Here is a 57,671-nt window from a genome sequence, read left to right as displayed (position 1 = left end):
CAGGAAGGGCCACGCGTCAAATCCCTGCCGGTGATGGAGGCGCGCGAGGGGGCGGGCCTGCCCTCTGTCTATGGCCGGATGCGGGTTGGCGGTCAGGTGATCTGGGCGGCCCGCTTCAAGGAGACGAAGACGACGCGGCGGGCGAGCAGCAAGGGTGGACCGAAGGTCACCGAGTATGATTATTCGGTCAGCTTTGCCGTGGCGCTAGGCGAGGGGCCGATCCTCGGCGTGCGGCGGGCCTGGGCGAATGGCGAGGCGTTCGACCTTTCCGGCGTGGTGCACCGGGTCTATCCCGGCGATGAGACGCAAGAGCCAGACCCACTGATCGAGATGATCGAGGGCGAGGCACCGGCCTATCGCGGGACGGCCTATATCGTGTTTGAGGATCTGCCGTTGGAGGCGTTTGGCAACCGGCTGCCGCAGCTCTCCGTCGAGGTCGAGCGCGTGCCGCCGGGCGGGTCTGAGCCGGGATTAGGCGATGTGGTGACGGGCGTGAACATCATCCCGGCCTCGGGCGAATTCGTCTATGCGACCGAGAATGTGCGGGAACAGAGGTTTCCGGGACATGAGCGCGCGTTGAATGCGTGGTCCGGCGAAGCGCGGGCAGATTTCCTTGTGTCGCTGGACCAGTTGGAAAGTGATCTGCCGAACGTGTCACGCGCGGCGCTGACGGTCGGTTGGTTCGGGACCAGTATCGAGGCGGGGGCGTGCGAAATCCATCCGGGCGTGGAAACGCGCGAGCGGGTAACGGTGCCCTATGCGTGGCAGGTGGCGGGTGTCGCGCGGGGCGATGCCTTTGTCATTTCCCGCGATGAGGACGGCCATCCGAATTATGGGGGCACGCCTGCGGATCGGTGCGTCATCGGCGCTATTCAGGAGATGAAAGCGCGGGGGCTGTCTGTCACGCTGTCACCCTTCCTGTTCATGGATAGCGAGGGCTTTCCCTGGCGCGGGCGGATCGGCGTGTCGACAGATGGCACCGCGGCGGCGCGCAGTGAGATTGATAGTTTCGTAAGTGGCGCGAACGGGTTCCGGCGCTTCATCCTGCATCATGCTGGGCTGGCCGCCGAGGCGGGCGGGGTCGAGGCGTTCCTGATCGGCAGCGAGATGGTGGGCCTCAGCCGCGTGCGGGATGCGACGGGCGCGTTTCCGTTCGTTGAGGCGCTGGTGGCGCTCGCGGCGGAGGTGAAGGCGATCCTTCCGGGGGCGGAGGTCTCTTACGGCGCGGACTGGACCGAGTATGGCGCCTATGTGCCGGGGGACGGATCGGGCGATGTCCTGTTTCCGATGGATGCGCTCTGGACGAGTGCGGATGTCGATTTCGTCGGCGTCGACTGGTATCCGCCGCTGGGGGATTGGCGTGATGGCGACGATCATCTCGATGCGCTGGCAGGATATGCCGCGGCGGATGATCCGGCCTATCTGACGTCCCAGATCGCGGGTGGGGAGGCGTATGACTGGTATTATGCGGATCAGGCTGCGCGCGATGCGCAAGTGCGTACACCGATCAATGATACAGCGCATGGCGAGCATTTCGTGTTCCGACAGAAGGATATCGCCGGCTGGGCGGGCGCGTATCATCACGAGCGTCCGGGCGGGGTGCGCGCGGCGACGCCGACCGGATGGGTGCCGGGGATGAAACCCGTTCGCCTGATGGAAATCGGTTTTGCGGCGGTCGACAAGGGCGGCAATGCGCCGAACCTGTTCTACGATCCCAAGAGCAGCGAGAGCGCGCTGCCACCCTATTCGAGCGGGGCGCGGGACGAAGTGTTCCAGCGGAGGGCATTGGCGGCGGTGTTGCCGCACTGGGAGACGAGCCCGCTGGTTGAAGCGGCTTATGTTTGGGCGTGGGACGGGCGACCTTTCCCGGCCTGGCCGCTGAAGGAAGAGGTCTGGAGCGATGGCGGCAATTGGGCGCGCGGGCACTGGCTGAATGGACGGTCAGGCCTTGCGCCGTTGGCCGATGTGGTGGCGGATATCTGCGCCCGGGGCGGCGTGGCGGCGGTCGATGTGTCCGGGCTCGATGGTATTGTCGAAGGCTATGGGCTGGACGGGGTGCATTCGGTGCGGGCGGCGCTGGAGCCGCTCAGGGCAGCGTATGGCTTCGAGTGCGTGGAGCGCGGCGGGGCGCTGGTGTTTCGCATGGCGGGCGAGGGCGGCGTGCTGGATGTGGCGTCCGGCGCGCTGGTCGAAGGCGGACTGAAGAAGACCCGCGCCCTGCTCGACAAGGCACCGGCGCGGCTCAGGTTGACCCATGTTGATCTTGAGGCGGACTATCAGCCGGGCATGGCGGAGGCGCGATTTGACGGCGGTGATGCAAGGCTGGTGCAGGATGTGGCCCTGCCGCTGGCGCTGGGAGCGAGCCGGGCGGAGGCGGTGGCCGGGGCGCTGCTGGCATCGGCGGCGAGTGGAGAGACGGCGATGTGCGCGTTTTCACTATCGGCGCTTGCATTGGAGCCGGGGGATGGGCTGCGCGTGGAGGACGGGCCGGTCTGGCGTGTCACGGATGTTGTCGACCGGGGCGGCGTACGGGCGCTGACCTGCCGGGAGGAGGTTGCCGCGATGCCGCGCGTGCGGGCGGGCGAGGCGGGCAGCGCGCCGCCGGCTGCGCCTGTATTCGGCGGGGTGGACCTTGTCGTCATGGATGCGCCGAGCCTGCCGGAGTTTGGCGAAGGCGTTGGGCCGCTGGTGGCGGCATGGGCGGATCCGTGGCCGGGAGAGGTGGTCGTGTCTGCCGGTCTGGCCGACGACGCGCTGAGCGAGGCGGTGCGACTGGACCGGCCGGCGGTAGTCGGGCGGCTGACGGAAGCGTGCGGCGCGGGGCCGGTGGGGCGGTGGGACCGCGCAAATGCGCTGGATGTGTATTGTCCGGGCGGAGAGTTTGCGAGCCTGCCGGAAGATCGTGTCCTGTCGGGCAGCAACGCCGCGCTGCTGGAGACGGCTGCCGGCTGGGAATGTGTGCAGTTTGAACAGGCGGACCTGATCGCGCCCGACACATGGCGTCTGACCGGGCTGTTGCGGGGGCAGCGAGGGAGTGTGCCCGGCGACGCAGCGATTGGCGCGCGGTTGGTGATGCTGGATGCGGCGGTGGGGCGGGCACGCCTTGGCGGGGAGGCCTATGGGGCGGAGCTGGTCTGGCAGGCCAGGGCGGATGATATCCCACAGACGGCCATGTTCGAGGACCGTGCGGGTCTGCCCTGGCCTGTGGCGCATCTGCGTGTGCGGGCGGACCAACTCAGCTGGACCAGGCGCGGATCGGATGTGCCAGAAAGCTGGGCCATGCCGGAGGCGGAGAATGCCGGACGGTTTGCCGTCGGGTTCGATATGGGGGCGGGATTTGGCGATCCAGTGGTGGTGAACGTACCGTTTGTGGAATGGCCTGTCGGCGCTGCCTCAGCGCGGGTGGCGGAGATTGGGGCGGACGGGCGAACTGGGTTGTGGGCGGTGATTTAAGAGCTGCAGCACGTATCGGGTGGCGGCGTTTGGCGCGCTTCGGCAGATTGGCCGGCATAAATTCAGGAGCCCACCATGACATTCCAGATTACCGGTCTCGCCGCCGAGACGTTTGCGCATTTGCCGAGCCTGACCGAGGCCGAACTTGCGGTGCATAACATTCAGAAAATCGTTGCGGATGTGAGTCCCGGCTTTCCCTGCCGGGTGAGTTTGCAGGACGCTGCGATTGGGGAGACGCTCTATCTCCTCAACCATACCTATCATGATGAGGCGACGCCCTACCGGGGCTCGCATGCCATCTTCGTGCGCGAAGGTGCGGCGGAATATGTGCCAGCCAAAGGCGAAGTGCCGGAGGTTCTGGCGCGGCGTCTGATTTCGATTCGAGGTTTCAATGCAGCGCATGACATGGTGGCGGCCGATGTGGTCAAGGGGTCTGAACTTGGCGTGGCAATCCCGTCCATGCTGGCGTCCGAGGGGGTTGCCTATCTGCATTTGCACAATGCCAAACCGGGATGCTTTGCGGCGCGGGTTGATCCGGTAAGGTAATATCCGGGTTTCATTACGGTTCCGGACATCCTAACTGTGATCGGATATCAGATTCGTGACTGGAAGGATTTCCCGCCCTTGGCCCTCGATCCCTATAAAGTGCTCGGCGTTGACCGCTCGGCCAGCGAGGCCGAAATCAAGAAGGCGCATCGCCAGAAAGCAAAGGATTTGCATCCGGACCAGAATCCGGACGATCCCAAAAAGCTGGAAGCTTTCAAGCAGGTCTCGCAGGCATGGGACATTCTTGGCGACAAGGAAAAGAGAGCCAAGTTCGACCGTGGCGAGATTGACGGCGACGGCAATCCGACCGGCTTTGGCGGCGGCTATCCGGGCGGCGGGCCCGGCGGCGGGGGACAGCGCTGGGAAACACGCGGCGGTGGCAACCCGTTTGGCGGCGCGCAGGGCGACCCATTCGAGGATATCCTGTCCGGCATGTTCGGGGGTGGCCGGTCGCGGCGCAGCGGGCCGGTCAAGGGCCGTGACGTACGCTATCGCGTGACGATCGACTTTGCGGATTCAGTCACGGGCGCGCGACGGCGCATGACCATGGCCGACAATACAGCGCTGGATGTGAATATTCCGGCAGGCATTGAATCTGGGCAGACGCTACGTCTGAAAAGTCAGGGGCAGGCATCGCCCAATGGCGGACCGCCCGGAGACGCCTTGCTGGAGGTTGAAGTGAAGCCCAGCAGCGTCTGGGAACGCGATGGCAAGGATCTGCGCATGTCAGTACCGATCGATCTCAAGATCGCGGTGCTCGGCGGCAGTGTCGAGGTGAAGACACCGTCCGGCCCGGTGACATTGAAAGTTCCTGCGGGCTCCAATACCGGCTCTCAATTGCGTTTGCGCGGCAAGGGTGTGCAGACATCCACGCCGGGCAATCTCTATGCCCGACTTGAAATCGTGCTGGATGATCCGAAAGATGACGGGCTGAAAGCCTGGGCTGAAGGGCGCTAGGCGACCTCGATCTCGAAAATAGGATTGTCGGCCAGCACGCGGGCAACCATGTCCTCGAACGGGGCGGGAGCGGCAATCAGGTAGCCCTGCAATTCCTCGCATGCCAGCTGGGCCAGCGCTTCGGCCTGGTCTTCGGTTTCAACACCTTCGGCCACGACCGGAATGTCCAGCGAATGGGCGAGGTGGATGATCGCCTCGACAATGGCGCGGGATTTTACATTGGCATTCATGGACGTCACGAAGGAGCGGTCGATCTTGATCCGGTCGAACGGGAAATCCTGAATATAGCTCATGGACGAATAGCCGGTCCCGAAATCATCCAGAGAAATCTTGATGCCGAGCGCTTTCAGATCAAGCAGGATGCTGGTGGCGAGCTGGGTGTTGTGGATGATTGCGGTTTCCGTGATCTCCAACTCAAAGCGCTCTGGATCAAGCCCGGTCTGATCGAGTGCGGTGCGAACATGGTCGACCAAGTCCGGATCGAGCAACTGGCGGGCAGACAGATTTACGGCCACCGTCTCCTTGCCCGACCATTGGCTGGCTGCAGAACATGCAGCGAAGATGGTCCAACGTCCGATATCATTGATCAGCATGCTCTGCTCTGCCAGGGGAATGAACTCATCCGGGCCGATTAGGCCGACATTTGGCCGATTCCAGCGGATCAGCGCTTCCCGGCCGACAATGGCACGCGAGGATGCGCTGACTTTCGGCTGGAAGTGCAGGACGAATTCGTCATTCTCTATCGCCTTGTGGAGCGCGCGTTCGAGATTGCGCTTTTCGATCTGGCGTTTGTGCAGAATGGCATCATAGAACCGTACACAACCGCGTCCGTCAGCCTTGGCGGAGTAAAGCGCGCGGTCTGCAAAGGTGAGGATGCGGGCAGGGCTGGTCGCGCGTTGTGGGACGATTGCGATGCCGATACTGCCGCCGCAGTTCAGCGTTCGCTTGCCCATGGCCAGTGGTTCGGAAATGGCGGCCAGTATGTTGTTCGCAACCCGGGTAACCTCTTCGGGAGTGGATCGGCCGCGCACCAGAACGGCAAATTCATCCCCCCCGAGACGGGCCACCATGTCCTTGTCAGACAGCTGGTTGGAAATACGGCGGCCCACCGCCTTGAGGAGCGTGTCTCCAGCGCCATGGCCGTACTGATCGTTGACTTCCTTGAACTCGTCCAGATCAATGATCATGACGGCCAGGTTCTTGCGATGCTCAGCGTCTTTGCTGACAGACGATTCAAGCGCCATATTGAAGGCAACCCGGTTGGCCAGGCCTGTCAGAGTGTCACGGTAAGCGAGTGCGCGCACACGGGCTTCGGCGCGGATGCGCTGGGTCATGTCATGAACCGCAAAGAAGACGAAATCTTCGTTTGTGTCCTCAGTGCGCCGACTGGAGATCGTGGCGATCATCTCACGGCCATCTGCGAACCGGATGCGGCGTTCGCCATAATCCCGGTTTTCCTTCAGGGAGAAGGTCTCGTCTTCAATCTGGAAAAGGTCCTGAACAGAGCGACCCGACAGTTTTGGCAATCGATCCACATCCGCCAGATGGCCCAGATCCTTCAGGTCTTTGAGGTCGCTCAAGCGGTCGCTGAACATGATCCGTGCGGCCATATTGGTCTGGAGGACGAGACCATCAGCTGACACCATGAAGAGACCTTCGCTGCTTGAATCAGCCAGCACGGACAATTTGCGTTGTTCCTTGTGGCGAAGTCGCTGGAAATTACTATCGAGGCCGGCCGCAAGGGCGGAGAGGACCACCACGACCAGCATGGCGACGGCGATGATTGCGCTGAGGCCGGTGGTGTGAAGGGCAACTATCGGCGTACTCAGGCCTCTGATCGGGATCAGGGTTGTGCCGGACGCGCTGACAAAGTGAATGGAGATGACCGCCAGTACGCTGGTGACTGTGGCGATCGCCGTGCTCCAGCGGACATTCGAGTTCGCGCCGAGCAAATAGGTGCCGACATAGCCCAGGAAGCCGAGCACCATTGCGGCTGTGATGATGATTGTATCGTACTCGATTACGGCAGAGGCGCTCAGCGCCGACATGCCATAGAAATGCATTCCGGCCACGGCAGCGGTCGCGATGCCTGCGCATGCCAGACGAAGCGTGCCATCCGCGTTCAGTCGCAGCAACAATGCTGTGGTGACGAAGCCAGCGACAGAGATAAGGGCGGACACGATTGTGCGACCCGCGTCGAAGACGATTTCGAATCCGGGTTTGTAACCGAGCAGCGCGATGAAGTGGGTGGCCCAGACCCCGAGGCCTACAACTGTGCCGGCGGCAATCGCCCACAGGATCTTGTTGCGGGTCACCAATGCAGCCTGGCTGCGATAGTAGATGATCAGGGAACAACAATTGCTGAATGCCAGGACGAACAAGGAGGCAAGCACGTGCTTCCAGTCATGCTCCGTCGTTATGCAGTTCAACACTTCGTACATCTGAAAGTAAAAATCCTTTTACGGGATTTTCATGCAGATGATTACGTTACCAAAAAACAAACCCTACTGTGTCAATCTGGGGCCACTCTGCCGGTTTTGGAAGGATGAGAAAAATTTTCGGTAACTTGTCGAAAACGTGCCTTCTGTATGTTTGATTACAGAATCAAGTGACGGGGTGTCGTTCTTGCGGTGGCCGGAAACGTGTAAGTAAACAAATCGGGGAGAAATATTAATGATCGACCGCCGGACAAATTCGAGGCGCCGTCAAAATGTGAAACTGGTGCTCGCCAGCCTGGCTGTTCTGTCTGCGTGCGCACATCCGAACCGGCCGGTTTCCCCCATTGAATCCGACACGCTTGCCTATTCTTCGGCCATTTCGGATGCCCGGCAGGAACAATTGCTGATGAATATTGTTCGCCTGCGATACAATGATCCTGTCACCTTTGTTGATGCTGAGCGGATTACCACAACCGAAAACACCCAGATCAACGGCATGCTGGCGTCAGCGCTGGCGCTGGGCGGGCAGAATCTGGATGAAGTCCTGAATGGAAATGTCGGCACCAATATGAGTAGTCAGCCCTCGATCGCCTATTCGGCGTTGAGGGGGTCGGACTATGCCCAACAGATCCTGCAGCCATTGCCGCCGGCGACCATCTTCCTGATGAGCCAGTCGGGCTGGAGCGTCGAACGGTTGATGTTGTGTTGCGTCTCCCGAATTGGTGATCTCGAGAATGCGCGGGCAGCCGCCGGGCCAACCCCGCCGGTCATGCCGGACAATACGCGCTTTCGCGAACTGGCCGCGCTGATGCGTTCGCTGCAGGAACGCGGACAATTGATGGTGCAGGTCGTCGATCCGGACACATCCGAGACCGATGGAGATGGCAAGCCGCGTGTGATCCTCAAATGGGATCGTACCTCGGAACTCGGCCAACAACTCGCCGACTTCTTTCGGCGCTATTGGGTGTCGGATGTCAGTGTGATTCCGGGTGACCGCTACATCACGGAGATATCAACGCGGGGCAATGCCCTCGGCGATTATGCGGCGCGCGGGCGATCTCTGCTCGGCGTGTTGTCGGCGTTGTCGCAATCGGTTCACGTGCCCGAGGCGCACCGCGACATTGCCCGTGCCTCGCAACCTGTCCTGGAATATTCGGACGACCCCTGTCGGGCACCGGGAGGCTGGCATGATGTGAATGGCGGCCTGTTTGCCGTGCAATCGGCGGCGGCGCGCCCGACCACTGCGACGATAGCGGTCGAGTATCGTGACTATTGGTTCTATGTCGATGACCGCTGCCATGATGCCAAGGAAACCCTGAACCTGCTGGATCACCTCTATGCCCTGCAGGCGGGTATCAGTTCCGATGCGACGACGTTGCTGCTGCTCGGCGGCTAGGTCTGTCGCAGCTGTTACAGAGCGGAGGCTCCCGTCTCGCGAGAGAGGCAGCGGGCCCATCAATATTCAACCCTAAAGCGGGCGAATATGATTGCCGCAGAGCGGGTTTGGTCTATCTTCCCATTCGAAAAATGGGATTGGACCAATGCTGGGCCATCTGCGCCATATAGTTCGATCACGTACGGTCGAAGATATATTTGACAGATCCGTTGCCGCTTTGCGCGAGATTGGACTGACCCGCGTCTATTTTCAGGGTCCCATCGGAAGTGACCGGTCGCTGACCCGAAACACGGCGAGCTTCGGCTTTCCTGAGACGTGGCAGAAATCATACGAACTGAACTGGCAGGTTCACGACCCGATCCCGGACGCCGCTTCCAGAATTGGCGGGCCGCTATACTGGCACCGCCTGCCATCATCGGTGTCGCTCTCAGAGAATGAACTCGCCTATATGGAGTTCCTCAGAGAGATGCAGATGGGTCAGGGAATCTGCATGCTCCAATATGGCAATGTGTCGAGAGTGGGTCTGATCGCGGCCAGCACGGATCCTGACGGACCGGAAGTCGAGAGCATTGACCGCGAGTTCTTTCAGTTTGTGGGCATGTCGTCCTTCATGCGATTTTGCCAGTTGGTAACCATGGACCCGGACATACCGGTCCAGCTGTCCGGTCGCGAACAGGACGTCCTCTACTGGATGGCGCAGGGCCGCAGCAATAGTGCCATCGCCGATGTGCTTGGCATCCGTCAGGACACGGTCAATACATATGTGAAGCGTATCTTCGCCAAGCTGGAAGTGTTCGACCGAACCTCGGCCGTGATGAAGGGGGTCCGTCAGGGAATGGTCATCGTGTCGGACCCGATTTCTGAGCTTGTCGCCGACCAGATGAGAGCGAAATATCGAAGAGATGGATAGTATTTCTACTATTCTGCTTGAAAATATTGCGCGAGCCCTCACAATCCTCCTCGAGTCCGGGGAGGCAGTGGCGTGCTCAACAAGTTGAAGGGCCTGATAGAGGCGCGATCGTTGCAGGACCTGCGCGAAGCGGCCGTCTCGGCCTTTGGCGAGATGGGTGTGCCGCGGCTTTTGTGTCTGTCCCCGGTTGGCCATGATCGCTCGGTAGGTCGCGGGCTGACCAATGCAGGCTTTCCGGAAGAGTGGGAAACCGCCTATCGCGATACCCGTCATATGGACGACCCGCTGCCAGACATTTCGGTGCGGATCGGAACGGCCTTTCGCTGGCATGACTTGCCAAACGATGTCGTGCTGAATGAGCGGGAAACCCGATACCTTTCAGACTTGTCCAAATGGGGCATGGCGAAGGGCATATGCGTCGCCACTTACGGGTCGGCGGCGCGGGTCGGCTTCATCGCCGCCAGTTCGGAATCCGGAGAAGATGATCTGGACGGAGTCGATTTGTCGCTTTTCCAGATTGGCGCCGAGACCGCCTATCTGCGTTATTGCCAGCTGATGTCGGCTGAGCTGCAATATGAGATGAACCTGTCCAGCCGCGAACTCGACGTGTTGCACTGGATGGCGCAAGGCCGCAGCAATGCGGGCATCGCGGACATGCTGGACCTCAGCCAGGAGACTGTTGGCACTTACGTGAAACGAATCTTTGCCAAGCTGGACGTGTTCGACCGAACCTCCGCCGTGATGAAGGGCGTAATGCGCGGGCTCGTGATCGCGTCAGACCCGAACGTCGAGGCAGCCGCGCAACAGCGTCGTGCGCGTCCGAAACGTGCTTGATTGCCCATCCTGTTGGCACCAATCGCAGCCTGAACGAATCCGACGGCATATGTTCACTTGGTATTCAGAGCCTGATGCCTATACAGCCATGGTATGAAACGGATTTCTGCCCTTCTTCTGGCCATGGGCCTTGTGGTGACGCCTCCGGCGATCGCTCAGGACTGGCGTAACCAATGGTCGCCCGGCCAGGCGCGCGATTCGGTGCGGCAGGGCAAAACCGTTCCCCTCAGCCAGATTTTCCAGAGCCTGAAGCGGCAATATGGCGGCTATCAACTCGGTGCAGACCTGTTCGATAATGGCGGCAAGCCGCAATACAAGATCGACTGGATGACGGGGGATGGCCGCAAGATGCGCTTTACGGTGGACGCCCGTACGGGTGCAGTCCTTGACCGGCAGGGTGCTTGACCCGACATTGCTTATTAGATCGGAGGGACGTGTAGATGCGTATCCTGGTAGTTGAAGATGATTCAGACTTGCGCCGCCAGCTGGCCGATGTGCTCTCACAGTCAGGCTATGCTGTGGACCTCGCCGCAGATGGCGAGGATGGCCATTTTCTGGGCGACACCGAACCCTATGATGCGGTGATCCTGGACCTCGGCCTGCCGAAGATGGACGGCGTCAGCGTCCTGAAGAAATGGCGTGCGGACGGAAAATCCTTCCCGGTCCTGATTCTGACCGCCCGCGATTCGTGGAGCGAGAAGGTGGCTGGCTTTGATGCCGGCGCTGACGATTACCTCACCAAGCCGTTCATTACCGAAGAGTTGCTGGCGCGCTTGCGCGCCCTGTTGCGCCGCGCCGCCGGTCACTCTGCCGCGACGCTGGAGGCTGGCAAGCTGGTGGTCGATACGCGCGCCGCCCGTGCCAGTGTGAATGGCGAACCTGTGAAACTGACCGCGCACGAATATCGCGTTCTGTCTTACCTGATGCATCATATGGGCCGCGTCGTGCCGCGCACGGAACTGGTCGAACACATCTACGATCAGGATTTTGATCGCGACTCGAACACGATCGAGGTCTTCATCGGTCGCCTGCGCCGCAAGATCGGGCAGGACCGTATCCAGACCGAGCGGGGCCTTGGCTACCGCCTTGTCGTGCCGGATGCCGAAACCCGCGTCGTCGGATAAGGCCCGCACCGCGCCGGAGCCCGGACCATGAGCGACAGCGCCCCTTCAAACCCGACCCTGCTGGACCGCTGGACGCGCCTGTCATTGGCGCGGCGGATCATGCTGGCAGCGGCGGTGTGGGGCTTGGTCGTGCTGGTCGGCGGCGCGCTCGCCTTGTCAGCGGTCTATCGCGCGCAGACGCTCAGCTTGCTGGAAGAGGATCTGGAACAGAATCTTGTTGGCCTGACCCGCGAGATGACTCGGGAAGGGGCGTTTCTCGAAGATGGCCAGGTCACGGATTCCCAGCGCGAATTCTTTCTCGGGGATGTGCGTTTTCGCACGCAATATTCCGGGCGCTACTGGGCCATTGTGGGGGTCAGCTCCGAAGGCGACATCGCGGGAGACATTCGCTCGCGCAGCCTCTGGGACGAGCCCGTTCCCCTCAGCGACGGTCAACTGGATCGGACGCTGGCCAATCCCGGCATGACGCAGTTCGGGGACTTTGACCTTGTTGGTCCGGCCGGACAGCATGTGCGCGTGGCGTCTCGCGCGATCCTGATCGCCAATCGTGACACGCCGCTTGTTCTGGTGGCGGCGGCTGACCGCGCGGCCAATGATGCGGCGGCGACGCGCTTCCGGAATTTGTTGCTGGGCACGATGATTGCCCTGTTCGGCGGTGTGTTCGCGGCGATGGTCGCGGGCATATCGTTCTCGCTGCGTCCGTTGCGGCGCATCGGGGATGACGTTGCCGAGGTGCGTGAAGGCACGCGGCAGAAACTGTCTGAGGATTATCCGGCCGAAGTGCGCCCGCTCGCCGATGAATTGAACAAGCTGCTTGAGCATAACCGGCAGGTGGTCGAGCGCGCGCGGACGCATGTCGGTAACCTTGCCCATGCCCTGAAGACGCCGCTGGCCGTGCTGCGCAACGAGGCGACCGGTGATACTTTGCTGGATGATGTGGTGCGTCGCCAGTCGGAAAACATGCAGACCAATGTCGAGCATTACCTGAAGCGCGCGCAAATGGTGGCGCGGGCGCAGACATTGGGCGCACGGACCGAGTTGCGCCCTGTGATCGATGGCATCGCACGCATGTTGAACCGGCTATATGATGCAAGGGGCGTCAACGTGTCCGTTGACGGCGGGGTCGGGGCCGTGTTCCGGGGAGAGAAACAGGATCTGGAAGAAATGGTCGGCAATCTGATGGAAAACGCCTGCAAATGGGCCCGGAGCGAAGTGATGGTGCGGGTTCGCGATGGGGCAGAGGCGCTGACCATAGAGGTAGAGGATGACGGCAAGGGGCTGACGCAAGAAGAACGGGCGGGCGCCCTGAAGCGCGGCGTGCGCCTCGATGAGACCACCCCCGGCACCGGACTGGGCCTGTCCATCGTCAAGGAACTGGCCGAACTGCATCGCGGCAGTCTCGATCTGGGGGATTCCGGCATGGGTGGCCTGAAGGCCGTGTTGAAGTTTCCAAAATCATGACACGTCGGAACGGTATCATCCTCGCACTTTGTCTGGCGGTGGCGATTGGTGGATATCTGCTGGTCGGCAAACCCGGAATGGGCGATTTGCCGATGAAAGACCGGCAGGCTGGCCTGATGGAGAAAATCCGTACCGATCCGGGCGCGCTGACCCAGGCTGAAACGCTGTCGCGTCTTGAGGCGACCGTGGTGGAACGCCCTGACGATCCCCAGCCACACTATTTCATTGGTGAGATCCTGCGCGCGCAGGGACGCACGTCGGATGCAGCAAGGGCCTACCAGTCTGCCTTGCGGCGGGACAATGAATTCATGCCGGCCTTGCTGGCGCTTGGCGATGCGCTGGTCGAGCTGAACAATGGCGCGGTCTCGCCAGAGGCCACGCGCCTGTTCGCCAAGGCCTATGAACTGGATGAAACCCAGGTGCGCGCGGGTATGTGGGCGGCCATGGGTGCGTCGCAGGCAGGCGATCAGGAAAAGGCCGAACAGGCCATGCGCTATATCTATTCGCGCCTGCCGGAAGATGATCCGCGCCGCGAACGGTTCGCCCCGATGATCGAAGCGCTCAGCCAGCCGGAAACCGCGGTTCCTGAAGCGGAATAGTCCGGCTGCATCTGCCGCACTCCCTTTTCGGTGCAAGTCCCCTTATAAGTCTCGCCATGCGCGCACGGACACGACGACTCTATACTTTTGGCATTGCGGCGCTGCTGCTCCTGGCGGCGGCGGTGCTGGCTTTCTTTGCGCTGCGCGAGAATGCCAACCTGTTTTACACGCCGGAAATCCTGGCCGAGCAAGGCCAGCCGGAAGACGGCAAGGTTGTGAAGGTCGGCGGCTGGGTCGAGCCGGGATCACTGGCCTATTCCGAAGATGGCGCGACCATGATTTTCACCGTCATCGACAACAGCCCCCATACGATCCGTGTCAGCTATACCGGCATCGCGCCAGACCTGTTCCGCGAAGGACAGGGTGTGGTGGCAACCGGCCAGTTCGGGCCGGAGGGCGCGTTCACGGCGCGACAGATCCTCGCCAAGCATGATGAAAACTACCAGCCGCGGGAACTGAAGCCGCTGGACGTGGCCGGATGATCGAACTCGGCCATTTTGCGGCCTTCCTGGCGCTGGCAGCGGCGCTGGCGCAGGGCATGTTCGGCCTGACGGGCCAAAGGCGGATGGCGGGGCTGGCCGCTTATGCCGGTTTCGCGGTGATGATCCTGTCTTTCGTGACGCTGATCGTGGCCTTTGCCCGGTCTGATTTCTCGGTCGCGCTGGTGGCGAACAATTCGCACACGCTGAAGCCGATGATCTACAAGATCGCAGGCGCCTGGGGGAACCATGAAGGCTCGATGGCGCTCTGGTGTCTTGTCACGCTTGGCTTTGGCGCAGCAGGTGCGCTGTGGATGCGCACCGGGCGCGACCTGTTCGAGGCGCGCGCGCTCGGCATTCAGGGCCTGCTGGCGGTCGGCGCGCTGGCCTATTTGTTGTTTGCATCGTCGCCCTTCCTGCGGCTGGATCCAGCGCCATTTCAGGGCGCAGGGCTGAACCCGCTCTTGCAGGATCCGGCGCTCAGCATTCATCCGCCCATGCTGTATCTTGGCTATGTCGGATATTCCTTTGTGTTTGCGCTGGCGGCGGCTGGCTTGATGGAAGCGCGGGTCGATTCGGTCTGGGCGAAGGAGGCACGGCGCTGGTCGCTGGCTGCTTTCATTCCGCTTACGCTCGGCATCGCGCTCGGCTCCTACTGGGCCTATTACGAGCTTGGTTGGGGCGGCTGGTGGTTCTGGGACCCGGTGGAAAATGCTTCGCTGATGCCGTGGCTGATCGGGGCTGCGCTGTTGCATTCGGTTGTCGTGACAGAGAAGCGCGAAGGCTTCGGGGCCTGGTCGGCGCTGCTGGCGGTGCTGGCCTTCCTGTTCTCGATCATGGGCGCATTCCTCGTGCGCTCGGGCATCCTCACGTCTGTGCACGCCTTTGCCGTGGACCCGGAGCGGGGCATGCTCTTGCTGTTCGGCCTGCTGACCTATGGCGGCTTTGCGCTGGTGCTGTTTGCCATGCGGGCACCGAAACTGCCGGGCGGGAAGCCGTGGATGTTGCTCAGCCGGGAAGGCGCGCTGATGGCGAACAATATCGTTCTGATCGTTGCGGCGCTGACCGTGTTGCTCGGAACGCTTTTTCCGCTGATGGCAGAGGCAGCCGGCCGGACGATTTCTGTTGGCGAGCCCTATTTCAATCTGACGTTCACGCCGATGCTGGCACTGTTGCTGCTCATATTGCCCGTGGTTCAGGCTTGGGCCTGGGGCAAGGCGGATTTGAAGAACTGGTCCAAATGGGCGATCGCTGGCGGCACGCTGGCGCTGGTCTTCCTCGCCTTGGGAGTTGGCCTTTGGGACATTTCCATCGGCGCAGCACTTGGCCTCGCGCTGGGTGCGTGGCTGGTGATTGGCGCACTGTGGGAATTGAAGCGCCGGGCGATCACGCCGGGGCGGATCTTCCGCCTGCCGCCGCGCGTCTGGGGCATGACGCTGGCCCATATGGGCCTCGGCCTGTTTGTGATCGGCGCGGTGGTCGAGACCACGGGACGGTATGAGACGACGGTGGCGCTCGCAGAAGGCGGATCTGACACAGTGGCCGGCTGGACGCTGACCCTTGATCAGGTGCGCGCAATCGAAGGCCCGAACTGGTATGCCGACCGGGCGCAACTGACCGCGACGCGCGGCAGCGCCAAGGCGATCATGACGCCCATGAAACGCTATTATCCGGCGGCACAAATGCCGACCACGGAAACTGCGATTCACAAGACGGGCACCGGCGATCTCTATGCAGCGCTGGGCGAGCAGCGCATGGTGGATGGCGCGCCGCGCTGGGTTTTCCGGGTCTACTATAATCCGATGATTGACCTGTTATATTTCGGCGTGATCCTGATGGCGCTGGGCGGCGCCTTCAGCCTGTGGCCAAGGCGCAAAGCATGAAACAGTTCGTTGTGATCCTGATCAGTCTGGTGCTTGCCGGGTTCGCTGTGGCCGAAGATGTTGCGCTGGATAACCCGCAACAGGAGGCCCGCGCGCAATCCCTGATGCGCGAGCTGCGCTGTGTCGCCTGCGAGAATGAACCGATTTCCCAGTCCGCCGCGCCAATTGCCGAAGACATGCGCGCGCGGGTACGCGTGATGATCGAGGATGGCGCGAGTGACGAAGAGGTACGCGGCTGGTTCGAGGACCGGTATGGCGAGTTTGTCTTGTTCCGTCCGAGGGCGGACGGTGTAGCGGGCTGGCTACTATGGGGCGGGCCATTCTTGCTATTGCTGTTTGGCGCGTTCATCGGCATCGCGATTGCGCGCTCGCGCAGGGCGCAGGTGGATTCCGTCGAGCCAGAAGACGCCTAGTAGAGTCCGGTTGGCAGGAAGAAACGTCCGCCAAGCCAGACAACCCATCCGCCCAGCGCGATGAACGGCCCGAATGGAATGGGCGTATCGGCATCGACCTTGCGGATTCCGAGCGCCGACAGTCCGATCACGCCCACCAGTGCGGAGGCCGACGCGACGAGCATAATGGGGGCAAGGCCCGCCCAACCAGTCCATACGCCAAGCGCGCCGAGCAGTTTGGCGTCGCCCCGTCCGAGTCCGTCTTTGCCACGCAAGTGGCGATAGCCGAGTTCCACCATCACCAGAATGCCATAGCCGACCAGTCCACCGATCAGGTGCGCCCGCCAGGCTTCAGGCCGGGTCAGCCAGACCATCAGGATGCCGAGCAGGACTGTTGAGGCCGTCAGGGCATCGGGAAGGGTCAATGTGCGAATATCAATGACACTGAGCCCAAGCAGGAGGGCGCCGAGGCAGAGGGTCAATGCCAAAGTGCCAGGCGGCGCGAGGGAAATGCCGCTGGCCAGTAGAGCGCACCCGGCCAATCCGGTCAGAATGATTGTCAGCTTATTATGCAACTGCTCGTCCTTTTGCCCCACCAGAGGGCATCTGGTTGAAGACCATTCGCTTGGCCAGAAATCAATGCTTGTCGAAGCCTGTCTGTGAGACTGTGGGAAAGGATGCCGACGCCGCTCCATAACATTCGTCAGCTGGGTGGGGACGCGCTTGACGATTGCAATGGCCCGGAGATGACGTCCTGGCAGGGACACATTGCCTCCGGAGGCGAATGCCGCAGAACCTTGAAAAGGGCCTGTGCGACGCCGGCAAGGGGTCGGGGCAGCTCGCGTGAAGAGTGACAGGCAACCCAACACTCAGCCTGGCACGATGTGCCGGTTGAGAGGATGTCCTGATCTTCGCTCGAAGCCCCATAGCCTTGTTCCGCAAATAGAATGAGCGCAAAATACTTGGCTTACAAGGGACTTTTGACCGGACTTGCGTAAACTTCATTAAAAAACAGCTTTCTGTAGAGTTACCTTCAGATTCACACTGTTGGGGCAAGTCGACCGGAGGTTGTCGCGTCAAGCCAGGAGAAATCAGGGGCAATTTTCTTACCGGCGCGTGAAAATCGCCTTACTGTCTTTTAATGACCACAATGCTTGTGGCAGGCTTATGCTGGCCCACATGCCCAATACAGGCAAATTTTTCAGTGACTTGGAGACAGGAATGAAGACAATCGGCATATCGAGACAGGCCATGGTAGCTGCGCTGGTGGGCGTGGCGATGGTAGGCTCTTTCTCCCTCGCCCCACAGATCTTCAGCCCGGAGGCGGGTGCCCAGCCGATCCAGATTGAAGCGCCACGGGGCGCGCCGCTCAGTTTTGCCGATTTGATCGAACAAGTTGAGCCTGCCGTGGTCAGCGTCAACGTCACCACCGAGCGCGAAGTCGGCCGTATGGCTGACATGCAGGAATTCTTCGAACAATTTCGCGGCATGCCTGGCCTGGATGAGTTCATGGAACAGCGCCGTCAGGAAGAGGAAGAAGAACCGGAAACGCGCGAGGGTCGCTCGCTTGGGTCGGGCTTCTTCATCTCCAAGGATGGCTACATCGTTACGAACAATCACGTGGTTGAAGGCGCTACGGCCATTCAAGTCGTTCTGAAGGACGGGACGGAGCTCGACGCCGAACTGGTCGGCACCGATGCGCAAACGGATCTGGCTGTGTTGCGTGTCACTGAGCCGGGCGAGTATCGCTTCGTCAGCTTTGGCGACTCCCACACTATGCGCAAGGGCGACTGGGTGGTCGCGCTTGGCAATCCGTTCGGACTTGGCGGCACTGCCACTGCGGGCATCTTGTCAGCCGATGGCCGCGAGATTGGCCCGGACAGCCCCTATACGGATTTCCTCCAGATCGATGCCTCCATCAACCGGGGCAATTCCGGTGGCCCCACCTTTGACCTCAATGGCAATGTGATTGGTGTGAACACGGCGATCTTTTCGCCGACGGGCGGTTCTGTCGGGATCGGCTTTGCGATTCCGGCAGAGCTCGCCAGTGAAGTGACCAAGTCCCTGATCAAGGACGGCAAGGTCTCACGCGGCTGGCTGGGTGTTGCCATCCAGGACCTGACAGATGATATGGCCGAGGCCCAAGGCATCAAGGATGCCAAAGGTGCAATCATTGCCGATGTCACCAATGGCAGCCCGGCAGAAAAAGGCGGCCTCGCACGTGGCGACATCATCCTGTCCGTAAATGGCGACAAGGTCACCGATGCCACATCGACGACGCGGCTGGTCGGCAAACTGATCGCCAATACGCAGAACAAGTTCGAGATTATTCGCGGCGGCAAGAAGCAGACCCTAAATGTCACCGTTGGCGAGCGTCCGAGCAATCCGAATGCGATCGTCGAACCGGCGCTTTCTTCGTCAGCCACGACGGCGCCGGATACCGGCAAGGAAGTGAAGGAAGTTGGCGCGACGTTCGAGAAGATGGACGACGAATTGCGCACCCGTCTTGGCTTGCGTGAAGGCGAAAATGGCCTGCTCGTGTCGGGCATCACCAAGGACGGCGTCATGGAAGAGGCCGGCATTCAGGAAGGCATGGTCATCCTGGAAGTGAACAACAAGCCGGCCACATCCGTCGAAGCCTTCCGCAAGGCAATTACCGACGCCAAGAACGCCAAGCGCACGAAAATTCTGATCGCAGTCCGTATTGGCCAGATCACGAATTATCGCACCATTGACCTGTCGGACGCCGAATAGGAGATTCCGATGCTTGATACGGTTCAGGAAGACACCATGCATGTTCTCGTAATTGAAGATGACATCGAAATGGCCAGCTTCATCGAGAAGGTTCTGGTCGAGGCGGGCCACCGCGTGGACATGGCAACCGATGGTGATAGCGGCCTGGCCATGGCGCGGGCGTCTGAATTCGACGCGCTTGTCGTAGACCGGATGCTGCCGGAAAAAGATGGCCTGACCTTGGTCAAGGAATACCGGGAAGCGGGCGGCAAGACGCCGACCCTCTTCCTGTCAGCTCTGGGCGATGTCCAGAATCGGGTGCAGGGGCTGAAGGTTGGCGCGGATGACTATCTCGCCAAGCCATTTGCTCCGGCCGAACTTGCTGCACGGGTCGAGGCACTCGGCCGTCGCCTGCCGGTGGAGCAACAGGTGACGGTCCTGAAAGCCGGTGATCTTGAAATGAATCTGCTGACCCGCAAAGTGACGCGGGCCGGGCAGAAGATTGACCTTCAGCCGCGCGAGTTCCGTCTGCTGGAATATCTTATGCGCCATGCCGGACAGGTCGTGACGCGTACCATGTTGCTGGAGAAGGTGTGGGATTATAATTTCGACCCCCAGACCAATGTGATCGACGTCCACATCTCGCGCCTGCGCGCGAAGATCGACAAGGAATTCGAAGAGCCACTTCTGCATACGGTGCGCGGGGCTGGCTATCGCCTGCAGGGCTAGACGCCCGGGCAGGCGACTGGCACCTAGCACCACATGAGACTCGCACTGCCGACCTTCCTGAAGACGACGACGTTCAAACTGGCGCTGATCTACAGCGCCATGTTTGCGGCGTTTTCGGCTGCGTTGCTGGTCTATCTCTATTATTCGACGGTCTATTATATCCGCACGGAGAGCGAGCGGCGGATGGATCTCGAATTCGAGCAGCTTGGAAACGCCTATTTCACAGGCGGAATGGAGCGTCTCAGCCAGTCCGTTCTGGAGCGGATGACGCGCACCGGCTCTACCTATTTCTACTATCTTGAAGACTCTTCGGGCCGAAAGATTGCGGGCCATTTCGGGCGGATGCCGACGGCGCCGCCAGCAGCAGACGTGCAGACCGTTTATTTCGAGTTCCGCCAGCAGGAGCCGGACGGAACCGAGATCCTGCGGCAGGCAGCAGGTCGTATCGTGCGCCTGCGTGACAATGGTGGTGCTTTGCTGGTGGCATTTGACACCGAACAGCAGACGGCGATTGTGGGGCGCATACAGCGCGCAATCTTCATTGCCGCTCCCATCGGGTTGGTCTTCTCATTGCTGGGGGGAATCCTGATTTCGCGCGGAGCCGCGCGACGGGCAGATGAACTCGCGCGGACGGCCGAGGCCGTGATGGGCGGGGAATTGGGCAGGCGCGCGCCCGTGCGCGGATCTGGCGACGAGTTCGACCGGCTGGCGTCCCGGCTGAATGCCATGCTCGACCAGATCGAGAAGCTGGTGGATTCAACGCGCCATACCGGGAACGCAATTGCGCATGACCTGCGCTCGCCGCTCTCGCGCCTTCGCAATCGACTGGAGATCGCCCTGTCCGAACCGATGTCACGCGAAAGCGCCGAGGCTACTCTGGAAGTGACGGTCGAGGAGGTGGACCGGGTGCTCGGCACGTTCAACGCAATCCTCCGCCTTGCGCGGTTGGAAGCGGGTGCGGAAGGCGAGCGTGTACGGATGGACGTGTCGGAACTCGGCGAAGAACTGGCCGAACTCTTCGACCCGGCCTGCGAGGAAGCGGGACTTTCCTTCAAGAGCCAGATTTCTCGCAACCTTACCATTCTTGCGGATCGTGACCTTGTGGGTCAGGCCTTGTCGAACTTGCTCGACAATGCCGTGAAGTACACGCCCGAAGGCGGTGCCATCACATTCTCCATTACGCGCGGCCCGAATGGCACCGTCGATATGACTGTTGTGGATTCCGGGCCCGGTGTCCCGGAGGGCTCGCGCGAACTCGTCGTACAGCGCTTCCAGCGTATGGATTCGGCGCGCACTCAGCCTGGATCCGGCCTTGGTCTCGCGCTCGTCGATTCCGTGGCAGACATGCATGGCGGCAGTTTGATCCTGAGTGATGCGGGCGGCGATCCGGACATGCCGGGTCTGAAGGCCACGCTGCGCCTGCCGAGAGTGTGATGCCCGTATGCTGACGATCCTGCCAATCGCAGATACCGCCGAAGCCGCGCTGGAGCGGGCTCTGCCAGCGGCGCCCTATTTGCGGCGCCTGCATGAGACGGGCGTGCGCGGGCATTGGCGCGATGCCTTGCAGGCCGTCAGGGATATTCCAGCCGATTTGCCCGAAGCCGATGTCATGGCAACCATGCGCAAGGCCAAGGCGCAACTGCATCTATCGCTCGCAGCAGAAGACCTGGCCGGCGTGTTGCCAGTAATGGGTGTGACGCGCGCGCTCAGCGAGTTTGCCGAAGAGTGCCTTGAAGCAGTATTGCGTGCGTCTCTCGCCAAACGGGAGCTTGGCGGCGCGGGCATCTTCGCGGTCGCCCTTGGCAAAATGGGCGCGTATGAGCTGAACTATTCCAGCGATATCGATATCTGCGTGTTCTATGAGCCGGGTGTGTTCATGGACGGTGACTTTTCCGCCGGGGAGACCGCACAGCGTATCGCACGGGACCTCGTCCGCATGATGCAGGAAGCGACGGGTGACGGTTATGTGTTCCGAACCGACCTTCGATTGCGGCCCGATCCGTCGTCGACGCCCCTGGCGGTCTCAACGAAGATGGCGGACCTTTACTATGAGAGTGTGGGTCAGAACTGGGAGCGGATGGTCTGGATCAAGGCGCGTCCGACCGCCGGAGACCATGCGAGTGCGGACCGTTTCCTGAAAATCCTGCAGCCTTTTGTCTGGCGCCGTAATCTCGACTATTGGGCGATTGGCGACATCCAGGCCATCAAGCGGATGATCAACAGCAAAGTAGGGCGCGCCGATTTCGAGACCGTCTCGCCGGATGTGAAGCTGGGGCCGGGCGGTATTCGCGAGATCGAATTCTTTGCCCAGACGCAACAATTGATCCTTGGTGGGCGACAGTCGGAACTGCGCGATAATTCCACGCTCGGCGCGCTCGCCGCGCTAACGGGTGCAGGTGTGGTCGAACGCAACACGGCCGAGGAATTGGAGACGGCCTATCTCGCCTTGCGCAATCTGGAGCACAGGGTCCAGATGCGCCGCGACGAGCAGACCCATACCGTCCCGGCGGGCGAAGATGACCGCAAGGACGTGGCCATGCTTTGTGGCTATGCCGATCTTGCCTCATTCGACCGGGACTTGCAGGCCACACGCCGCTGCGTTCAGGCGCACTATGACGGTTTGTTTGCTCATGAAGACCGGGCACTGGACGCCAGTCCGCTTGGCAATCTTGTCTTCACGGGTGTTGATGATGATCCGGGGACGATTGAAACGCTTGCTTCGCTGGGCTTCAGCAACCCAAGCGCGGCCATTGAGTCGATCCGGTCCTGGCATCGGGGGCGCGTGCCAGCAACGCGCACGGCCCGGGGCCGGGAACTGCTGACAGCCTTGCTGCCAAGCATGCTGGAAGCGATGGGCAAGACGGGTGAGCCTGATGAGGCGTTTCGCTGGTTCTCGCGTTTCTTCGAAGGGATGTCCTCTGGCGTGCAGACGCTGTCCATGCTGTTGGCGGAGCAGACCCTGCTGGATGATCTGGTATCCACACTCGCGCTCGCGCCGCGCCTTGCGCAGATTCTGTCACGCCGCCCCGACCTGTTGGAAGCCTTGGTCAGTCGTCAGGAACCGCCACGTCCGGTGATTGACGACACGGTCAGTTTCGATGGCGCGCTGGATGCGTGGCGACGCTACCACCGGGAACAGAATTTCCTGATCGGGCACCGCTTGTTGCATGGCCTGATCAATGCGCGCGATGCCGGGGCGCACTGGTCAGACCTTGCCGATGAGACCATTCAGGAAATGGCCAGCGCCGCTGAGTGTGAAACCGAGGACCGCTATGGTCCGCGGCCGGGCAGTTGGGCCATCTTTGCCATGGGTAAGCTGGGCGGGCGGGAACTGACGGCCGGGTCCGATCTCGACATTATCGTGATCTACGACGCAGACCCGATGGTGGCGCAGACCTGGTACACGCGATTCACGCAGCGCCTGATCACGGCCTTGACGGCTCCCACAGCTGAGGGGGATCTCTACGAAGTCGACATGCGATTGCGGCCTTCCGGCGGCGCCGGACCCGTTGCGGTCAGCGTGCCGGCTTTCGAGCGCTACCAAAATCATGATGCCTGGACCTGGGAGCATATGGCGCTTACGCGCCTGCGACCGGTCACGGGCGACGAGGCGCTCTGCTATCGCATCATGAAGATCGCCTGCGAAGCTATCGTCGCGCGCGCGGGCAAGACGGATGGTACGATCTCACAGGACGTGGCGGACATGCGCCAGAGGCTCTATCGCGAGAAGCCGGGGACAGGCCTTTGGGACCTGAAGACGGCCGAAGGCGGTCTGGTGGATGCCGAGTTTGTCGTTCAGCGCGACATGCTGTTGCGTGGCGAACCGGATGCGATCCGTTCCAATACGCGCGAGGCGATTTCCTGCTCGTCGCTTCCGGAGGCGGAAAGGACGTTACTTGAAGAGGGAGTCACCTTTCTTCAGTCGCTCCAGCAGGTTCACAGATTGGCGCTCGGCAGCGAAATGGCGGGCGGGCACATACCGGAAGGCTTGAAGGACAGGCTCTGTCGATCGGTGGATATGGAGACATTCGACGCGCTTGAGGCAGAAATTTCCTCAGTGAAATCAAAGATTCACATGCTGGCGGTGAAAAAACTTCAGCTTTGAGCGACGGAAACTCCGGGCCAACCCGTTCAATACGCGATGGGTGAGTAAAACAAACGGAGTTTTCTCAATGAAACGTACTACGATTGCAACCGCTTCGATCGCCGCCATTGCGGCCCTGGCCCTGCCAATGATCGCCATTGCCCAACCGGGCGACGGTCATCGCGGCAAGGGACATCACGGCCAACGCGGCAATATGGAAGCCATGATTGCTGAAATCGATACCAATGGCGATGGAGACCTCTCCAAGGCAGAAATCGATGCGCACCGCGCTGCGAGATTTGCAGAGGTTGACGCCAATGGCGATGGCGCCGTGACGCAAGCCGAACTGGATGCGCATCACGAAGCCAAGCGCGCTGAACGTATGGCGGAACGCAAGGCCAAGATGTTCGCGAAGCTGGACACTGACGGTAACGGCACGATCAGCGCCGAGGAGTTTGCCAGCAAGGAACGTCCCGGCTTTGACAAGGTCGATGCCGATGGCGATGGCATTGTGACGAAGGAAGAAATGGACGCCATGAAGTCGAAGATGAAAGATCGTCGCGGCGGTAAGCACAAGCGCGGCGACGGCCCGCAGCCTGAATAAGGACGACCTCCCGATGGGCCGGAAGCCAGAGATGTATCAACGTGATTTACCGCGATATGACGATGTTCTTCCGGCCCGTTTTCGGTTAAGTCCTCTGCCTTGGCTTTCAGTTCAGACCTCGACCGGATCACACGAGCAGCAGCGGGCGACCCCGCTGCTGTCTCCAGCCTTGTCGACCGCTACAGCAGCGGCGTCCTTGCCTTGGCAACGCGCATGCTCGGCGACCCTTCAGAGGCTGAAGACGTGACACAGGAAACCTTCCTCCGCGCCTGGAAGGCGCTGCCGGGATGGGAACCGCGTGCGAAATTCTCAACCTGGCTGCACCGGGTTGCCCTGAATCTCTGTTACGATCGGCTGCGCAAGCGCCGTGAAGTGACCATGGAACACCTGCCGGAGCGCACTGATCCGGCCATGACCCCGGCAGAATTGCTGGATCAGTCCCAGCGGGTCCGTGCGGTGGAAGATGCAATCTCCCACTTGCCGGAACGCCAGGCCGCAGCATTGACGCTATGCGCCCTGCAGGGACATTCTCAAGCCGAAGCCGCAGACATCATGGATGTCAGCGTGGAGGCACTGGAAAGTTTGCTGGCACGTGCACGACGCACGCTTCGCACCAGCCTGTTGGAGAGGGCCGCATCATGAGCGGACAATTGATTTCAGACGACCGGATCCTGGCCCTGATCGAGACCTATGGGGCCGATCCCCACATGTTTCCCGAGGAAGAGCGGGCGGCTGCCCGTGCGCGCATGAAGGCGCATCCAGAACATTTTTCTGGTGCAATTGCCGCTGCCCGCGAGATTGATGCCCTTTTGGGTGAGGTCCCGGATGTTGTGACCTCTGAGAGTTTGCGCGACGCCTTGATCGCGTCTGCGCCAAAGGCGGCCCCTGCACGCAAGTCCGGCTGGAAGTTGCCGGTCTGGGTTCCCGCAGGCGCGTTGGCATCGCTGACGGTCGGTGTGTTCGCCGGTATGAGCGTAGCCCAACCGATCACGACGCAGGACGAGCAGGCCGAAGCGGCAGTTTATGCTGCGCTTGGATTTGATACGTACACACTGGTACTGGAAGATGAGGCGACGCAATGAATGAGACCCCGGCCCGAGCGCCGCGCCGAATTTCTTTCTGGATGACGATTTCCCTGTTGTTCAACCTGCTCCTGTTGGGGCTGGTTGTTGGCATGCTGGTGCGCCAGATACCTGATCGTGGCCATCGTGAAGAGCGGCCCCGGTTGGCCCAAGACATAGATACTGAAACACGCCGGGCTATGTTTGGCCTGATGCGGGAATCCTATCGCGAATCCCGAACAGAACGCGATGCGCGCAATGCAGTGCGTGCGCAATTGGCAGACGCGCTGAAGGCGGATCCTTTCGATGCAGAGGCCGTCCGCGCGGCATTTGCCGATCTGCGCGCGGCGGAGGGGTCGGTTCATGCGGCCACGCATAAGGCGATGATTGCCCGGCTCGAAGCGCTTCCCCCAGAGCAGCGCCGTGCCATGGCCGACATGTTGGCCCGTGGGCCGGAACGGGACCGGCGCAATCGCCGGAATTCGCGCCCGCCCAAAGACTAGGGGTTTTCTTCTGACCGCGGGCGCTCCAGACTGCCTTGAAACAGGAGGGCAGGATGAAGGAATATGCGGCGTTTGATGCGATGGGGTTGGCCGAACTGGTCCGCGCCGGTGAAGTCTCTTCAAAAGAATTGCTGGACGAGGCAGTGTCGCGGGCCCATGCCGCGCAGTCTGAACTGAATTGTTTTTCCAGCCTTTATCCCGACCTTGCCGAAGCCCAGCTGGCAGACTTGCCCACTGACGGGCCGTTTGCCGGCGTGCCTTTCATCACCAAGGATCTCGCCGTGATGATCGATGGCGCGCCTCTGACCAATGGGTCAGTCAGCTGGAAGGGGCATGTCTCGTCGCAGGATTCGGTGCTGACAGAACGCTATCGCAAGGCGGGGCTCGTCATGTTCGGCCAGACGACCAGTCCCGAATTCGGCCTGACCACAACCACCGAGTCCACGCTCTATGGCCAGACGCGCAATCCGTGGGATGTGACGCGCACATCGGGTGGCTCGTCGGGCGGGGCATCGGCGGCTGTCGCGGCAGGCGTCGTGCCATTGGCGCAGGCGAGTGATGGTGGGGGCTCAATCCGCATTCCAGCCGCCTGCACCGGTCTGTTTGGCATGAAGCCGTCGCGCGGGCGCACGCCGATGGGCCCCCTTCAGACTGAAGGCTGGAACGGTATGTCTACGGTTCACGCCGTCAGCCGCACGGTGCGTGACAATGCGGCCTTGCTGGACGCCTCACATGGCCGCGAGACCGGCAGCCGCTATGTGGCACCAGCTCCGGAGGGCTCCTTCCTGGAGGCCGTGTCGCGAGACCCTGTGCCGCTGAAGATCGCACTTTGGCGTACCGCGCCGAATGGCACCGAATTGAGCCCCGAAGCAGCCGAGGGTCTGAAGGCCACGGGGCATCTGCTGGAAAGCCTCGGCCACACTGTGGTTGAAGCCGCGCCTGTACTGAACGGGGAGGAGTTGGGCAAGGCGGCGCTGTTCACCATCTCCGCCAATGTCGCCGCCGCGATTGATGCGCGCTCGGTGATGCTCGGCCGCGACGTGCGCGAGGACGAGCTGGAGCCGATTACGTTTGCGATGGCCAATCTGGGTCGGACCGTACCGATGATGGAGCTGGCGCGTGCGAACAATTTGTTCAATGCGGCGGCAATCACTTTTGAACGCTTCCTGGATGATCAGAAGCTCGACCTGATCCTGACGCCGACCCTGTTCCGCCCGCCAGAGAAATTGGGTGTGCTCGCACTGACGGCCTCCCCCGAGCAAATGAATGCAGCCGTGTCGACTTTTGCGCCGCTCTGTCCATTGTTCAACCAGATCGGCGCACCGGCCATGTCGGTGCCACTTCATTGGACCAATCCGACCGAGACCGCGCCACAGGGTCTGCCGCTTGGCATGATGTTTGGCGGACGCTGTGGCAGCGAAGAATTACTGTACTCCCTCGCCGGACAGTTGGAGCGCGCCGACCCTTGGGTCGACCGTTTCCCACCTGTATGGGTTGGGTAGAGCGGCCAGATGAGCGAGTTCACGACACATCAGGGCGGATGCCATTGCGGCGCAGTGCGGTTCGAGGTGGACCTGCCGGCGGCCTTCGAGGTTGAGGATTGCAATTGCTCCATCTGCGCGATGAGTGGCAATATTCACGTCATCGTCCCGGCCAGCCGGTTCCGTCTTCTTCAGGGGGCCGACGTCCTCACTGAATACACATTCAACACGGGCGGCGCCAAGCACCGCTTCTGCAGGACCTGCGGGATCAAGAGCTTCTATGTGCCCCGCTCAAATCAGGATGGATTTGCCGTGACATGGCGGTGTATCGATAACTGGCAGGCGCTGGACGTGACGGTGAATGCGTTCGATGGTCAGAATTGGGAGGCCAATGCCGCAGCATTGGCCCACAAGTCGAAGGACTAGCCAGCCGTAACGGCGGTGCCGGAGACGGCGACCATCATCATGGAGCCATTCTGGCCGATGACCGTGTAGTCAAATTTCGCGCCGACAATCGCATTCGCGCCGAGCTTGCGGGCTTCTTCGATCATCTCGTCCATGGCGCCATCGCGGGTTTCCCGCAGCGTACTCTCATAGGCATTGGACCGGCCGCCAACGAGATTGGTGAAGCTGGCAAGGATGTCCTTGCCAAGATGCGCGCCAATCACGACCTCGCCGCAGACAATGCCGCGATATTCTGTGATCTCATGGCCCTGCAGGGTCGGAGTGGTGGAAACGATCATGTCTTGCTCCATTATTATTGTTTATCAATAATAACTGGGGTGGGCCGAGTGGTTTTCAAGAGGTTTTTCCTTTCAGAAAAAGCGCCTTGATTGGTTTTGCGCACAATTCGATGACAGAGGGGCGGGGCGCAACTGCAAATTTGTGCGCAAAAAGGCCGCCCCAAAGAAGCACGATCGACAACCCTGCTAGGCGGCTGTCCAAAGGATGCAGAAATGCGTGCAGACCGGCACTCGCCGCAGCCACCAAGATCAGGACACAGCTAACGGAAGCGACATCCGCAAGGATTTCCTCCGCGGCTGTTGGCTTCCGGTCCAATTCCTATTCCGCCGCCGTCTTCGATCCATCGTCTCCGTCCAGCACTTCCAGCATCTTGATGGCGCTGTCGGCGATGACGGTGCCCGGTGGGAAGATGGCCGAAGCACCGGCGGCGTAGAGCGCATCGAAATCCTGTGGCGGAATCACGCCGCCGACAATGATCTGCGTGTGCGCCGCGCCTTCATTGCCCAGTGCGCGTTTCAGTTCCGGCACCAGCGTGAGGTGGCCCGCCGCGAGCGAGGAGGCGGCGACAATGTCGACCCCGGCCTTGCGCGCGTCGGCGGCGGCCTCTTCCGGTGTCTGGAACAGCGGGCCGATCTCGACATCCCAGCCGAGGTCCATCAGAGCGGAGGCGACAACCTTCTGTCCACGGTCATGCCCATCCTGGCCCATCTTGGCGATGTAGACTTTCGGCTTGCGGCCATGCTTCTTTTCGAACTCTGAGGCGAGGGTTGCGGCGGCCTCGGCCTTGTCGTCGCCCTTCACGCCGCCACCATAGACACCCTTGATGGAGCGGATGACGGCCTGATGGCGGCCCTGGCTGCGCTCAACGGCTTCGGAAATCTCGCCCACCGTGGCCTTCGCGCGGGCGGCATCCACGGCCAGCGCGAGCAAGTTGCCTTCGGCGCCAGCGGCGGCCGTGGCGATTGCGTCCAGCTTGGCAGTAACCTCGGCCTCGTCACGTTCGGATTTCAGGCGAGCCAGCTTGTCCAGCTGCATGCGGCGCACGGCGGCATTGTCTACCTTCAGCACAGGGACGTCTTCTTCCTCGTCCAGAAGGAATTTGTTCACCCCGACCACGGTCTGCGTGCCGCTGTCGATGCGCGCCTGCGTATTGGCCGCGGCTTCTTCAATGCGCAGCTTGGGCAGGCCCTCCTCGATGGCCTTGGCCATGCCGCCCATCTTTTCGACTTCGGCGATGTGGGCAAGGGCCTTTTCGGCAAGGTCGTGCGTCAGGCGTTCGACATAGTAGGAGCCGCCCCACATATCGATCGTCTGGCACGCGCCGCCTTCCTGTTGCAGGAAAAGCTGCGTGTTGCGGCTGATCCGGGCGGAGAAGTCGGTTGGCAGGGCGAGGGCCTCATCGAAGCTGTTCGTGTGCAGCGACTGGGTCTGGCCGCCTGTGGCTGCAATGGCCTCAAGGCAGGTGCGGATGACATTGTTGTAGACGTCCTGCGCGGTCAGGGACCAGCCAGAGGTTTGCGAATGCGTCCGCAAGCTGAGGGATTTCGGGTTCTTCGGGTTGAACTCTTCCTTGACGAGCTTCGCCCAGAGCAGTCGGGCGGCCCGCATCTTGGCGACTTCCATGAACGTGTTCATGCCGATGGCCCAGAAGAAGGACAGGCGCGGCGCAAACGCGTCGACGTCCAGCCCGGCGGCGACCCCGGCGCGGATATATTCAATACCGTCGGCGAGCGTGTAGGCCAGCTCGAGGTCTGCCGAGGCGCCCGCTTCCTGCATGTGATAGCCGGATATTGAGATCGAATTGAATTTCGGCATGTTCTGCGAGGTATAGGCGAAGATGTCCGAAATGATCCGCATCGACGGCTTGGGCGGATAGATGTAGGTGTTCCGTACCATGAACTCTTTCAGAATGTCATTCTGAATGGTTCCGGCGAGCTTTTCCGGGCCGACGCCCTGTTCCTCGGCGGCGACGATGTAGAGCGCGAGGATAGGCAGGACCGCGCCATTCATCGTCATGGAGACAGACATCTTGTCCAGCGGAATGCCGGAGAAGAGGGTGCGCATGTCATAGATTGAGTCGATGGCGACGCCCGCCATGCCGACATCCCCGGACACGCGGACATGATCAGAATCATAACCCCGGTGTGTGGCCAGGTCGAAGGCGACGGAGAGGCCTTTCTGACCGGCGGCGAGGTTGCGGCGATAGAAGGCGTTGGAGTCTTCTGCGGTCGAAAAGCCTGCATACTGACGAACCGTCCAGGGCTGGTTCGTGTACATGGTCGGGTAGGGGCCGCGTCCGAATGGGGCAAGGCCCGGATAATCATCCAGGAAGTCGAGCCCCTTGCGGTCGTCGGCGGTATAGGCGGTCTTTACTTCGACGCCTTCCGGGGTCTCCCAGGCTTCGCCAAGCTTTGGCGCAGCGGCTTTCGCATGAGGCGTGCCAAGGTCGAGTTTTGTGAAGTCAGGAAATTGGGTCATCTTTCGTGATCCCTTCTGTTCAAGATATTCTTGATAAGCTTGATTTCCAGTTCTGCATTTTTCGCCGAAACTGGCAGTTTTCTGAATTTGATTGTATGCCAGGCGGCCAGGACGAAGAGTGGTGCAAACACGGAACCCAGGATGATGTTTTCCGTGACAGGCGCCAGTTCGATGCCGAACGCGTCATAGTGTGTGATCACGACGGCGGGGGTAGCGAGCACGAGGAACGCAATTGCCCAACGCCGGTCTATCCGGTCGCGCGATTGTATTGCCACGCCGGATGTCTCCAAAAACTCGACGCGCCGACGGAGTTCCGAGTCCGACGGCAGCCGTCCTGATTCTCCCCGCAGACGGTCCTCAACCTCAGCCATCCGCTTTCGCTCGGATGCGCTGAGATCGGGAAAGTCCATGTACGTGAGTATGCTCACTACTAAAGCCCCAGTTCTGTGTGGGCAAGTTTCAGCGTGTGCAGCACATCGCAGCCCATGAAGATGTTGGAATCGATGCTGTCGCCGTCGAACTTGCCAGCCAGCCAGACATGTAGCGCGCCTGCGGCTTTCAGCGCCTTGGCGGTCTCGACGGCTTCGTCCTCATAGCGCGCATCGGCGCCGCAGATGCAGGCAATCTTGCTGCCGGAGGCCTTGAACGCGGCGGCCGCTTCAGACGGGGATTGCGGCGGCACAGGCGGCTGCGTCGCCTCAAGGCCACCAGCGGCGAAGAGGTTGCGCGCGAAATCCGCGCGCGCATTGTGCTCGGCAATCGGGCCGAGCGTGGCAAGGAAGATGGTCGGCCGCTTAGGCGCAGCGCTCGCTGCATCGCGCAGGGCTTCATACTCTTCGGCAAGACGGATGCGCGGCAGGGCGTCTGCGGTGGCGTCGGCCTCGTCGGCGGGCAGGTCCACTTTCACGAAATGGGCGAAGCCTTCAGCGGAAACGCCATCCTTCGGCGTGACCTTTGGCATGTCGGCTATGGGCGCGGTGATCTCGTCAAGCAGCGGGAACTCGCTGACGCCCGTGATCGGCACCTTGCGGTTCGCAATGTCCTTGGCGCGTGCCTCGCGCACATCTGCGATACGTTTCTGAAACGCGCCGGAAACCAGCGTCTCGGCATAGCCGCCTTCGGCTTCAATGGTCTGGAACTCTTTCCACGCCGCTTCGGCGAGGTCGTCTGCAAAGCTTTCTGTGAACCAGGCGCCGCCGGTCGGGTCGGCCACGCGGCCAAGCTGGCTTTCTTCCATGGCGATGATCTGGGTGTTGCGCGCGATGCGCCGGCCCAGCTCTTCCGGAATGCCGAGCGCCTCGTTGAACGGGCGGATGGTCAGGATATCTGCGCCGCCGACGGCTCCTGCAAAGGCTGCCGCCGTATTGCGCAGCATGTTGGTCCACGCATCATAGCGCGTCAGCATGCGACCCGATGAAACGGCCTGAAGACGCATCGGAACGGCTTGCTGATCCATCGCATCCAGAATGCGTGCCCAGAGACGCCTTGCCGCGCGCAGTTTTGCGACGCCGAGCCCGTAATTGCCATCAAGGGCCAGCGCGAAACTCATGCGCGGAATGAGCGCGGAAATGTCCGTGCGGTTGTCGAGCCGGCGCAGCGTGTCCACGGCGCTGGCGATCAGCGCGGCGAGTTCCTGTGCATCGGAACCGCCGGCCTCATGAACCATGCGCGCATCGATGCGGATCAGGCCCGCTTCGGGATAGGCCTCACCAAGAGCGGCGGCGGCCGCCGACAGGCGCGCAAAGGCCGGGTTGAGCCCGCCCTTGAGCACGCCGGTGCGCGCAAGGCAGCCGAGCGGATCCATGTTGAAATCGAATTTCAGGCTTGCAGGAGAGTCCTGCTCCTGTCCCCATAGGCCGAGTAGCGTTGCCGCCGTGACACCCGAGCCACCACCATGATCCAGCGCGATGGTGGCGATGTCGGCGCGCAGGCCTTTCAGTGCGGTGCGCAGATCGTCCAAGGTCGTGATCTGGATGCCGTGTGCGCCCGTGCAGTCGAGTTTGAGTTCGACGGACATGACGCCGCGCTCAAGATCGCGCAGCAGTTCTTCATGGGTTGCCGCGGGCGAGGGATGGGCAAAGCCTTGTCGGATATCCCAGGGCATGAACCGGTCCGGTGCGGCCGTAGCCCCGCGTAGATAGGGTGCCTTGCCCGGCGTGCCGCGCGGGTCGGTCGCGGAATCAAAGTCGCTTTCCCGGTAAAGCGGGTGAATTGCCAGGCCATCCACGGTCTTGCGTGTGATGGACTCAATACCGCGGCCCTTAAGGACCTTGTCGACACTTGCGAGCCATTCGGCTTCGGTTGCGTCGGGAAACCCGCTGCTCAGGGGAAGGAGATCGTCTGCCATGACGGGGATTTAGTCTGAACTGGGGGGGCTTGTGAACTGGTGACTGAAGGTCAGGGACGTTTGGTCGCTTGACTCGGATGACACAAAGCATGAGAATGAGAACAATTCGCAAATTAGGAGTGAGTCATGTCCGCCGAACTCTTGAGGTTTCCAGCCACTGCCCAGACAGAAATGCCTGAGGGGATGCGCCACGAAGCGTTGAGAGACTGGATGGAAACGCACACACGTATTCTCGGCTTCTGGATGGATCGTCTCATCGAGGACGGCGACTCAGAAGACATCGTATCCATGCATCATCGCCAGCAAAGTTGGCTGGCCATGATGCAGGGCCGGCTGGTCCGGGGTTGAGGGATCCCTGGCCAGCCGGAAATTCTTTCCGCGCCAACAAAAAGCCGGTGCAGGGCAATCCGCACCGGCTTTTCATTGAGGAGGTTGGACGCGGTTACTCGCCCGGCATTGGGTCGACAGGGTCAAACGTGCCGTCCTCATTCAGGGTCAGCTCTGCGATCTTCACATTGCGGAGATGGCTTTTCCCCGACAGTTGAACGTCATGATAGGCAAGATAGTATTTGCCATTGTGCTCGAAGATCGAGTGATGGTTGGTCCAGCCTTCCACGGGTTGGTTGATCACGCCCTGATAGGTGAACGGGCCGTACGGGTTGTCGCCCGTCGCGTATACGATCAGGTGAGTATCGCCCGTTGAATAGGACAAGTAGTAGGTGTCGCCGATCTTGTTCATCCAGGCGGCTTCGAAGAATCGGCGGTCATGATCCTTGGCTTTGATCGGATCGCCATGCTCGTCGAGGATCATCACGTCCTTCGGCGCTTCGGCGAAGGAAACCATGTCCTCGCCCATTTTGGCGATCTTCGGCATTAGCGCGACATCGTCAGGCTGGCCGGCTTCATCGTCACTGGTCAGAGGGTCATCATTGACGAGGTCCGTGTTGAGGTTCGGGTCGGCATTGTACTCGCCGGTCGCCCAGCGTTGCAGCTGCCCGCCCCAGATGCCGCCGAAATACATGTAGTATTCGCCGTCCGTGTCCTCATAGACGGTCGGATCCATGGAGTAGGAGCCTTCGATTGGCTCGGGCTCTGCGGTGAATGGCCCGGTAGGACTGTCGGAGACAGCTGCGCCAATATGGAAGACGCCATCGGCATCCTTGGCCGGGAAATAGAGATAGTATTTGCCATCCTTGTGGGCTGCGTCCGGGGCCCACATCTGCTGGGCGGCCCAGGCTACATCGTCGACATCCAGCGCGACGTCATGAATGGTCACCTCGCCGCCGACTTCGTCCATGGACAGGACGATATAGTCGCGCATGGCGTACTGACTGCCAAGATCGTCTTCGGGGATGCCCGCATCATAATCATGGCTCGGATACACATAGATGCGGCCATCATCCCAGACATGGACACTGGGGTCTGCGGTGAAGATCTCGCTGACCAGCGGCTCATTCAGATACTTTGACTCCGTTGGCTCGGCTTCAACGGTTTCGACCGGCGGCGCAGCGACTTCTGTCTCGGCGCTCGTCGTGGGCGCATCGCCAGAGCAGGCGGCCAGAGCCGCGGCAACCATGATAGCGCTACCATTCAAAAGGCTGTTTTTTCGCATTCCGTTTTCTCCCTCGGATGTTTTATTTTGAAACTGTCTTGGATGCTGGCCAGTCTGGCCCGAACCACAGTTTTGGGCAAGAGGTGTCCGCAACGTCACGCCTTGCCCAACATAGCTCAAACGCTAGTTTCCGTTTACGTAAACTGCGTCCCTTTTCGTTTGAGGTAATTTCTCATGGCACTACCCCCCATTCTCCAAAATTTGCGCATCCCGGTTATCGGATCGCCGCTTTTCATCATCTCCAATCCGGAACTTGTGATCGCCCAGTGCAAGGCCGGCGTCGTCGGCAGCTTCCCGGCGCTGAACGCGCGGCCCGGCCCGGTGCTGGACGAGTGGCTGGACCGGATCACCACGGAACTGGCTGAATGGGACGAGAAGAACCCGGACCGCAAGGCCGCGCCTTTTGCCGTCAACCAGATCGTCCACAAGACCAACAACCGTCTCGATCATGATGTGGAGATGTGCGTGAAGCACAAGGTGCCGATCGTGATCACCTCGCTTGGCGCGCGTCAGGAAGTGAATGACGCGATCCACTCTTATGGCGGCATTGTGCTGCACGACATCATCAATGTCGTCTTCGCGCACAAGGCGTTGGAAAAAGGCGCTGATGGCCTGATTGCGGTGTGCACCGGTGCGGGCGGCCATGCCGGCACGCTTTCGCCCTTCGCGCTGATTCAGGAAATCCGCCAGTTCTTTGATGGCCCGCTGGCCCTTTCCGGCTCCATCGCCAATGGCGGCGCGGTCGCGGCGGCACAGGCGCTGGGCGCAGACCTCGGCTATATCGGCTCGGCCTTCATCTCCTGTGACGAGGCCAATGCGGTCGACGGTTACAAGGACATGATTGTCGACTCCAAGGCAGGCGATATTGTCTATTCCAACCTGTTCACCGGCGTTCACGGAAATTATCTCGCGCCATCCATCGCCAAGGCCGGACTTGATCCGAATGATCTGCCGGAAAGCGACCCGAGCGCGATGAATTTCGGCTCCGGCGGCAATCAGGAAGCCAAGGCGTGGAAAGACATCTGGGGCTGTGGTCAGGGCATTGGCGCAATTGACAAGCGCATGTCCACTCAGGAGTTCGTGGACAAGCTGGTGCGGGAATATGACGAGGCCCGCGCGGCGCTCGCCAAGCGCCAGGCCTTTGGAGTAGCGCCTGTCGCGGCGGAGTAAGCTCGGCGTCTCCCCGACTGAAAAATTCAAAATGCCCCTGAAGTCCCAGTGATTTCAGGGGTATTTTCTCTTGCGCGGCGATCTGAATCCGGCAGGGCCGTGGGCATGTCAGCCTTGGGACATGTTGATACGCTCTGTCTCCCTGTTCGATACGACTGGCTGGCGCTGGCCGCATTTTTCGCCGCGAGAACTTGCCTGCAGATGCAGAGGCCAGTTCTGTGATGGTGCGTACTGGCACGATCCGGAATTCCTCGATGCGCTGGAAAAACTGCGGGGGGCGGTGGGCGGTCCGCTCGTCATAAATTCGGGCCACCGCTGTCGCGGTTGGAATGCCAAAATGGGTGGCGCTGAGCATTCCATGCACAAACAGATCGCGGTTGATATCGCGCTGGATGGCCATCACCGGTTTGCACTGCTGGCGGCAGCCGAATCGCTTGGGTTCACCGGAATCGGACTTGGCCGAAGCTTCCTGCATCTGGATCGGCGGGCCCGTCCGGCACGTTGGTACTACAAGGGGAGCCGTGCGCTATGGCAGACATAGTTGGACTGGCGGCGAGTGCGGCCAGGGGCGGCGTCTTCGGCCTGCTCGGCACGGTGATCGGTCGGGCGGCGGGCTATTTCGAGCAGCGCCAGTCACAAGCGCATGAGCGGGCGCGCTGGCAGCATGAGGCAGAGCTGATCAGGTTGCACAGGCAGGCCCGGCGCGAGGAGCACGCGGCGGCGGAGCAGCTGGCCGAGACCAGCGGCAGCTGGGCGGGGCTCGCCGCCTCCCTTCAGGCCGAGGCCGCGATTGGCGACAGCTATGCCTGGGTGAATGCGGTGCGCGCCCTGACCCGGCCCGTGCTGACCTTGTTGCTGTGGCTCATCACCTGGTTGGTCTTTGTGGCCTCGCCGGAGGCCGAACAGGTCAAGATTGTGGAAACTTCCACCTTTGCCGCAACGGCAGCCACCCTCTGGTGGTTCGGCGATCGCGGAGCGCAGCGCACGGCGCGTTGACGTTCCGCATCGCGCCGGTCCATCCTGCCGGAAACACTGAAGGGCAGGCGACATGGGCGACTATATTCTCGTCATTGATGAGGGCACCACTTCCACGCGAGCGATTGTATTTGACCGCGATCTGAATGAGGTCGCGCTCGCACAACAGGAAGTGCCGCTGTCCTATCCGAATGATGGTTGGGTCGAGCAGGACGGCGAGGAGATCTGGGACAAGACGGTGGATGTCTGCCGTAAAGCGATCGCCGAGGCGGGCGGTGTGGACCGCATTGCCGGGATTGGTATCACCAACCAGCGTGAGACGACGCTGGTCTGGGATCGCGCAACGGGCAAACCCATCGCGCCAGCAATCATCTGGCAGGACCGTCGCACGGCCGAGACGTGCGAGGCTTTGCGCAAGGCGGGTCATGAGGCGGCGGTTCAGGACGAGACCGGTCTGCTGATCGATCCCTATTTTTCCGGCACCAAAATTGGATGGGTGCTCGACAATGTGGAGGGTGCCCGAGCCCGCGCCGAAGCAGGCGAACTGGCTTTCGGAACCGTAGAGAGCTTCCTGATCTGGAAACTGACCGGAGGCAATTCGCACGTCACCGATGTCACCAACGCGTCGCGAACATTGCTTTATCGGCTTGGGCTCGGAGATACTGGAGGCTGGAGCGGCAAGATGTGCGCCACGCTGGGTGTGCCGATGAGCATATTGCCGCAGATTCGACAGAATGCTGATGATTTCGGCACCAGCGAGGAAAGCCTCTTCGGCAAGGCGCTGCCGATCCTGTCCGCGGCGGGCGATCAGCAATCGGCGCTTGTGGGGCAAGCTTGCCTGGAGCCCGGTACCGCCAAGATCACTTATGGCACCGGGGCGTTTCTCGTGGCTAACTGCGGTACCATTCGTCCGCAGTCGGCAAATCGCTTGTTGGGCACGGTCGGCTATGAAGTGGCGGGCAGGGGTGCGATGGCCCTGGAGGGCTCAATCTTCAATGCCGGAACCATAGTGCAATGGCTGCGTGACGATTTGCGCCTGATCGAGGATGCGGCCGAAAGTGCGGATGTGGCGGCGGCGCTCAGTGGCAATGGCGGGGTCTATATCGTTCCGGCCTTTACCGGGCTTGGCGCTCCGCATTGGGCGGCCGATGCGCGCGGCACGATCAGCGGCATTACCCGCGCCACCAAGGCCGAACATCTGGTGCGGGCGGGGCTGGAATCGGTCGCCTATCAGACGCGTGACTTGCTCGATGCTTTTGAAGCTGATGGCGTTGCGATCAAGGAACTGCGTGTCGATGGGGGCATGGTGGCGAATGACTGGTTGATGCAGTTCACGGCCGACATTTGCGAGCGTCCGATCCTGCGGCCTGACTATCGCGAGATGACGGCGCTTGGGGCCGCAGCTCTGGCGGCTATGCAGCTTGGATGGTTGGCTGCCGACGCGTGGGCCAGCCGCACTGTGCCCGGCACCCGGTTCGAACCGAAAATGGAAAAGACTGCTTCGGCCCGTTTGCGACGCGGCTGGGCGACGGCGCTTCGCAAGACGCTGGCCTGAGCGTCTATCAAGCGAAAACAAAAAAAGGGCGGACACGAGGTCCGCCCTTTTCTCATTTGTCGTTTGCGATCACTTACATGCCGCAGGTATTGGTCAGGAAGGTCTCGATTTCTTCCAGAACCTGTTCCTTGTGCTCAGGCAACCATTTGGCGCTCTGGTGACCCATCTGCTTCATGACAAGAAACTTGCTGTCAGGCTGCTTGTCCTTGATGGCATTGTAGAAGTCGCGGCTGTGGAAGATCGGCACGCGGACATCGTAGTCACCATGATAGATCAGGATCGGGATGTTGATCTTGTCCGTGTTCTTCATCGGGTCCATGCCCTTGACGGTGTCACCCTGAACAATGCGCTGGATGCGATTGTCGCCCCATTCATTGCCGAGCTTTGCAAGGTTCGAAACGCCCGCCCCAGCAATGGCACACTGGTAAGGGCTGTTCGGACGAACGGAAGCCGCAAATGCTGCAAACCCGCCATAGGAATAGCCATGAATGGCGATCTTGTCGGCATCGACATAGCCATTCTCGACCAGCCAGGCTGCGCCATCATCCTTGTCGTCCTGCATCTTCTGGCCCCATTCGCCGTCGCCAGCGCGCCAGAGTGCACGGCCCCAGCCATCACTTCCGCGATATTGCGGCTGCATGATGATGTATCCGCGGCTCGCGAAATACTGCGTCCAGCCTGACGAATCAAACCCGGCGCTATCACGGGCCCAGGGACCACCGTGCGGCACGATGATTGCGCCTTTGGCCTTCTGGCCTTCTTCAAAGCCGGCGGGCAGGGTGATGATCGCGGGGATCTGCAGGCCGTCGCGTGCAGAATAGTAGACGAACTTCGACTTGCCGAGATCCTCTACGTCGATCCACGGACGCTGGGATCCGATGACGGCGACCTTGGACTTGTCGACCAGCAGGAAGTAAGCGGGCGGCATGTCGGCGGCGCTGACCGCAAAGAGGACGCGATTGCGATCTGCCGTATAGTCGCTGATAGCCACATTCTTGCCCGGGAAGGCCGCATCCAGACCATCCTGAATGCTCTTCATCTCAGGATCGAGCCAATAGGTTTCCTGAACAGGGCCGCTGTAGGTAAATCCAAGAATGGCACCGAAGTCCTGCGCGCGATCAGAGAAGATCATGCCCGAGGCGTTGAACTCGGGATGTGCGAATACGGGATCGTCACTGAACGAGTCTGTGGACGCATCATACAGATAGATCGCGACCTTGTCGTCGAACTTGTCGGTCGCGACAAAGTAGTTTTCGGTATCGTTCTGCTTGCCGAGCACTTCCATATTGAAGCGATTGGCAATTTCGGTCGTCAGTGGCTCTTCTATCCGGAAATTGCCGTCATTATCCAGCAAGCTGATATATTGGCGCCAGGCACCATTTTCGTATTCGAGTTCCGTCCGTGCAACAGGCTCACCGGTTCGGGTGCTGACTTCAATTTGCTGCGTATCGCTTGCCTTGAAGAGGAATTTCTCGCGGCCATTCGAAAGATCATGTTCGAAATAGCTTGTTCCGTTCTTCGTGGAGGTACGGCGAAGGACGATCTTGGTTGGATCGAGCGGAAGCAGTGAGGCAATGCCGGTATCGCCTTCCAGTTCGAAACAGCGGAGCAACATCTTGTTTGCGCCAATTTCAGCGCGGCCATCCGGGAGGTCATCAATCTTCTTGATGCGCTCGTTCCCCATATAGACCTTTTGAAGGTATTTCTTGGTCGAGCCGGTTGTCTTGCCTTCGCCACAGCCTTCAAGGGCGCCGATATAGGGCTGGACCGTGAACCAGAGGGACTTCTTGTTCTTCAGCGCGCTTGCCCCGTAGAATTTGGTCTTTCCGCTGGAAGGCGTGATGTTCGAAGGGACGAGCGGCTTGGTGGTATCAATCTCGCCAGACAGGTCCCAATAGGCTGCTGCGCGCGCATCGCCATCCTTCGAGGGATCAGCAATCACGCCGACCAGCATGTCACCCTCAAGTGACATGGAGACGCTGGAAACCGACGGGAATTTCGCGAAGTCTTCTGCGGTCACCGGTTCAGCCTGTGCGGCCAATGATCCCGCAAGCGCACTGATCATACCAGCCGCCAAAATGCGATAGCGCATCAATGTATTCCTCCGAATTGGTTATGTTTACTATTTAAGTCGGGGCGGGGAGCGTCAAGCACGGTCATGCACTTATGCGACAAGAACCCGTCCGCAACTTATGGGAGCATGGCAAGATTGTGTCCCAAACAACACAGTTTGGTGGCAGAAAGTGCCTCGTGGGTGAAATTTGTGTCATGAAATCTTGTCACTTCCAAAACCGACGTTCAACGTAGCGGCAAGGCCTGCTGTAAATGCGGGTGCTGGGTGGAAAACACCGGGCTAATAGGTGAGCAAAAACATATTTCAGGGGAAATACTGATGAACAAACGACTGTTCCGTCGGTCGGTTTTCGGCAGTGTCGCTGTAGGCGCACTTGTCATTTCCGGCGCGGCTCAAGCCCAGGACGCAGATGCAGAATCTGAAGACGTTCTGGAAATCATTGACGAGGCTCCTCAGGATGAGTCCCGCCAAGAGAAGATCGTGGTTACCGGCTCCCTGCTGGCTCGCGATTCATTCTCCTCGTCTTCGCCGATTCAGGTGATCACGGCCGAAGTCGCAACGCTCGAAGGCCTGGTCGATACGGCCGCGCTTCTGCAGGGCTCTTCGCTCGCATCGGGCTCGACCCAGCTGAACAACACATTCCAGAATTTCGTCACCAATGGTGGTGTCGGTACGCAAACGCTCGACCTTCGCGGTTGTGGTGACACGCGTACGCTGGTTCTGGTCGACGGTAAGCGCCCAGGCGCTTCAGGTACGCGCGGCGCAGTTTCCGCACTCGACCTGAACGTCGTTCCACAGTCCATCATCTCCCGCGTTGAGATCCTCAAAGACGGTGCTTCGACCATCTATGGTTCGGACGCTGTTTGCGGCGTGGTCAACATCATCACACGTGATTCCGTGGATGACCTGGAACTGAACTTCAATGTCACGCAGCCCTTCGAAGAAGGTGGCGAGCAGTATTCCGCCAGCGCGGCATGGGGTTTTGAGCTTGGCGACAATGCGGCATTCACCCTGTCGGCTGAGTATCGTCTCTCCGAAGAACTCGACGCCAGCCAGCGCGATTACCTGTCCTGCCCACGCGATCTCGTGCGTGACCCGCAGACCGGTGGCCTGATTGACCGTCTGAACTATTCGGCTACGGCGACAGACCCGCGCAACACCTGTAGCAATCTGTACCACAATACGGCCATCGACCTGTTCTCAGGTGAGCGTCTCGTGCCTTCCCCGGACGGTGTGACGGGCGCGACGGCTTTCGGTGGTTCGATCCCGGGTTACCGCCCACGCGTCGGTACGGGCTATCTGGCCAGCGGCCAGCCATACTATGAAGACATTCTCGATGCGGCCTTCCTGGACAACTCGGACTTCATCCCGCGCAACGAGAACATTTCTCTCTTCGGCTCTGCCGACGTGACCTTTGCCGGTGTCGAATGGGATACGGAACTTCTCTTCAGCCGTCGTACGACGGACATCGAAGGTTGGCGCCAGTTCTTCCCGATCGTTGGCTCTTCACAAACGCCGTTTGGTGTTCTGCCGCAGTATGGCTACATCGCTGATCCGACCTATTCGAATGACATGAATTCGCTGGTCCAGATCGTGGCACCATTCCCGACGACCGATAAGGTTGAAGTCGACTACTTCTACGGCAGCACGTCGTTCTCCGGCGGCTTTGCTCCGGGCGTTCTCGACGCATGGTCCTGGAAAATCGATGGCACCTATTCGCGCGGCGAAGGTACCTACGAAGGCAACGAGATCCTGATCTCCCAGTCGGGTGACTGGAACTATGATGGCGTCGACTACAACGATGATGGCGTCCCAGACCTGGTTGGTCCTCCAACCATCAACCTGCTGGACCCTGATATCCTCAGCGGTGCTGCTGTAAACGACCTGGTTGCGGCCATTGGTGGCTACCAGACTGGTGAAACGGTCTATGAGCAGACCACTTTGACCGCGGTCGTTGCGGGTGAACTGTTCGAACTGCCAGCTGGTCCAATCGGTCTCGGCATCGGCGCTGAATATCGCGAATTCAGCATTGATGACACGCCAGGTGAACTGACCCAAAGCGGCGACATCTGGGGTTCTTCGACTGCAGGCCCGACCCGTGGCGAGAACACTGTCACCGAACTGTTCGCTGAAGTCGAAGTGCCGATCTTCAAAGGTCAGCCTTTTGCTGAAGATGTTACGTTCAACGGTTCTGTGCGTGGCTTCGAATACGACATCGGTGGTTCCGACTCGATCTACAAGGTCGGTCTGAACTGGCAGGTCAACCCGATCCTCCGGGCACGTTCGAGCTTTGGTACATCTTACCGTGCACCAGCGCTGTTCGAACTGTTCCTTCAGGACCAGACCGGCTTCGTATCTCAGACCTCGGTCGACCCATGTATCAACTGGGGCGATACCACTAACCAGAACATCCGTACCAACTGTGCAGCCGCAGGTATTCCTGACGACTTCACAGGCGGTCTCGGCGGTTCTGCTCTGATCACGACCTCTGGTGGTGGCGATGAGCTTGAATCCGAATCCGGTGAAACCTTCACCGCGGGTATCATCCTGACGCCGACTTTCGCCAACCTCAACATCGCGATCGACTACTACGAAGTTGAAATTCAGGACCAGATCACAAGCCTGAGCGGTGCTCAGATCGTCGGCGGTTGTTATGCAACAACGACCTTCCCGAACGATTTCTGTGACCTGTTCGAGCGTGATTCTGCGACGTCGCTGACGCCGTTCCAGCTCGACAACATTCAGGCCCTTACCCTGAACGTTGACTCCCAGCAGCAGCGCGGCATCGACCTTGAAGTTCGCTACGAAGAAGACTTCAACTTCGGTACGCTGACTGTCGAAACCTCGATGAACTGGGCTCTGGAGCGTTACATCAACGTCTTCGGTTCGGACTTCGTCTCGGGTGTGGAAGACAACGACTTCAACGGCACAATCGGTTATCCGAGTGTCGTAGGTGATGCGAACATCCGTTTGGACCGCGGCGACTGGACCTATTCCTGGTTCACGAACTTTGTTGGCCGTCAGGACAACAACCGCAACTTCAACGACGACCTGAACGAGCCAGCGGCCTATTTTGGTCTCGAGGGACAGTACAAGGTCTTCACCGAAGCTCAGTTCGAACATGGTGCTTCTGTCCGCTGGACAGGCGACACATGGACGATCACTGGCGGTATCCGCAACATCTTCGACGAAGCGCCACCGCAAGTGTCTGACATCATTCAGACCAGCGCAGGCAATACGCCGCTCAGCGCAACGGCTTACGACTATCGCGGTCGTCGTGCCTTCGTGAGCGTGTCCAAGACCTTCTAGGGTCGAAGACAAGTCCAATATTGCGAAAGGGCGGACCATATGGTCCGCCCTTTTTGCATTTGAGGCTGAATGCGATGGACAAACAGCCCGCGCGCGCCGGAAGACGCGCGCTCAGTGTCGCTGATTATCGGGAAATTCCTGGTGCCGCGAGGGAGAATTGAACTCCCGGCCTCATCATTACCAATGATGCGCTCTACCACTGAGCTACCGCGGCATTGCAGGAATGGAAAGCGGGCTTTAGCTTATGCAGACTGACATGAAAAGGCCGTTTTGCTGCGAAAAGCACCTCATATGAAAGACAAGGTAACAGGACAGGATAATGCCGCACGCCGGGCCGAGGCTCTGCGGTCGAATTTGCGACGCCGCAAGGCGGCTACGCGCAAGGCAAAGGCGCCCCCGGCTGAGTCGGATCCAGAGAAGAAATGAGCCTGCCGCTCAACTCTCAGGCTTATCTGCGTGGGCCGCACGGCTTTCTCGCTGCGGCCAGGGAAGAGAGCCTGTTCGTTCGGCAGAAACTGCCCTTTCTGGGCAAGTGCACGCTGGTGCTGGGCCATGCTGAATGTCTGGAATTCCTCAAGGATTCGGATCGTTTTGCGGTGGACGCGCGAAACGCCGGGTTTGATTCCCCGTTCGGCCTCAGATTTCTGCCCAAATCCCTGAAGACGCTGTCCAACAATCTGCTGTCGCTGGATGACCCTGACCATCTGCGCTTGCGCCGTCTGGTCGACCAGCCCTTCCGGCGCGTCTCGATCGACGCATTGAAGCCGCGTATTCGCGAAACCTGTGATCGGCTGGTGGCGGAGATGGTTGAAGCAGGCGAAGCGGATCTGGTTGAGGGGCTGTGCCGACAGCTGCCATTATTGGTGATCTATGACCTGCTGGGGTTCTCGGGCGAGATTCGAAACAAGCTTGATTCTGTCCTGCATGGCCTGACCGCGACAGCGAACATATTCAATGTGCTGCGCGGCCTGATGAAGCTTGGCGCGGTTCAGAGAATGCTGGCGGAGGAATTCGAGCGCGTCCGGCATGAACCCGGGCCAGGCCTCGTCACCGAACTCGTCCATGCTGAAGCCGATGGCGACCGCATGAGCAATGACGAGTTGGTTGCCATGGTGTTTGTCCTCTTCATCGCCGGACATGAGACGACGAAGCACCTGATCTCGTCAGCTGTCTACACGCTGCTGACCGAGCCGGACGCAGCGGATCAGTATCGGGGCATGGATGACGATGCGCGCGGCATCGCCGTGGATGAGCTCATGCGCTACTGCGCTCCGGTGCAGATGACCAAGCCGCGGCATGCACGCGAGGATCTGGAATTCCACGGCTTGTCAATGAAACGCGGCGAACGCCTTGTTGCCTTGCTTGCGGCGGCCAATATTGATCAGCGTGTGTTTGAGGGCCCTCGAAACCTGGACCTGACCCGCAGGCCCAATCGCCATCTTGGATGGGGTGGCGGGCCTCATATCTGCCTCGGCCTGCACTTGGCACGCGCCGAAGCGCAGGCGGCGCTCGATTGTCTTCTGGACGGCTGGCCGGGCCTCGCCCTGGGCGTTGAGCCGGAACGGCTGAAGTGGATTCCGCGCTCCGGCTTGCGAGGGCTTAAGCAACTGCCGGTAATATTTGGATAAAGTCTGTGCAGCCTTGCCACATTCAGGCCCTTCCAAAGCCGCGAAGCGCTGTATAAGGGCAATCCATGGATAAATTGCACATCAAGGGCGGCGCTCATCTGAATGGCCGCATTCCGGTTTCCGGCGCGAAGAACTCCGCTCTGAAGCTGATGGTCGCATGTTTGCTGACTGACGAGCCCATCACGCTTACCAATATGCCGAATCTGGCTGATACGCGCTTCCTTGCGCAATTGCTGGAAACGCTGGGCGTTGAAGTCTATTGGCCGAAGGGCGATTCGACCTGTCATCTGAACGGTGCTGAGCTGAAAAGCACGATCGCGCCATATGATCAGGTCCGCAAGATGCGGGCGAGTTTCAACGTGTTGGGGCCTCTGATTGCGCGTTCTGGCCATGCAACAGTCTCGCTGCCAGGTGGCTGTGCCATTGGTGCCCGACCGGTTGATCTGCACCTGCAGGCTCTGGAAGCGATGGGTGCGGATCTGCGTGTGGAGCAGGGTTATGTGAAGGCCGCCGCCATTCATGGCCTGAAGGGCGCGCACATCAATTTTGCCATGCCGAGCGTGGGTGCGACCGAGCATGCCATGCTGACTGCGACGCTTGCGCAGGGCGAGACCGTTCTGGAGAACGCCGCACGTGAGCCCGAGATTGAAGACTTGGCGGTTTGCCTGAACTCCATGGGCGCGAAGATCACGGGCGCTGGCACGTCCAAAATTCGCATTGAAGGCGTCGAGAAACTGAGCGGCACGACGCATTCCGTCATGCCGGACAGGATTGAGGCGGGCACATATGCCATGGCGGCTGCAGCGGCCGGCGGCGATGTTACGCTGGAGGGCGCTCCGGTGGCGGCCCTTGGTGCAATGATTGGCAAGCTGAGAGAGGCTGGCGTCACGGTCGAGGCCGACGAGGCCGCGGCCACTCTGCGCATCGTGCGGAATGGCTCTCGGCTCAAATCCGTCAGCGTATCGACCCAGCCGCATCCAGGCTTCCCGACCGACCTTCAGGCTCAGTTCATGGCCCTGATGAGTCTCGCGGACGGTACAAGCATCATTCGCGAAACGATTTTCGAAAACCGTTTCATGCATGCACCGGAACTCTCGCGTCTCGGCGCAGACATCACAGTGCGTGGGCAGGAGGCGGTCGTGAAAGGTGTACCTCAGCTGACCGCAGCGCCAGTCATGGCGACAGATTTGCGCGCATCGGTCTCTCTTGTGATTGCAGGGCTTGCCGCAGAGGGGGAGACTGTGGTGAACCGTATCTACCACCTCGATCGTGGATTTGAACGGCTGGAAGCGAAACTTAACGCCTGTGGCGCTAGCATTGAACGTCGATCCGAGGACGAAGACTAGGAATTGCTCAAGGGGCACTGATGGCTGATCACAAACCACTTCGTCTCCTCGCCGAAACGGCCGAGGATCTGGAAGTCATTTCCGCCGCCATTCAGGACAGTGTCGTGAAAGCGGGGAACCTGAAATATGAGTCCCGCCACAACCGGTTTGCGCTGGAGATAAACCGCTTTCGCTGGGAAGCGGGCGCGAAACGCGGCGACGGCCAGCGTGTGCGGTCGCTGCTGGCCTTCGATGGCGTGCTGGGCGCGAAGACCCGCGCTGTCACCAAGACCGACCCGGAAATGATCCTGTCGCTGTTGCAGGTGACCTTCACCCCGGCAGATGAGCCGCCGGGTGGAAAGATCACGCTGATCTTCGCAGGCGACGGAGAAATCGTCCTTGAGGTTGAAGTTCTGGATGCAACCTTGCTGGACAGTGACTATGTGTGGCCGACGCGCCGCCTTCCGAGCCACGAGCGGCGCCGGAGATAGACATGGTCCGCAGGTTTTTTGCCTCAAACGACGCCTTCAATGGTGAATTCGCCCAGTTCCTGGAGCAGGAACGCGGCACGGGTGAAGACGTTGCGAATACCGTAACGGGCATCCTGAAGGATGTGCAGGCACGCGGCGGCGAGGCCGTGGCCGAATACACGGCCAGGTTTGACGGTCTGCAACTGGACCCATCGACGCTGACATCCGACAATGTGAACCTGCACAGCCTGGCCGCGCAATGCCCGGCTGATTTGCGCGAAGCCATCGATTTTGCACATGATCGGATCGCCACATATCATGCGGCGCAGCGGCCCGCAGACCACAGTTTTACCGACTCAGCGGGAGTAGAGCTCGGCTGGCGCTGGACGGCGCTGGAAAGCGTCGGCGTCTATGTGCCGGGCGGCCGCGCGAGTTACCCCTCTTCGGTCCTGATGAATGTCGTGCCGGCCAAGATCGCCGGCGTTGAGCGCATCGTCATGGTTGCGCCCGCGCCCCAGGGCGAGCTGTCACCCGCGGTTGCATACGCCGCGCTGAAAGCTGGCGTTGAGGAATTTTACCCAATTGGTGGGGCGCAGGCCGTTGGCGCGCTGGCTTTTGGCACGTCAAACATGGCCCCGGTCGACAAGATTGTCGGCCCTGGCAATGCTTTCGTCGCAGAGGCCAAGCGCCAAGTATTTGGCCGCGTCGGCATCGACACGATTGCCGGCCCGTCAGAGATTTTGGTCATCGCAGACCATACGGCAAATCCGGACTGGATTGCCGCCGACCTGCTGTCTCAGGCCGAGCATGATCCCAGCAGCCAGTCGATCCTCATTGTTGTGGACCAGGCTGTGGGGGATTCTGTGGAAAGGGCTGTGGAAAACCAGTTGAAAACCCTGCCCACGGGCGAGCGAGCCCGCGAAAGCTGGATGAACAATGGCGCAATCGTCGTCGCACCTGATTTGCCTGCTGCAGCCTCCATCGCGAACCGCATCGCGGCTGAGCATCTGGAGCTGGCCGTGGAGGACCCGGATGCCCTGTTGCCACTGATCCGCCATGCCGGTGCGGTCTTTCTGGGCCACTATATGCCCGAGGCGCTGGGCGATTACGTCACCGGGTCGAACCACGTCTTGCCGACCAGCCGCGCCGCGCGCTTCTCGTCAGGCCTTGGTCTGTATGATTTTCTGAAACGGATGAGTGTTCAGCGTGTGGGCCCCGAGGGGTTTGCCGCGATTGCGCCCGCCGCCTTGCGCCTCGCCGAGGCAGAGCGCTTGCCAGCCCATGCGCGCTCCATCTCCATCCGCTCCAATCAGGGCACGGACGGGTGAGCAATGATCGGCTCATCGGCGTCGATATCGACGATGAGACCCTGGGCGCATCGGGCCCGGACGCCGAGCATGAGCGCCGCGTTGCCATTTTTGATCTGTTGGAAAGTAATTCCTTCAAGGTGATCGGTCAGGATGAGGGACCCTATCAGCTGAACCTGTCCAAAGCCGAGCGTCGGCTCGTCTTTGCCATTCGTACCGAGGCAGGCGAGGAGGTGCACACTTTCATCCTTTCACTCGGGCCGTTCCGGGGCGTGATCCGTGACTATTTCATGATCTGCGACAGCTATTACGATGCGATCCGAACCCAGTCGCCGCACCAGATCGAAGCCATCGATATGGCGCGGCGTGGCATCCATAATGAGGGTTCAGAACTTCTCGCCGAACGCCTTGAAGGCAAGATCGAAGTCGACTTCTCCACGTCGCGGCGGCTATTCACGCTGATCTGCGCCCTCCATGCCGGCCAAACGCGCGCAGCGGGCTAGGGAAATAATTCAAAGTCACCGAAGCGTATCCACTTGCTACACACGATCGCTCACGCAATGATACCGCTATCATAAAAAAGCGGAGGAAAGTCATGGCGAAACGGATTCTGATTGGGCTCGCGGGACTCGTGTCAGCAATTGCGCAAAGTGCGTGCAGTGCCATGGGGCAAGTTATGCCGGCCGACGAAATGGTGGTTGAACAGGTGCCAGTGGCGCTGGAAAAGCACCGCGTCGTTATCCTGACCGACATGGAAGCAGACCCGGACGACACCCAATCGCTGATCCGTCTCCTGCTCTATTCCAATGAGATCGACATCGAGGCGCTGGTGGCGACCACGTCGATCTGGAAGAAAAAGGATATTCGGCCCGATTCCATCCGCACGACACTTGGAAAGTATGGCGAGGTCTACGATACGCTCAGCCAGCACGCGCCGGATTATCCGGCGGAATCCGAGTTGCAGGACCTCGTGATGAGCGGTCAGCCGGGCTATGGCATGGCCAGCGTGGGGACCGGGCAATCGACAGAAGGGTCCGACGCCATCATTCGCCTGCTTGAGGCCGAGGATGACAGGCCACTGTGGATCTCCGTCTGGGGCGGGGCGAACACGCTGGCCCAGGCGCTGCATGATATCCGTGAAAAGAAGAGCGAGACAGACGCTGCGCACCTGATCTCGAAACTCCGTGTCTATACAATTTCGGATCAGGACGATAGCGGCATCTGGATGCGCCGCGAGTTTCCGAGCCTGTTTTACATTGTCAGCCCGGGCGAGTATGGCCGCTCCACCTGGACCGCTATAACGCGTGGCTTTCCCGGCTTCGAGGATCATATCTCGAACCAGTGGATCGCCGAAAACATCCAGCAAGATCATGGCCCGCTTGGCGCGCGCTATCCGGACGTGGTCTGGGGTATGGAAGGCGATACACCTGCCTATCTCTCCCTGATCCCGAACGGGCTCAACGTGCCGGACCGTCCGGACTGGGGCGGCTGGGGTGGTCGGTACGAACTCTATACGCCGAGTGCGGATGAGATCGGTGTCGGTCCCGGAAAGCTTGGTTCGGGCGGTGTGCCGCTGGACCCGGAACCGCGCCCGATCTGGACGAATGCGACCGACACCTACACGCCTTGGGTGGCGCAGAAGGATGGTCGGGCGATTGGCCCTGCAGAGGAAACCTATCACGACAATCATGTCACGTTGCTGCGGTGGAGAAGCGACCTCCAGCGTGACTTTGCTGCGCGCATGGACTGGACCATTTCATCCTATGAAGATGCGAACCATCCGCCGGCCGTGAAACTGGCTCATGCGCGCCAGTTCACCGCGAAGTCCGGAGAGCATATCGGATTGGATGCGTCTGGTACGTATGATCCGGATGGCGACAGCCTCAGCTATCACTGGTTCAATTATGCCGAAGCGGGGACTTTGGAGGCGCCCATAGACATGGGGCACGCCGTCAATGATTTCGATATCTGGTTCCAGTTGCCGGAGGTGGACCAGACGGAAACTGCGCACTTCATCGTGAAAGTCACCGATAAGGGAACGCCATCGCTGACACGCTATGAACGGGTGATTGTCACAATCGAGCCCTAAGCTGAGGAAAGTTCAGGTAAAACGGGCAAGGCTTGCCCCAGCGTCCGGTCTTTGTGACGTAGCGACACCGTGTATGATCGGACAAAACGATCCGGAGGAAACATGCACTACACCGAACTCCTGAAAGCACGGGAAGAACTGACAGGCCCCGGCGGCGAATTCGAGATCGTCGAGGCCGAAGTTCTGGGCAACCGGCTCCGCGTCTACAAGAACGCCCCGCCCAGTGTGCGGGAAGTCTGGCTGTCGACGCTCCAATTCCCCGAACGCGACTATCTGGTCTACCAGGATGAGCGTTGGACTTATGCGGATGCACATCGCGATGTGGCGTCGGCCGCCGCCTGGATGTTTGACCAGGGCGTAAAGCCCGGCGACCGTGTGGCGATCGCCATGCGCAACTATCCTGAATGGATGCTGCTATATTGGGCCTGTGTCTCGGTTGGAATTGCCGTGGTTGGCATGAATGCCTGGTGGACACCTGAGGAAATGGAATACGCGCTAAAGGACTCCGAGCCCAAGATCCTGTTTGCGGACTCAGAGCGGCTGGAGCGGGTGCTCGCCATTTCCGGCGCGGCCGACAAGATGAAGATCGTCGGTGTACGCGCGCCGGATGCGCCATCGCCTGTCATCCAATGGTCAGACGTGTTGGCCCATGGCGGCGCATTGCCGGATGTCAGTGTCGACCCCGACGCGGATGCTTGCATCTTCTATACATCCGGCACGACCGGTTTCCCGAAAGGCGCACAGCTGACCCATCGGGGGTGCGTGTCCAATTTGCTGAACATGGCATTTGCGGGGGCTTCCACCCAGCTCGCGACCGCGCGCGCCACGGGGGAAATGCCACCCGAAGAAGCGCCGGTTCCGGTTGGCCTGATCACGACGCCGCTCTTCCATGTCACGGCGAACAATTGCGCCGCGTATCTCATTACCGCTGCGGGCGGCAAGATCGTGCTGATGTATCGCTGGGACGCGGGCGAGGCGCTGAAACTGGTTGAGACCGAGAAGGTCACGGCGATGAGCGGCGTCCCCATCATGGCCCGCGAACTGATCAACCATCCAGACTTCGAAAAGACAGACACGTCCAGCCTGGCAACGCTGGGCGGGGGCGGCGCGCAATTGCCGCCGGACCTTGTTCAAAAGATCGACTCCACGGTGGCAACCGCCCGGCCGAATACCGGTTACGGCATGACCGAAACCTGCGGCATCATCACATCTGTTGCGGCCGACTTCTTCATCGACAAGCCCGACAGCGCTGGCCCGGCCATGCCCAATTTCGAGGCCAAGTGCGTCAATGATCTTGGTGAGACCGTCGCGCAGGGCGAAGTTGGCGAGCTGTGGGTGCGCGGCTCTTCGGTCATCAAAGGCTATATCAATCGACCTGAGGCGACGGCAGAATCGATTACCGATGGGTGGTTGCATACCGGCGACATTGCCCGGATCGACGAGCATGGTTTCATCTTTATTGTGGACCGCAAGAAAGACATGGTGCTGCGCGGCGGCGAGAACGTCTATTGCGCCGAGGTCGAGGCGGCGATCTATCGTCACCCGTCCGTGGCAGAGTGCAGCGTCTTCGGCGTACCGGATGACCGGTTGGGCGAAGAGGTCGGCGTGGCCGTCGTGCTGAAACCGGGCGAAGACCTGGCTGCCGTTACCCTTCGTGAGCATTGCGCGGGCATCATGGCGAAGCACAAGGTGCCGCGTTATGTCTGGTTCCTCACTGCACTGCCGCGCAATGCCAGCGGCAAGTTCATCAAGCGCGACCTGAAAGAACAGCTGACCAAGGAACTGGATAGCGCAGCGGCGAACTAGCGCATGACAGTAGCGATTATTTTGAGCAAGCCCTCCAGCCTCTGGGGGGCTTGCCTCGTTTTGGGGAAAGCCATTCTGCCGCGCGCCAGGAATGGCGACCCCGGCAGGATTCGAACCTGCGACCGTCCGATTAGAAGTCGGGTGCTCTATCCAGCTGAGCTACGGGGCCGGATCGTGGCCGGCGGGCATCCTAGTGTGTCCAGGGCTGCTTGCGATTGGCGTCGAAGTTAGCGCTATAGGACTTTACAAGCCGTTTCCGCTCTTCAGATGGCGTAACCGTAAATGTCAGGCCCTTGCTCTTGGCATACTCGATCGCCTGTTCCTGCGTCTCGAAGGAAAGGCGGATCTGTCCGGACGTGTCGTCAATGCTGGTCCAGCCCATGAGGGGGTCTGCCGAGCGCTTGGCGTCATTGTTCACGAATTCGAGAATCCAGGCTTTGGTCTTGCCTCTGCCGGAGGTCATCGCGCTTTTGGCGGGCTTGTAGATACGCGCTTGCATGATGAACCTCACCGCTAAGAAAGTGAATGGTCGGAGCGAGAGGATTCGAACCTCCGACCCTCTGGTCCCAAACCAGATGCGCTACCAGGCTGCGCTACGCTCCGGACTCCCGTAATAATGGGGTCGCGCCACGGCGCAAGCCCCTTTCGGCTGTGAATTCAGTCTTTTGTGCGCAAGCGTCGCACCAGACCCTCTTGCGCAACGCTTGCCACGAGGTCTCCGGCCATATTGAAGATCATTCCGCGATTGAATCCACGTCCTTTGCCGGCAAATGGGCTGTCCATGGAGTAGAGGTGCCACTCATCGAATTTGATGGGTCCATGCAGCCACATCGCGTGATCCAGGCTGGCCGACATCAATTCCTTGTGGTTCAGCCAGGTAATGCCGTGCGGGCGATAGCTGGAGCTGAGCAGGGCCATGTCGGAGGCATAGGCCAGCAGGCAATGGTGCAGCGCCGGCGGCACGTCGATGGGGCGGCTGACCCGGAACCAGATATTGTGGTGATCGTCTGCGATTTCGGGATGGATCAGGTCCAGCGGGGCCACGTCGCGGATTTCGATGTCGCGTTCGCGGGCAAAATCCTCGCGTAGGGCCTCGGGCAGGCGGTCGGCGATTTCCAGGCGGCGTTCGCGAAGATCCTTCAGGCCGTCGGGGCCGTCCACTTCCGGCATCTTGTGCTGGTGTTCCCAGCTCTCCTCGTCGGTCTGGAAGCTCGCCGCCATGTTGAAAATCTGTTTTCCGTGCTGGATCGCCACCACGCGCCGCGTCGTGAAGCTGCCGCCATCACGGGAATGGTCAACCTGATAGATGATCGGCACTTTCGGGTCGCCGGGACGGATGAAATAGGCATGGAGCGAGTGGCATGTCCGGTCTTCCGGCACGGTGCGGTAGGCCGCCACCAGCGACTGAGCGATGACCTGACCGCCGAAAACCCGCTGGCTGGCGCGCTCATCCGGGCTCTGGCCACGGAACAGGTCCAGCTCCAGGCGCTCGATATCGAGCAGGGACAGAAGGTCTCCAACAGGGTCGGTCATGCGTGGTCTCCAAATCGTGTGATCAGCAGCTAGCAGAGGCATTCGTGGATGCAAACTGTGCAAGTGCGCGATTCCTGTCCAATCCACCTTTCTCTGGTCACAACATGTTCACCATATTCCGGTATTGGCAGGTATCATGGTTAATCCCGCCGCTCTTCCTGCCGCCGTCCCGTTTCGCGATTCCTTCTCGCAAATGAAGCGTGATCTCGATTTTTTACGCATGGCGATCCGGATGCACAAGCTGATCGGCGACGTTACGCCGGACTCCCGGCAACTCGTTGCGGATGATTTCGAGGAGAGTGTCGACAAGCATGCCGGGAACATCGCGTTTCGGTTTGAAGGCAAGCTCACCACATATGCCGAATTCGATGCCACCGCGAACCGGATTGCCCATTGGGCGCTGGCGCACGGTCTGAAAGCCGGCGACCGGGTTGCGCTCTGCATGGAGAATTGCCCGGACTATGTCGCGATCTGGGTCGGCCTCGCCAAGGTTGGCGTCGTCACCGCCCTGGTGAACACGCATCTGGAAGGGGAGTCCCTGAAACATTGCCTCGCCATTTCCGACGCCACTCATGTGATTACAGGCCCGCATCAGGACCATGCGGTCTGTTCTGTCACGGCTGGAATGGAAAATGCCCCGAAGGTCTGGACCCTGGGCGGCGCCCATGGCGAAGACATCGCGGCCATGATGCCCAATCTCTCGTCGGAACGGCCGTCGCGCGAATTGCGCGCGCAGCTGCGCGGCAAGGACATGTGCCTCCTGATCTACACGTCCGGCACGACGGGCATGCCCAAGGCAACCCGGATCACGAATTCCCGCCTTCAGATCATGCTGCGCACCTTTATCGCGCCTTGCTATACCGGCCCGCGGGACCGGGTTTACATCACGCTGCCCCTGTATCACGGGACGGGCGGCATTTGCGGCGTCGGCCAGGCCATGATGAGCGGCGCCAGCATCGTGCTGCGCCGGAAATTCTCGGCCAGCGCCTTCTGGGATGATGTGGTTGATGAAGGCGTCACCTCGATCGTCTATATTGGCGAACTGTGTCGCTACCTCCTCAATCGCCCGCCGCACCCCAAGGAGCGGGCGCACCGGCTGCAGACAGGGTTCGGAAACGGCCTGCGCCCGGAAATCTGGACGGAATTTCGCGAGCGGTTCAACATTCGGCATCTCGTGGAATTCTATGCCGCGACGGATGGCAATGTGAATTTGATGAGCATTGACGGCACCGTGGGCGCGGTCGGGCGCATTCCGAAATGGCTCAAGGCGCGGTTTGACCATGTCGAGTTCGTGAAGTTTGATCTCGAAACGGAAGACGTTGTTCGCGGCGAGGATGGATTCGTGATCCGCGCGGAGACGAATGAGCCTGGCGAAATGCTGGGGCGTATTGCGGATACTGAATTCGAGTTCGCGGGATATCATGACCCGAAGGCGACGGAGAAGAAGATTCTCCGGGACGTGTTTGAACCCGGAGACAAATGGTTCCGGACGGGGGATCTGATGCGCAAGGACGAAAATGGCTATGTCTACTTCGTTGACCGGGTTGGCGACACGTTCCGCTGGAAGGGAGAGAATGTCTCCACCAGCGAAGTGAGCGATGCGATGATCCGCGCTGACGGGATTGCCACGGCGAATGTCTATGGGGTAGAAATTCCGGGGACGGAAGGTAAGGCTGGCATGGCGGCGGTTACGTTGAGTGGCGACGTCGATTTCGAAAGCCTGCACTATGAGCTGTCTTCAAGCCTGCCCGCCTATGCCATCCCGATTTTTATTCGTATCCAGCGCGAGCCTGATACGACCGGCACAATGAAGTATCGCAAAGTGGAACTGATGAAAGAGGGCTACAATCCGGACATGGTCGATGACCCGATCTGGATGTACCATCCCGACCGGCGCCAATATGTGCCGTTCACGCAGGACCGGTATGACTCGCTGATCTCCGGCGCGTTCCGCTTCTAGGTCTCAGGCGACCCGGCCCATGCGCTCTTCGAGCCGCGTGGAAAACCAGGAAATGATCCGCCGCCACAGCTCGTCCTTCAGGATGGCGCCTTCCACATCATGGTCAATCGACGGGTTGTCATTGATCTCGATGATCACGACGCCTTGGTCGGTTTCCTTCAGGTCCACGCCATAGAGGCCATCGCCAATCAGGCGCGCGCCGCGTACGGCGGCGTCAACCACGTCTGGCGGTGCATCCTCGACCGGGAAAGTGGTGAAGCCTCCCTCGCTCGTCTTGCCATCCGGACCATGTTTCACAATCTGCCAGTGGCCGCGTGCCATACGGTATTGGCAGGCATAGAGCGGTTCGCCATTGAGGACCCCTATACGCCAATCGAACTTCGTCGGAATGAATTCCTGAGCAATGATCAGGGCCGTGTCCTTGAACATCTGCTTTGCGCCTGCGCGGAGTTCCTCGAGAGAGCGCGCCTTGACCATATTGGTACCGAAGGAACCGTCTGGCGTCTTCAACACGACTGGATTGCCCAAGGTCTCGAACACGGCGGCAAGGTCAGACTTCTCATCGAGAATGAGCGTGTGTGGAATAGGCAAGCCAGCCTTTTCCAAGATCTCCTTCAGGAAGACCTTGTTGGTGCACCGGATCATGGATTGCGTGTCGTCAATGACGGGCATGCCTTCCTGTTCGGCGCGGCGGGCGAACTTGTAGGTGTAGTTATCAATCTGGGTCGTGGCGCGGATGAACAGGGCGTCAAACTCGGCAAGACTGGTCAGGTCCGATGGTTCGATTGTCTCAACCTCAACGCCCATCTTGGCAGCGACATCCGCGAGGCGCTTGATGGAGGAGGGCTTCGACGGCGCGGTCTTTTCATGCGGATCGACCAGCACGGCCAGCGCCCATTTGGCGGGGGCTTTGGACTTCGGCTCGCTGATGCGCCCGCTTGTGTAAGCCTGCATTGCCTCAAGGAAGAACTCCCGGCGCTCGCCTTTCAGCTTGTGAGGCGGCACCATCCGGACACGGCCAATGCCGTGCGGAGATTTCGGGTCCAGTTCGACTTCAAGCGCCGGCACGCGGAACCAGTCGGAGACCTCGCGGGCAAGACGCTCATAACCTGGCGTTTCCGGCTTGGAAAAGGCAACGAAGAGACGCTCGATCTCCGGCGCGCCCTTGGCGCGGGCTTCGCGCAGGCGTTCGCCCAGATCGGGCAGGGCGTGCCTGTAGAGTCCCTTGGCGGATAGTTCCACCATGGTCTGGACGCTGGGGCTGACCCGGTGCCCGCGCGCTTCGGCCAGCAGCGAGGCGTAATAGCCTTCTGACTGGTAGCCATAGGACCGGCAGAGATTCAGGATGTAGGGCCGTCGCCCGGAAAAAAGCGCCGGCTTGGTGATATAGTCTGATACCTTCAGCACCTTGTGAGGCGTCTCAGCCTGAGAGATGTCGTTGGCGGATTCTACGAGTACGACCCAATCGGTCATTGATCCTCTCTCGAGACGCCGGCCAGCGGCTTCTCTAATCTAAGTGCGGCTTCTCCATCGGGATAATAGCCTGCGGCGCGCGCCATTACGCGATAACCATGGCGTTCGTAAAGACGCTTTGCGCGGCTATTTGTTTCGCGCACTTCGAG

Annotated in this window: 49 protein-coding genes and 3 tRNA genes (1 of these 52 running past the window's edge); 38 read left to right on the top strand and 14 right to left on the bottom strand. The window is 60.4% G+C overall.

Annotation, left to right across the window (positions count from 1 at the left end; translation table 11 throughout):
* The 3 genes from B2344_RS01055 to B2344_RS01045 form a co-directional block, all read left to right on the top strand.
* Window positions 1-3,453: the 3' portion of a baseplate multidomain protein megatron gene (locus B2344_RS01055; RefSeq protein ID WP_290484475.1), read on the top strand. Its footprint begins 300 nt before the window's first position; 3,453 of the gene's 3,753 nt are visible here — the last part of the coding sequence; the start codon falls outside the window, past its left edge; the stop codon is at window positions 3,451-3,453.
* 75 nt (window positions 3,454-3,528) lie between these two features.
* Window positions 3,529-3,999, top strand: coding sequence for a DUF1203 domain-containing protein (locus B2344_RS01050; RefSeq protein ID WP_290484474.1), 471 nt, complete (start codon window positions 3,529-3,531; stop codon window positions 3,997-3,999).
* 36 nt (window positions 4,000-4,035) lie between these two features.
* Window positions 4,036-4,956 (top strand): J domain-containing protein, encoded by a 921-nt coding sequence (locus tag B2344_RS01045; RefSeq protein ID WP_290479703.1) that lies wholly within the window; start codon window positions 4,036-4,038, stop codon window positions 4,954-4,956.
* On the opposite strand, the gene B2344_RS01040 is transcribed toward B2344_RS01045, so the two are convergent.
* The gene (locus B2344_RS01040) at window positions 4,953-7,397 is read right to left on the bottom strand and encodes a bifunctional diguanylate cyclase/phosphodiesterase (protein WP_290484473.1); all 2,445 of its coding nucleotides are present in this window, start codon (window positions 7,395-7,397) and stop codon (window positions 4,953-4,955) included. The two genes, B2344_RS01045 and B2344_RS01040, sit on opposite strands and share 4 nt — an antisense overlap.
* Before the next feature lie 232 nt (window positions 7,398-7,629).
* Here B2344_RS01040 and B2344_RS01035 point away from each other — a divergent pair, with 232 nt between their 5' ends.
* The 10 genes from B2344_RS01035 to B2344_RS00990 all read left to right on the top strand — a co-directional run bounded on the left by B2344_RS01035 (window position 7,630) and on the right by B2344_RS00990 (window position 16,493).
* Window positions 7,630-8,790, top strand: coding sequence for a hypothetical protein (locus B2344_RS01035; RefSeq protein WP_206991015.1), 1,161 nt, complete (start codon window positions 7,630-7,632; stop codon window positions 8,788-8,790).
* Window positions 8,791-8,935: 145 nt separating this feature from the next.
* Entirely contained in the window at window positions 8,936-9,700 is a 765-nt protein-coding gene (locus B2344_RS01030; protein ID WP_290484472.1) for a helix-turn-helix transcriptional regulator, read from the top strand.
* Between the two features lie 72 nt (window positions 9,701-9,772).
* On the top strand, window positions 9,773-10,534 hold the full coding sequence (locus B2344_RS01025) for a helix-turn-helix transcriptional regulator (RefSeq protein ID WP_290483150.1): 762 nt from the start codon (window positions 9,773-9,775) through the stop codon (window positions 10,532-10,534).
* A 93-nt stretch (window positions 10,535-10,627) separates the two neighbouring features.
* Entirely contained in the window at window positions 10,628-10,939 is a 312-nt protein-coding gene (locus B2344_RS01020) for a PepSY domain-containing protein (RefSeq protein WP_290479698.1), read from the top strand.
* Window positions 10,940-10,974: 35 nt separating this feature from the next.
* A complete protein-coding gene (locus B2344_RS01015) occupies window positions 10,975-11,658 on the top strand; it encodes a response regulator transcription factor (protein ID WP_206991011.1) in 684 nt (227 codons plus the stop codon).
* 27 nt (window positions 11,659-11,685) lie between these two features.
* Window positions 11,686-13,119 carry an ATP-binding protein gene (locus B2344_RS01010; protein WP_206991010.1) on the top strand — a complete coding sequence of 478 codons (1,434 nt, stop codon included), beginning with the start codon at window positions 11,686-11,688 and terminating at the stop codon, window positions 13,117-13,119.
* Window positions 13,116-13,718, top strand: a complete 603-nt coding sequence (locus B2344_RS01005) for a tetratricopeptide repeat protein (protein ID WP_290484471.1) — start codon at window positions 13,116-13,118, stop codon at window positions 13,716-13,718. Before B2344_RS01010 ends, B2344_RS01005 begins: the two co-directional genes overlap by 4 nt.
* Window positions 13,719-13,774: 56 nt before the next feature.
* Window positions 13,775-14,200, top strand: a complete 426-nt coding sequence (locus tag B2344_RS01000) for a cytochrome c maturation protein CcmE (RefSeq protein ID WP_206991008.1) — start codon at window positions 13,775-13,777, stop codon at window positions 14,198-14,200.
* Entirely contained in the window at window positions 14,197-16,080 is a 1,884-nt protein-coding gene (locus tag B2344_RS00995; RefSeq protein ID WP_290484470.1) for a heme lyase CcmF/NrfE family subunit, read from the top strand. The genes B2344_RS01000 and B2344_RS00995 overlap by 4 nt, the downstream gene beginning before the upstream one ends.
* The gene (locus B2344_RS00990) at window positions 16,077-16,493 is read left to right on the top strand and encodes a cytochrome c-type biogenesis protein (protein ID WP_290483447.1); all 417 of its coding nucleotides are present in this window, start codon (window positions 16,077-16,079) and stop codon (window positions 16,491-16,493) included. The genes B2344_RS00995 and B2344_RS00990 overlap by 4 nt, the downstream gene beginning before the upstream one ends.
* Here B2344_RS00990 and B2344_RS00985 read toward each other — a convergent pair.
* Complete coding sequence (locus tag B2344_RS00985) at window positions 16,490-17,068, bottom strand: prepilin peptidase (protein ID WP_290484469.1); 579 nt, start codon at window positions 17,066-17,068, stop codon at window positions 16,490-16,492. The two genes, B2344_RS00990 and B2344_RS00985, sit on opposite strands and share 4 nt — an antisense overlap.
* Before the next feature lie 625 nt (window positions 17,069-17,693).
* Here B2344_RS00985 and B2344_RS00980 point away from each other — a divergent pair.
* From B2344_RS00980 to B2344_RS00935, 10 genes are all read left to right on the top strand, one after another.
* Entirely contained in the window at window positions 17,694-19,226 is a 1,533-nt protein-coding gene (locus B2344_RS00980; RefSeq protein ID WP_206991004.1) for a Do family serine endopeptidase, read from the top strand.
* A gap of 36 nt (window positions 19,227-19,262) precedes the next feature.
* Entirely contained in the window at window positions 19,263-19,934 is a 672-nt protein-coding gene (locus B2344_RS00975) for a response regulator transcription factor (protein WP_034811982.1), read from the top strand.
* A gap of 33 nt (window positions 19,935-19,967) precedes the next feature.
* Window positions 19,968-21,368, top strand: a complete 1,401-nt coding sequence (locus tag B2344_RS00970) for a sensor histidine kinase (RefSeq protein ID WP_034811214.1) — start codon at window positions 19,968-19,970, stop codon at window positions 21,366-21,368.
* A gap of 7 nt (window positions 21,369-21,375) precedes the next feature.
* Window positions 21,376-24,039, top strand: a complete 2,664-nt coding sequence (locus B2344_RS00965; RefSeq protein ID WP_206991002.1) for a bifunctional [glutamine synthetase] adenylyltransferase/[glutamine synthetase]-adenylyl-L-tyrosine phosphorylase — start codon at window positions 21,376-21,378, stop codon at window positions 24,037-24,039.
* Window positions 24,040-24,106: 67 nt separating this feature from the next.
* Window positions 24,107-24,622 (top strand): EF-hand domain-containing protein, encoded by a 516-nt coding sequence (locus B2344_RS00960; RefSeq protein ID WP_034811216.1) that lies wholly within the window; start codon window positions 24,107-24,109, stop codon window positions 24,620-24,622.
* 99 nt (window positions 24,623-24,721) lie between these two features.
* Window positions 24,722-25,264: an RNA polymerase sigma factor gene (locus tag B2344_RS00955; protein WP_290484468.1), complete on the top strand. Its 543-nt coding sequence runs from the start codon at window positions 24,722-24,724 to the stop codon at window positions 25,262-25,264.
* The gene (locus B2344_RS00950) at window positions 25,261-25,704 is read left to right on the top strand and encodes a hypothetical protein (RefSeq protein ID WP_290483445.1); all 444 of its coding nucleotides are present in this window, start codon (window positions 25,261-25,263) and stop codon (window positions 25,702-25,704) included. Before B2344_RS00955 ends, B2344_RS00950 begins: the two co-directional genes overlap by 4 nt.
* Window positions 25,701-26,186 carry a periplasmic heavy metal sensor gene (locus B2344_RS00945; RefSeq protein ID WP_290483444.1) on the top strand — a complete coding sequence of 162 codons (486 nt, stop codon included), beginning with the start codon at window positions 25,701-25,703 and terminating at the stop codon, window positions 26,184-26,186. The genes B2344_RS00950 and B2344_RS00945 overlap by 4 nt, the downstream gene beginning before the upstream one ends.
* 53 nt (window positions 26,187-26,239) lie before the next feature.
* A complete protein-coding gene (locus B2344_RS00940) occupies window positions 26,240-27,688 on the top strand; it encodes an amidase (protein WP_290484467.1) in 1,449 nt (482 codons plus the stop codon).
* A 9-nt stretch (window positions 27,689-27,697) separates the two neighbouring features.
* A complete protein-coding gene (locus B2344_RS00935) occupies window positions 27,698-28,093 on the top strand; it encodes a GFA family protein (RefSeq protein WP_290484466.1) in 396 nt (131 codons plus the stop codon).
* On the opposite strand, the gene B2344_RS00930 is transcribed toward B2344_RS00935, so the two are convergent.
* From B2344_RS00930 to B2344_RS00915, 4 genes are all read right to left on the bottom strand, one after another.
* Window positions 28,090-28,410 (bottom strand): YbjQ family protein, encoded by a 321-nt coding sequence (locus tag B2344_RS00930; protein WP_206990996.1) that lies wholly within the window; start codon window positions 28,408-28,410, stop codon window positions 28,090-28,092. The two genes, B2344_RS00935 and B2344_RS00930, sit on opposite strands and share 4 nt — an antisense overlap.
* A gap of 319 nt (window positions 28,411-28,729) precedes the next feature.
* Window positions 28,730-30,889 carry a methylmalonyl-CoA mutase gene (gene scpA, locus B2344_RS00925; protein WP_290484465.1) on the bottom strand — a complete coding sequence of 720 codons (2,160 nt, stop codon included), beginning with the start codon at window positions 30,887-30,889 and terminating at the stop codon, window positions 28,730-28,732.
* Window positions 30,886-31,317, bottom strand: coding sequence for a hypothetical protein (locus B2344_RS00920; RefSeq protein WP_206990994.1), 432 nt, complete (start codon window positions 31,315-31,317; stop codon window positions 30,886-30,888). The genes scpA and B2344_RS00920 overlap by 4 nt, the downstream gene beginning before the upstream one ends.
* Before the next feature lie 2 nt (window positions 31,318-31,319).
* Window positions 31,320-33,236 carry a methylmalonyl-CoA mutase family protein gene (locus B2344_RS00915; RefSeq protein WP_290484464.1) on the bottom strand — a complete coding sequence of 639 codons (1,917 nt, stop codon included), beginning with the start codon at window positions 33,234-33,236 and terminating at the stop codon, window positions 31,320-31,322.
* A 126-nt stretch (window positions 33,237-33,362) separates the two neighbouring features.
* Here B2344_RS00915 and B2344_RS00910 point away from each other — a divergent pair, with 126 nt between their 5' ends.
* Complete coding sequence (locus B2344_RS00910; protein ID WP_290483398.1) at window positions 33,363-33,584, top strand: hypothetical protein; 222 nt, start codon at window positions 33,363-33,365, stop codon at window positions 33,582-33,584.
* A gap of 94 nt (window positions 33,585-33,678) precedes the next feature.
* Here B2344_RS00910 and B2344_RS00905 read toward each other — a convergent pair whose 3' ends face one another.
* Window positions 33,679-34,812, bottom strand: coding sequence for a glycoside hydrolase family 43 protein (locus B2344_RS00905; protein ID WP_290484463.1), 1,134 nt, complete (start codon window positions 34,810-34,812; stop codon window positions 33,679-33,681).
* Window positions 34,813-35,022: 210 nt separating this feature from the next.
* Between B2344_RS00905 and B2344_RS00900 the strand changes: the two genes are divergently transcribed.
* The 4 genes from B2344_RS00900 (at window position 35,023) to glpK (ending at window position 38,548) form a co-directional block, all read left to right on the top strand.
* Window positions 35,023-36,018 carry an NAD(P)H-dependent flavin oxidoreductase gene (locus B2344_RS00900; RefSeq protein WP_034811240.1) on the top strand — a complete coding sequence of 332 codons (996 nt, stop codon included), beginning with the start codon at window positions 35,023-35,025 and terminating at the stop codon, window positions 36,016-36,018.
* A 121-nt stretch (window positions 36,019-36,139) separates the two neighbouring features.
* Complete coding sequence (locus B2344_RS00895; RefSeq protein ID WP_290484462.1) at window positions 36,140-36,559, top strand: D-Ala-D-Ala carboxypeptidase family metallohydrolase; 420 nt, start codon at window positions 36,140-36,142, stop codon at window positions 36,557-36,559.
* A complete protein-coding gene (locus B2344_RS00890) occupies window positions 36,547-37,014 on the top strand; it encodes a hypothetical protein (protein ID WP_290484461.1) in 468 nt (155 codons plus the stop codon). Before B2344_RS00895 ends, B2344_RS00890 begins: the two co-directional genes overlap by 13 nt.
* 52 nt (window positions 37,015-37,066) lie before the next feature.
* On the top strand, window positions 37,067-38,548 hold the full coding sequence (gene glpK / locus B2344_RS00885) for a glycerol kinase GlpK (RefSeq protein ID WP_290484460.1): 1,482 nt from the start codon (window positions 37,067-37,069) through the stop codon (window positions 38,546-38,548).
* Window positions 38,549-38,621: 73 nt separating this feature from the next.
* Here the strand turns inward: glpK and B2344_RS00880 are convergent, their stop codons facing one another.
* A complete protein-coding gene (locus B2344_RS00880; RefSeq protein ID WP_290482914.1) occupies window positions 38,622-40,640 on the bottom strand; it encodes an alpha/beta hydrolase family protein in 2,019 nt (672 codons plus the stop codon).
* Between the two features lie 300 nt (window positions 40,641-40,940).
* Here B2344_RS00880 and B2344_RS00875 point away from each other — a divergent pair, with 300 nt between their 5' ends.
* Entirely contained in the window at window positions 40,941-43,931 is a 2,991-nt protein-coding gene (locus B2344_RS00875) for a TonB-dependent receptor domain-containing protein (protein ID WP_206990988.1), read from the top strand.
* Window positions 43,932-44,070: 139 nt separating this feature from the next.
* On the opposite strand, the gene B2344_RS00870 is transcribed toward B2344_RS00875, so the two are convergent.
* Window positions 44,071-44,145 (bottom strand) — tRNA-Thr (locus tag B2344_RS00870).
* A 77-nt stretch (window positions 44,146-44,222) separates the two neighbouring features.
* Between B2344_RS00870 and B2344_RS00865 the strand changes: the two genes are divergently transcribed.
* The 8 genes from B2344_RS00865 (at window position 44,223) to B2344_RS00830 (ending at window position 52,556) form a co-directional block, all read left to right on the top strand.
* Complete coding sequence (locus B2344_RS00865) at window positions 44,223-44,357, top strand: hypothetical protein (RefSeq protein ID WP_290484459.1); 135 nt, start codon at window positions 44,223-44,225, stop codon at window positions 44,355-44,357.
* Window positions 44,354-45,559: a cytochrome P450 gene (locus tag B2344_RS00860; protein WP_290484458.1), complete on the top strand. Its 1,206-nt coding sequence runs from the start codon at window positions 44,354-44,356 to the stop codon at window positions 45,557-45,559. The genes B2344_RS00865 and B2344_RS00860 overlap by 4 nt, the downstream gene beginning before the upstream one ends.
* Before the next feature lie 65 nt (window positions 45,560-45,624).
* On the top strand, window positions 45,625-46,905 hold the full coding sequence (gene murA, locus B2344_RS00855) for a UDP-N-acetylglucosamine 1-carboxyvinyltransferase (RefSeq protein WP_290484457.1): 1,281 nt from the start codon (window positions 45,625-45,627) through the stop codon (window positions 46,903-46,905).
* Window positions 46,906-46,925: 20 nt separating this feature from the next.
* The gene (locus tag B2344_RS00850; RefSeq protein WP_206990985.1) at window positions 46,926-47,375 is read left to right on the top strand and encodes a DUF2948 family protein; all 450 of its coding nucleotides are present in this window, start codon (window positions 46,926-46,928) and stop codon (window positions 47,373-47,375) included.
* Between the two features lie 2 nt (window positions 47,376-47,377).
* Window positions 47,378-48,682 (top strand): histidinol dehydrogenase, encoded by a 1,305-nt coding sequence (hisD, locus tag B2344_RS00845; protein ID WP_290484456.1) that lies wholly within the window; start codon window positions 47,378-47,380, stop codon window positions 48,680-48,682.
* Complete coding sequence (locus B2344_RS00840) at window positions 48,679-49,164, top strand: UPF0262 family protein (RefSeq protein ID WP_206990983.1); 486 nt, start codon at window positions 48,679-48,681, stop codon at window positions 49,162-49,164. Before hisD ends, B2344_RS00840 begins: the two co-directional genes overlap by 4 nt.
* Window positions 49,165-49,256: 92 nt before the next feature.
* On the top strand, window positions 49,257-50,750 hold the full coding sequence (locus B2344_RS00835) for a DUF1593 domain-containing protein (protein WP_290484455.1): 1,494 nt from the start codon (window positions 49,257-49,259) through the stop codon (window positions 50,748-50,750).
* 102 nt (window positions 50,751-50,852) lie between these two features.
* Complete coding sequence (locus tag B2344_RS00830) at window positions 50,853-52,556, top strand: class I adenylate-forming enzyme family protein (RefSeq protein ID WP_206990982.1); 1,704 nt, start codon at window positions 50,853-50,855, stop codon at window positions 52,554-52,556.
* A 92-nt stretch (window positions 52,557-52,648) separates the two neighbouring features.
* Here the strand turns inward: B2344_RS00830 and B2344_RS00825 are convergent.
* The 4 genes from B2344_RS00825 to B2344_RS00810 all read right to left on the bottom strand — a co-directional run bounded on the left by B2344_RS00825 (window position 52,649) and on the right by B2344_RS00810 (window position 54,089).
* Window positions 52,649-52,725: transfer RNA gene (locus B2344_RS00825), tRNA-Arg, on the bottom strand.
* Window positions 52,726-52,746: 21 nt separating this feature from the next.
* Window positions 52,747-53,055: an ETC complex I subunit gene (locus B2344_RS00820; RefSeq protein ID WP_034811260.1), complete on the bottom strand. Its 309-nt coding sequence runs from the start codon at window positions 53,053-53,055 to the stop codon at window positions 52,747-52,749.
* A 27-nt stretch (window positions 53,056-53,082) separates the two neighbouring features.
* Window positions 53,083-53,159, bottom strand: a tRNA-Pro gene (locus B2344_RS00815).
* Window positions 53,160-53,213: 54 nt separating this feature from the next.
* Entirely contained in the window at window positions 53,214-54,089 is an 876-nt protein-coding gene (locus tag B2344_RS00810; protein ID WP_034811262.1) for an acyl-CoA thioesterase, read from the bottom strand.
* A gap of 136 nt (window positions 54,090-54,225) precedes the next feature.
* Between B2344_RS00810 and B2344_RS00805 the strand changes: the two genes are divergently transcribed.
* On the top strand, window positions 54,226-56,049 hold the full coding sequence (locus B2344_RS00805) for a long-chain-acyl-CoA synthetase (protein ID WP_290483394.1): 1,824 nt from the start codon (window positions 54,226-54,228) through the stop codon (window positions 56,047-56,049).
* Window positions 56,050-56,052: 3 nt separating this feature from the next.
* On the opposite strand, the gene B2344_RS00800 is transcribed toward B2344_RS00805, so the two are convergent.
* A complete protein-coding gene (locus tag B2344_RS00800) occupies window positions 56,053-57,522 on the bottom strand; it encodes a RimK family protein (protein ID WP_290483393.1) in 1,470 nt (489 codons plus the stop codon).
* Window positions 57,523-57,671 lie beyond the last annotated feature (149 nt).

This window comes from Hyphomonas sp. UBA3195 (genome assembly GCF_002366485.1).
In the GTDB taxonomy this organism is placed as follows: domain Bacteria; phylum Pseudomonadota; class Alphaproteobacteria; order Caulobacterales; family Hyphomonadaceae; genus Hyphomonas.
Note: the sequence above shows the minus strand (reverse complement) of the source record. Positions and strands in the feature narration are given on the sequence as shown.

Coding starts and splice junctions, on each gene's coding strand:
- B2344_RS00910 (WP_290483398.1), top strand. CDS start 33,363: ATGTCCGCCGAACTCTTGAGGTTTCCAGCCACTGCCCAGACAGAAATG.
- B2344_RS00945 (WP_290483444.1), top strand. CDS start 25,701: ATGAATGAGACCCCGGCCCGAGCGCCGCGCCGAATTTCTTTCTGGATG.
- B2344_RS00990 (WP_290483447.1), top strand. CDS start 16,077: ATGAAACAGTTCGTTGTGATCCTGATCAGTCTGGTGCTTGCCGGGTTC.
- B2344_RS00875 (WP_206990988.1), top strand. CDS start 40,941: ATGAACAAACGACTGTTCCGTCGGTCGGTTTTCGGCAGTGTCGCTGTA.
- hisD (WP_290484456.1), top strand. CDS start 47,378: ATGGTCCGCAGGTTTTTTGCCTCAAACGACGCCTTCAATGGTGAATTC.
- murA (WP_290484457.1), top strand. CDS start 45,625: ATGGATAAATTGCACATCAAGGGCGGCGCTCATCTGAATGGCCGCATT.
- B2344_RS01015 (WP_206991011.1), top strand. CDS start 10,975: ATGCGTATCCTGGTAGTTGAAGATGATTCAGACTTGCGCCGCCAGCTG.
- B2344_RS00950 (WP_290483445.1), top strand. CDS start 25,261: ATGAGCGGACAATTGATTTCAGACGACCGGATCCTGGCCCTGATCGAG.
- B2344_RS00890 (WP_290484461.1), top strand. CDS start 36,547: ATGGCAGACATAGTTGGACTGGCGGCGAGTGCGGCCAGGGGCGGCGTC.
- B2344_RS00970 (WP_034811214.1), top strand. CDS start 19,968: ATGAGACTCGCACTGCCGACCTTCCTGAAGACGACGACGTTCAAACTG.
- B2344_RS00820 (WP_034811260.1), bottom strand. CDS start 53,055: ATGCAAGCGCGTATCTACAAGCCCGCCAAAAGCGCGATGACCTCCGGC.
- B2344_RS00935 (WP_290484466.1), top strand. CDS start 27,698: ATGAGCGAGTTCACGACACATCAGGGCGGATGCCATTGCGGCGCAGTG.
- B2344_RS00995 (WP_290484470.1), top strand. CDS start 14,197: ATGATCGAACTCGGCCATTTTGCGGCCTTCCTGGCGCTGGCAGCGGCG.
- B2344_RS00830 (WP_206990982.1), top strand. CDS start 50,853: ATGCACTACACCGAACTCCTGAAAGCACGGGAAGAACTGACAGGCCCC.
- B2344_RS00895 (WP_290484462.1), top strand. CDS start 36,140: ATGTTGATACGCTCTGTCTCCCTGTTCGATACGACTGGCTGGCGCTGG.
- B2344_RS00800 (WP_290483393.1), bottom strand. CDS start 57,522: ATGACCGATTGGGTCGTACTCGTAGAATCCGCCAACGACATCTCTCAG.
- glpK (WP_290484460.1), top strand. CDS start 37,067: ATGGGCGACTATATTCTCGTCATTGATGAGGGCACCACTTCCACGCGA.
- B2344_RS00860 (WP_290484458.1), top strand. CDS start 44,354: ATGAGCCTGCCGCTCAACTCTCAGGCTTATCTGCGTGGGCCGCACGGC.
- B2344_RS00975 (WP_034811982.1), top strand. CDS start 19,263: ATGCATGTTCTCGTAATTGAAGATGACATCGAAATGGCCAGCTTCATC.
- B2344_RS00940 (WP_290484467.1), top strand. CDS start 26,240: ATGAAGGAATATGCGGCGTTTGATGCGATGGGGTTGGCCGAACTGGTC.
- B2344_RS00915 (WP_290484464.1), bottom strand. CDS start 33,236: ATGGCAGACGATCTCCTTCCCCTGAGCAGCGGGTTTCCCGACGCAACC.
- B2344_RS00850 (WP_206990985.1), top strand. CDS start 46,926: ATGGCTGATCACAAACCACTTCGTCTCCTCGCCGAAACGGCCGAGGAT.
- B2344_RS01035 (WP_206991015.1), top strand. CDS start 7,630: ATGATCGACCGCCGGACAAATTCGAGGCGCCGTCAAAATGTGAAACTG.
- B2344_RS01020 (WP_290479698.1), top strand. CDS start 10,628: ATGAAACGGATTTCTGCCCTTCTTCTGGCCATGGGCCTTGTGGTGACG.
- B2344_RS01050 (WP_290484474.1), top strand. CDS start 3,529: ATGACATTCCAGATTACCGGTCTCGCCGCCGAGACGTTTGCGCATTTG.
- B2344_RS01005 (WP_290484471.1), top strand. CDS start 13,116: ATGACACGTCGGAACGGTATCATCCTCGCACTTTGTCTGGCGGTGGCG.
- B2344_RS00865 (WP_290484459.1), top strand. CDS start 44,223: ATGAAAGACAAGGTAACAGGACAGGATAATGCCGCACGCCGGGCCGAG.
- B2344_RS00805 (WP_290483394.1), top strand. CDS start 54,226: ATGGTTAATCCCGCCGCTCTTCCTGCCGCCGTCCCGTTTCGCGATTCC.
- B2344_RS00930 (WP_206990996.1), bottom strand. CDS start 28,410: ATGATCGTTTCCACCACTCCGACCCTGCAGGGCCATGAGATCACAGAA.
- B2344_RS01040 (WP_290484473.1), bottom strand. CDS start 7,397: ATGTACGAAGTGTTGAACTGCATAACGACGGAGCATGACTGGAAGCAC.
- B2344_RS00905 (WP_290484463.1), bottom strand. CDS start 34,812: ATGGTTGCCGCGGCTCTGGCCGCCTGCTCTGGCGATGCGCCCACGACG.
- B2344_RS00960 (WP_034811216.1), top strand. CDS start 24,107: ATGAAACGTACTACGATTGCAACCGCTTCGATCGCCGCCATTGCGGCC.
- B2344_RS01030 (WP_290484472.1), top strand. CDS start 8,936: ATGCTGGGCCATCTGCGCCATATAGTTCGATCACGTACGGTCGAAGAT.
- B2344_RS00880 (WP_290482914.1), bottom strand. CDS start 40,640: ATGCGCTATCGCATTTTGGCGGCTGGTATGATCAGTGCGCTTGCGGGA.
- scpA (WP_290484465.1), bottom strand. CDS start 30,889: ATGACCCAATTTCCTGACTTCACAAAACTCGACCTTGGCACGCCTCAT.
- B2344_RS00900 (WP_034811240.1), top strand. CDS start 35,023: ATGGCACTACCCCCCATTCTCCAAAATTTGCGCATCCCGGTTATCGGA.
- B2344_RS00810 (WP_034811262.1), bottom strand. CDS start 54,089: ATGACCGACCCTGTTGGAGACCTTCTGTCCCTGCTCGATATCGAGCGC.
- B2344_RS00835 (WP_290484455.1), top strand. CDS start 49,257: ATGGCGAAACGGATTCTGATTGGGCTCGCGGGACTCGTGTCAGCAATT.
- B2344_RS01010 (WP_206991010.1), top strand. CDS start 11,686: ATGAGCGACAGCGCCCCTTCAAACCCGACCCTGCTGGACCGCTGGACG.
- B2344_RS01000 (WP_206991008.1), top strand. CDS start 13,775: ATGCGCGCACGGACACGACGACTCTATACTTTTGGCATTGCGGCGCTG.
- B2344_RS00980 (WP_206991004.1), top strand. CDS start 17,694: ATGAAGACAATCGGCATATCGAGACAGGCCATGGTAGCTGCGCTGGTG.
- B2344_RS00965 (WP_206991002.1), top strand. CDS start 21,376: ATGCTGACGATCCTGCCAATCGCAGATACCGCCGAAGCCGCGCTGGAG.